The sequence below is a fragment of the Oscillibacter sp. genome (assembly GCF_028693505.1).
Taxonomy (GTDB): domain Bacteria; phylum Bacillota; class Clostridia; order Oscillospirales; family Oscillospiraceae; genus Oscillibacter.
The window spans coordinates 1-56,428 of record NZ_JAQUVF010000002.1 but is presented as its reverse complement, the minus strand read 5'-3'; the positions used below and the strand labels follow the sequence as shown (position 1 = coordinate 56,428).

Below are 56,428 nucleotides of genomic sequence, written 5' to 3'. Positions count from 1 at the left end.
AGCTTGCCCTCTCCGTCCCGGTTCATGGCAACGTCAATGACCACCGCGCCGTCTTTCACCATGTCGGCCCCCACCAGAGCGGCCCGCCCCACGGCGGAGACCAGAATGTCCGCCTGGGCGGTGATGGCCTTCAAATCCGGCGTCCGGGAGTGACAAACCGTCACCGTGCCATCTGCCTGCGTGAGCAGGGTTGCCATGGGCTTGCCGACAATGTTGCTCCGCCCCAGCACCACGCAGCGCTTTCCCGCCACGGAAATGTCGTAAGCGCGCAGCATTTCCATCACGCCGGCGGGCGTGCAGGGCAAAAACCCCGCCTCCCCCACCGTGAGCTTTCCCACGTTGAAGGGGTGGAAGCAGTCCACATCCTTATCCGGCAAAATGGAGTGGATGACAAGCTGCTCGTTCAGGGGCTTCGGAAGGGGCAGCTGGCACAAAATGCCGTCCACCGCCGCGTCCCGGTTCAGCGCCTCGATGAGCGAGAGCAGTTCTTCCTGCGACGTGTCCGCCGCCAGACGGTGGGAAACGCTCACGATGCCGCATTCCGCGCAGTCGCTCTCCTTGCCCCGGACATAAACCTTGGACGCGGGGTCCTCCCCCACCAGAATCACCGCAAGGCCGGGTTTGCGAGAAAGCGCCGCCGCTTCCTCGCGCACCTGCTCTTTGACGCGCTTGGCCAGCGCCTTTCCGTCAATTTGAATCGCCATGTTTCGGTTCCTCCGCCGGTTCCGGCTGCATCTTTGCAGCGGCTTCCGTCTCCGCGCCCGCTTCTGCGGACGTTTCCGGATGCACGAACTCCGCTGCTTCCACGTTCGCTTCCATTTCCACGGACTCCGCCCCCTGCACGCTTTCTTCTCCCAGGGCATCCTGCTCCGTCTGGAGCGCCTGGGCCGCCACCTGATTGACCAGCAGATCCTCCGGCGCGTGCTTTTTGATGCGGATGTTATAAATCAGCATGAAGGCGGCCACGACCACCATCACGATGCTCAGCGCTTGCGACACGCGGATGGGCTGTCCCATGATGGTCCAGTCAAACAAATACAGACTGTCCGTGCGCAGTCCCTCGATCCAGGAGCGGCCAAGGCCGTACCAGAGGAAATAGAACCAGGTGTTCTCCCCGTCGAACCGGCGGCCCTTGGAGACAACAAACAAAATCAGCGCCAGACCCACCAGATTCCAAAGGCTTTCATAGAGGAAGGTGGGATGCACTTCAAAGGACATCATGGAGCTGGCCCAAAGCTTCATCCGCCAGGGCAGCGTGGTAACGGCGCCGTAAGCCTCCCGGTTGATGAAGTTTGCCCAGCGCCCGATGACCTGTCCCAGCAGCAGACCCATGACGGCGAGGTCCGTCATGGCTCCCAGCTTCAGTTTTTTATGGCGGGTGTAGAAAAAGGCCACCAGCACGCCGGCGATCACCGTGCCGTAGATCGCAAGTCCGCCGTCCCAGATGGAGACGATCTGCTTCCAGTCCAGACCGCCGCTTGCCGTCCGGTAGAGGTCCAGATAAAAGAGCACATAGTAAATGCGGGAGCCGAGAATGCAGCAGGGCACGGCCCACAGCACCAGATCCATCACGTTGTCCTCTGTCAGGCCATAGTGCTTGGCCTGCTTCATGCAAAGCAGCAAGCCTGCCAGCATGGCGGCGGCGAGAATGATGCCGTACCAGTAAATGCCGTGCCCCACATGGATGGCGATGGGGTCGGGATTGAAGGCCCAGTCGCCGAAGAGACCGGGAAAGCTGATGGGCATGTCCTTTAATGCAGTGAGAGAATTCAAAACAGGTTCTTCCTTTCTATTTCTACGGAATCAGGGTTCCTTGGGCACGATCTCAGAGAGGACGGAGCGCTCCCCCGTCACGTTTTCGCGCAAAAACGCGGCGATATCGTCTCTGGTGATGGAATCGAACACCTGCGGGAAGCGGAAGGGGTCGTAGCCGTGGAAATACCCCTCCGTCAGCGAGACGGCAATATTTTCAAAGGAGTTCAGCCCCCGCAGATTGCCGCCGAAGGACGCCCGGCGCACCCGCTGGTAAAAGTCCTCGTCGATGCCGCCGGACCCAAGGCGCTCCGCCTCTTTGCAAATCTCCTCCGCGGCCCTGCGGGCGTCCTTGCAGTCGCCGCCGGCGTAGAGGTAGGCAACGCCCGGCATCATCTCGAAGGAGCCGCCGAAGCTGGTGTTGATAAGCCCCTCGTCGTACATGCGCAGATACAGCGGGCTGGAATCCCCCAGCAGGATATCGCAGGCCATGTCTCCCAGAACCGCCATGCGGAAATACGCTTCCCCGTCCTCCACCGGGCGGCATTTGAAGCCCGTGAGGAATTGAGGACTGGAGACCTCCATGGCAAGGCGCGTCTCCTTTTGGGCGACCGCTTCGCCCTCCTGCCCGTAGTCCCGGGGAATCGCCGTGCCGCCCTCCCGGGGCAGAATGCGGCGGGCCAGATCCACAATGTGGACCGGGTCCACGTTGCCCACCACCGTCAAAATCATGTTGGAGGGCGTGTAGAACGCCTTGTGGCAGTCGTAGAGCGTCTCCGCCGTGATGTGGGAGATGCTCTCCACCGTGCCCGCGATGGAGGTCCGGGCGGTGGAGGTGCGGTAGAGCGACTGCATCATCCGGGTGTAGATCTGCCAGTCGGGGTTGTCCTCGATCATGCGGATCTCCTGGGCGATGATGCCCTGCTCCTTGGCCACGCTCTCCTGCGTGAAATAAGGAACGGAGACGAAGGAGAGCAGAATCTCCAGATTTTCTTCAAAGTGGGCGGTGGAGTCGAAATAGTAGCCCGTCATGGCGTTGGAGGTGAAGGCATTCGGCTCCGCGCCGTTTTGGGCCAGCTGCTGGAGGGCGTTCCCCTCCCGGGTGTCAAACATCTTGTGCTCTAAATAGTGGGCGATGCCCGCGGGGGTATCCAGCCACTTGCCGCCAAGGCAAAAGCGGGTATCCATTCCGCCGTAGCGGGTGGCGAAGAAGGCGTATTGCTTGGCGTATTCGGGCTTTGGCACCACGCAGATCTCAAGGCCGTTTGGAAGGGTCTCCCGGTGGACGGACTCTCCGATCCGCTCATAAAACGTCGGCTTCATTCTGCCGCCTCCTTCCCCCGCAGAAAGTAAACCGTGTCCAGCGACACCGTTTTCATCGCGGCAAAAATGCGCTCCGGCGTGACTTCCCGCACCTGGGCGGCAAGCTCGGCAGGCGTTTCTTCCTGTCCGGTGGCGGCCTGCCCCAGATAGAAGTTTTCCAGCTTGCCCTGGGAGTCTCCCATGGACGCATAGGCGTTGAGCAGCGTGGAGCGGGCGCTTTGGAGCTCCCAGTCCTCCAGACGGCCCGCCTGAATCTCCGCGAGCTGGGAAAGAATTTCGTCATAGGCGCGCTGGTAGTTTTCAAACTCGATGCCGGAGGAAACGGTGATGAGTCCCTTGTGCCGGTGATAGGTGGAGGAGGCGTAGTAGCAAAGGGAGAGCTTTTCCCGCACGTTCATGAAGAGTCTCCCGTTGCTGCTGCCGCCAAAGAGGGTGTTGCCTATGAGCAGCGCCGCCGTATCGTCGCTGGCGCAGGTGAAACCCATGCCAAGCTTTCCCTGGGTCACATCCAGCGTCTCCTCCACGGTCTTTGCCGCCTCTCGGGCAGGATGGGCCGTGACGGGTGCAATTCCCCGGACCGCCTCTCGCGGAAGGGTGGAAAGGGCAGCGCGAAGCGCCTGCTCCACCCGCTCTCGGTCCGCGCTGCCGCTGTATACCAGCTCCAGCCGGGCGGTGGAGATGAGCTGAGCGTAAAGAGCGTAGAGCTTGTGAGGCTGCACCTTGGCGGCGCTTTCCTCGTCGCCAAGGCGGCTGACGCCATACGGCTCTCCCGCGCATATCTGCTGCAAAAGGCGGCTGTCCGCATAGTCCCGCTTGTCGTTGATGAGACTGCGGATGGCGTCGATCAGGTTGGCTTTTTCCGTTTCAAAGTAGGCATTCACAAAGCGTCCCCGCTCCGTGGCGGGGTCGCAGATCAGCTCTCCCAGCAAATCGGCAACCGGCTCCAAAAGCTTTTCGCCACCCGGCACAAAGCTGTCGTCAATGAAGCTCGCGACAAAGCCGATGCACTGGTTCTCCCCTTTTTTTCGCACGGTGTAGTCGATGCTTGCGCCGTACAGCTGATCCAGACGGGCGGAGAGCGCCCCCATATCGGGGCAGCTCACCGTTCCCCGCCGCAAAACGGCGGGCAGCAGCGCAAAGGCGGAGGCCGTCTCCTCCCGGATGGGGGTGACGAATTGGGCAGAGAGCAGACTGGTTTTGAATTTTCGCGCGGGCAGGTAGGTCAAATACACGCCCTCGGCGAGCTTGGTTCCTTCCAAAATCTCAGCTCCTTTGTGGAATTCAAATACGTGGAATTTATTATAGTATAGTCTGCCTTGTATTTCAAACTATTTTCATCTTTTTCACAAAAGAGCACAAGAACGCCGCAGCCTGCGAGTCCGTTTTGAACCCGTCTTACTGACACGCGGCGCTTATGCCGCCTTCAAAACCTCCAGCCAGTTCCAGCCGCTAAAGGACGGCAGCGTGCCAAGACGCCAGAAGGACACACCGTCCACGCCCAGCAGCCGGGCTGTGGCCACCTCCATGCGAACGCTGTCGTCGTTTTGATACCACAGGAAATACCGGCTGGCGTCCTCCGTGGTGTAAATGGCGTAGGACTGCTGGTACGCCTCGGACCAGCCGGTCTCCGTGTCCGGCTGCGCGAGACGCCGGGAAACGGCTTCCGGGGACACGCTCACCGGCGTGCCGGAGACCAGCTTTCCCTCCCCGTCGATCTGCCACGCCACGTTCCGGCTGCTGATAGCCAGCACCACCTTGCCGGGGTCCACCAGCTCCACCACGTCCCGCAGCCCGCGATAGACGGAGGAAAGCGGCACCGTGGGGCAGTTTTCATAATAGTCGCCCAGATCCCCCGCGCCGCCCGCAAAGCTCTCCAGCGTCCGGGGATCATAGTCGTGGGCCATGACGATCAGCTTGTCCGAAAGCGTTCCGAGGGTAGCGTAGTCATAGCTGTTGGTGTAAACGGAGCTGGTGGAGGGCACGGGCTGGACACAGATATAGAGCTTTTTGCCAAGGCTGTGGACCTGGGCGGAAAGTGCGGAGATGAAGGCGTTGAAGTCCGCGCGGGAGGTGCTGTTCAGCCCCTCAAAGTCGATGGTGACGCCGCTGTACGGGTTTTTGCCCACGGTTTCATAGGTCACCGTCAGCTCGTTTACGATCTGGGATACCGCCTGCGCCCGCCCGTTCTTGGAAGAAAGCAGCTTCCCCACACCGTCGGAGGCGTCCATGAACACGCTCAGGTGCAGCGGGATCTGCCGGGCGTCCAGATAGTCCGTCACCTCCGCATAGCCGGAGGGCACCGCGTACTCGTTGCCGTTTGCGGCGGTGGTGGAAAGCAGCGCCTCCGTCCCGTTCCAGGTCATCCGGCTCCAGCCCGCGCTGACGGCGTCCATGGAGTCCGTCAGCGCCAGCTGGCTGTAAGAGGAGATGGCGTAGAAGCCGTGGACGAAGTCCGTCTCGTGGCGGAGCTTTTCATACACGCGCACCAGCATGGCCGCCGCCTGCACCCGGGTGGCGGTGAGATTTGGCGAGAAGGTGGTAGCGGAGGTCCCCTTGGTCATGCCGATGGTATAGGCCACGGAGATGTACCCCTCGTTCCCGAAGGGGATGTCGGTAAAGGGCAGGTGGTGGTTCAGGTCGGAAAAGGGGATGGCGCTGCTGGAGTTGAGGGACAGCGCCGCCGTTTCCAGCCCCAGCGCCTGCACCAGGAGCTTCGCCATCTCCCCCCGGGTAATAGGGGCGTCCGGACGGAAGTGTTTGCCGGCGTCCGTCCACGTGAAATCCGAAACGCCGTGGGCCGCCGCCGTTTCCAGCGCGGCGTACCACGTGTGGGCGGCGGGCACGTCGGCGTACGTGGGGGCGGCGGGCGTTTCCGTATACCAGCCCATCATGCGCACGAGGACGGCGGTGAACTGGGCGCGGGTCATGGAGTCGGCATAGCCAAACCGGGCGGCGTCATAGCCGTTCATAAGGCCGTACCCCACCGCCTTTTCGATCTCGCCGCGCAGCGTGCTCTCTTGCGGAATATCGGTATAGTCCGCGCCCACGGCGGCCGCCGGGAGTGCCAGTGCCGCCGTCAGCGCCAGTGCCGTGAGAAGGGCAAGCAGTTTTTTCATAGGAATCTCCCCTTTTCGTCAGATTGTTCCCATGATACCACCCGCCGCAAAGCTTTTGTGAACAGAATATGAAATTTTTTCCTTATTAAATTGGCGTACGGGGATTTTTCCCATGTTTCCCCTAGGGCCGCATGGTGCCCGTGATGTGCAGGAAGCGGCTCTTTCGATATTCGTAGGTGGATAGCGGCCGGTTGTCCGCGTCGTAGCTGTGGGCGGCGAGGCGCACCGTCTCCGGCGTGACGGGCGTCCCCACGGAAACCACGATGGGCGTGTGCTGAAACTCCTCGCCCTTGAAGGAGAGCTGGATGAGGTCCCCGGGCCGCAGGTCCTCCAGCGCGCAGGGCTGGCCCACCGGCCCGATGGACACGCCCTTGCGCACGAGAAAGTTCCAAAGATACGGCACTCCCGTCCACGAGGGGGCCTTCTGGTCGGAGTCGATGTAGTACCACCCAAAGGTGGGCGTGAAATTCATAACGCCGCAGCCCGCAAAAATGCACTGCGAGGTAAAGTTGGTGCAGTCCCCACCTAAGTTTTCATAGTCGTAAAACCGCGGATTCCGTCCGTAGGCCCACTCATGGGCGTACAGCACGGCGGCGGTACGGTCGTAATCCTGTACAAAACGCATGGATACCCCTCCCTTTTCCCCCATTCTATGCCCCAGCGGTAAAACTGATACGGCGACCCGCCGGGACGTCGCAGCCGTGCGATGGTTGCAATGGTAATTTGACGCTGTTATAATGGCGATATTGTACCGGAATGTACGTGGCAACTATGGGACGTCTTTGGCGCATACTGCGAAGTAAAGGTAATGAATAGCGAATTATCCACTAAACCAATGGTAAACTAAATGGCTATATAACTAAACTGATGGTTGGTTGAGTTGAAATATAATACTGGATTACAATGGAATCATCAAAAAATAAAGGAGAATACTTATGAAAAATAAAACCTTAGGAATGATGATTTCGTCATTAAGAAAAGACAAAGGCATGACGCAACTGGAACTTGCTAATCTAATGAATGTAACAGACAAAGCTGTATCGAAATGGGAAAGGGATATTTCTTGCCCTGATATAAATTCAATACCCAAACTTGCTGAAGCCTTAGATGTGTCTGTGGATGAACTAATGCAATCTAAAAATAATATTAGTACCACATCAAATAAGCCGATTAAAGAAATTATCAGCACAATACTTAAAGCAATTCCTATTGCAATGGGTGTGGCAGTTGTAACTCTGTCTATATTGAATGCAATCAAACCAACAGAAGCTATTTTACTTCTTGGTATAGGTGTAACAAGTGCAGGGATTGTACTGATGAGTAACAGTAAAAATGAAGATTAACTACCTAAAGTGAGCATAATCCCCCCTTCGCCTTGTTGCCCTAAGGCGGATAAGGTACAATAAGTTGCGCAAATTCCAAAAGGCATAAAAATAGACACGGTTTGCAGATCTCTGTTAGAATGAAGTTACCACACCACCATTCTGAAAGGAGACTACAAACCATGTCTGAGAAAATTGTACAGTTTAATGAGGAAATTATCAAGGGTCAAATCAAGGAATTGGTTCGCGGGAGCGTGGAAGAGACCCTCAACGGCCTGCTGGAGGCCGAGGCAGAGAAACTGACGCAGGCCGCCAAATACGAGCGCAGCGAGGAGCGTCAGGGCTACCGCAGCGGCCATTACAGCCGGAATCTCACCACAACTTCGGGCGATGTGACGCTCAACGTGCCGCGTCTCAAGGGAATTAGCTTTGAGACCGCCATCATTGAGCGCTATCGGCGCAGAGAGAGCAGTGTCGAGGAAGCGCTCATTGAGATGTACCTTGCCGGCGTCTCGGTGCGCCGGGTAGAGGACATCACGGAGGCCCTCTGGGGCAGCAAGGTCTCTCCCTCCACCATCAGCGAGCTGAACAAGAAAGCCTACGTCCACATCGAGGATTGGCGCAACCGCCCCTTGCAGGGTGGACATTATCCGTATGTCTATGTGGACGGAATCTATCTGCGCCGCAACTGGGGCGGAGAGTACGAAAACGTGGCCATTCTGGTGGCAATTGCGGTAAACGAGGACGGATACCGTGAAGTTTTAGGTGCTGCCGAGGGAATGAAAGAGGACAAGGCCAGTTGGGTCAGCTTTTTTCAATGGCTCAAAAGCCGGGGCTTGGACGGTGTCAAGCTGATCGTGGGCGACAAGTGCATGGGTATGCTGGAGGCTGTGGGTGAAGTGTTTCCGGACGCCAAATACCAACGCTGCGTGGTACATTTCTACCGCAATGTATTCTCCGTAGTACCCAAATCCAAGGTAAAGCTGGTAGCCAAAATGCTCAAGGCGATCCACACCCAGGAGAGCAAGAAAGCGGCCAAGGAGAAAGCAAAAGCCGTTGTGGAGGAGCTGCGCGCAATGAAGCTGAAGGAAGCTGCAAAAAAGATTGAGGATGGCGTGGAAGAGACGCTGACTTACGCGGATTTTCCCTCTGAGCATTGGACCCGCATCCGCACCAACAACGTCATTGAACGGTTGAACCGGGAGATCCGCAGGCGCACGCGTGTGGTGGGCTGCTTTCCGGATGGCAACTCAGCGCTCATGCTGGTCTGTGCCCGGCTACGGCATGTGGCCGGTACCCAGTGGGGCAACAAGAAATATATGAATATGAAGCATCTGGAGGCCATCTGCGAAGACACCTCCATTGCGGGCTAACTTCGTTCTCTCAGAGACTGCAAACCAATTTGCGCATAAACCTTGACACTACCCTAAGGCGGCTTTGCCGCCAAGACGAATTCGATAAAAAGCATATCATAAAAGGAAGGCATCCCTGTTCAGCAGAACAGAGATGCCTTCAAAACATCCTTATGGGAGGGGCGCTAATGCGCCTCCTCTTTCGTTGAAGCGCGGTATTTAAAATGCCTTGTGATCGCAGCCCAGAACGTCCACGATCTTGTGGGCCACCAGCTCCTTGATTGCCTGCCGTGCGGGCTTGAGATACTGGCGGGGATCGAAGTCGGCGGGATGCTCCGCGAAATACTCCCGGACCGTGGCAGTCATGGCAAGACGCAGGTCGGAGTCAATGTTGATCTTGCACACGGAAAGGGACGCGGCGTGGCGCAGCTGATCCTCCGGCACGCCGATGGCGCCGGGCATATTGCCGCCGAACTTGTTGATCTTCGACACCAGCTCCTGGGGCACGGAGGAAGAGCCGTGGAGCACGATGGGGAAGCCGGGGAGACGGCGGGAGACCTCCTCCAGCACGTCGAAGCGCAGCTGGGGCTTGGTGCCGGGCTTAAACTTGAACGCGCCGTGGCTGGTGCCGATGGCAATGGCCAGAGAGTCGCAACCCGTCTTGGTGACGAACTCCTCCACCTCTTCGGGATGGGTGTAAGAGGACTCCTCGGCGGAGACCTTCACCTCGTCCTCGATGCCGGCCAGGGTGCCCAGCTCGGCCTCCACCACAACGCCCCGGTCATGGGCGTAGGCGACGACCTTTTTGGTGATCTCCACGTTTTCCGCAAAGGGCTTGGAGGAAGCGTCGATCATGACGGAGGTAAAGCCGCCGTCGATGCAGCTTTTGCAGGTTTCAAAGCTGTCGCCGTGGTCCAGATGCAAACAGATGGGAAGGCCCGTCTCAATCACGGCGGCTTCCACCAGCTTGATGAGGTAAGTATGGTTGGCATAGGCACGGGCGCCCTTGGAAACCTGAAGGATCAAAGGCGCTTCCAGCTCCTTGGCCGCTTCGGTAATTCCCTGGACGATCTCCATGTTGTTGACGTTGAAAGCGCCGATGGCGTAGCCGCCGTCGTATGCCTTCTTGAACAGTTCAGTCGTGGTAACCAGTGGCATAATGATCATCTCCTGCAGTTTTAAATTGTTTCGTCCGTAAAAAAGCGCACTCTCCGACCACCCCGCGAGTTTCGTGGGGCACTTGTCGAATTTTTACGATTCGAAGGGGCGAAAACGATTTTCTTTCATTATAATATCACAATAAAAATAAAATGCAAGTATTTACAATTCATTTTTCCAATGTTATGATGGTCCTGAACGACAAGGGCTGCGGCAGTAATTGGCAGAACCGACAGGCCGCTTCCCTGTGAATGAGGAAGAAAAAGCTTGAGGAGGATTTCCCATGAGTGAACTGAAAGGCGCATGCATCATCGGCCAGTCCGGCGGCCCCACATCCGTCATCAACGCCAGCGCGTACGGCGTGATTGACACCGCGCTGAAAAACCCCAACATCACCCGGGTTCTCGGCGCGGAGCACGGGATCAAGGGCGTTTTGAACGACCGGCTGTTCGATATGGGGCAGGAGGACCCCGCCGAACTGGAGCTGCTGAAATACACCCCCTCCTCCGCTCTGGGCTCCTGCCGCTATAAGATGAAGGACCCGGACGTGGACGACACCGACTACCAGCGGATCTTGCAGATTTTCAAAAAGTACAATGTGCGGTATTTCTTCTATAACGGCGGCAACGACTCCATGGACACCTGCAACAAAATTTCCAAATTCATGCAAAAGGCGGGCTACGAGTGCCGCGTGATGGGCGTGCCCAAGACCATCGACAACGACCTGTTCGGCACGGACCACTGCCCCGGCTACGCCTCCGCCGCCAAGTACATCGCCACCTCCTGCATGGAGGTCTATCAGGACGCCCGGGTCTACGACACCGGCATGGTCTGCGTGATGGAGATCATGGGCCGCCACGCCGGCTGGCTGGCGGGCGCCGCCGCCCTTGCCACGGCTTACGGCGCGGGACCCGACCTTGTGTATCTGCCGGAGGTGGACTTCGACATGGACCGCTTCCTTGCGGATGTGGAGCGCATCTACCGGGAAAAGGGCAACTGCATGGTGGCCGTGTCTGAGGGCATCCACTACCCCGACGGCACCTTCGTCTCCGAGGCCAAGGCCTCCGCTACCGATGGCTTCGGCCACGCCCAGCTGGGGGGCCTTGCCGCCATGCTGGCAGACGCCGTGAAGCAGAAAACCGGCGCGAAGGTCCGGGGCATCGAGCTTTCCCTGCTCCAGCGCTGCGGCGCGCATCTGGCCTCCGAGACTGATATTGAGGAAAGCTGCATGGCGGGCAAGGCCGCCGTGGAGAACGCCGTCGCCGGGATCACGGACAAGATGGTGGGCTTTGCGCGCAGCTATGAGGACGGCAAATACGTCTGCCGCACAAAGCTTTTGGACCTGACGGACGTTGCCAACGCCGAGAAAAAGGTGCCGCTGGAGTGGATCAACGCCACCCACGACGGCGTGGAAAAAGCCTTCATCGACTACGCCCTGCCCCTGATCCAGGGAGAGCCGCAGCTGCCCAAGGTGGATTCCCTGCCCCGGTTTGCCAAGCTGAAAAAGGTTCTGGCGAAATAAAATTTACATCAACAAAAAACACGGCGCGGGAATTTTCCCGCGCCGCGTTTTGTACCAAAGGCGTCTCACAGCGTTTGCCGCCGGAGCGGCACGCATCAGATATTCTTTTGATAGATGGCCCACAGGCCGTTCATCAATAGATATTTGTCGTAGACGATCTCGTTGCGGCAGTAGCGCACGATCACCGGCGCGTTGCCGCCGGTGGCCACCACGGTGACGTTCTTGCCGGGAAACTCCGCCCGGATACGGTCAATGATGCCGTCCAGCATCCCGGCGGTGCCGTAGACGATGCCGGAGCGCATACAGTCCTCCGTGTTCTTGCCGATGAGGGTCTTGGGGTGCTGGAGGGAGATGGCGGGCAGCTGGGCGGCCCGGCGGGAGAGGGCCTCCAGCGAGACGTTGACGCCGGGCAGCAGCATCCCGCCCTCGTAATTGCGCCCCTCAGAAATGATGCCCACGGTGGTGGCGGTGCCCATGTCGATGGTGATGATGGGCGGCTGGAATTTTTCCAGCGCGGACACCGCGTCCGCCACGATGTCGGCTCCCACCTGGGTCTGGACGGAAAGGCGGATGTTCAGCCCCGTCCGCACGCCGGGGCCAACCACCATGGGGGGCTTTCCCAGAAGGCGGGTCAGGGCCTTTTCCATCATAAAGTTCAGCGGCGGCACCACGCTGCACAAAATCGCGCCGGTCACGTCGGTATAGCGATAGTGGTACAGGGCGAACAGGTTCATAAGATCAATGCTGATCTGATCCGCGGTCTTGCGGCTGTCCGTATCCAGAAAGGCCAGAAACTGGAGATTTTTCTCCTTGTCGAACAGGCCCACAGAGGTATTGGAATTGCCCACATCAATGGCAAGCAGCATGGGGGGTCTCTCCCCTTTCCGTTCTTTTTTTCATCCTATCGTATCACGACTTGCCGCCGCTTGCAAGTCCCGCCGCCGCCTGCTATACTGAGAAAAAGAAAGAGAGGTGCCGCCATGACGGTGCAAACAATTATCCCCTCCCCGCTGGGACGGCTGTATCTTGCGGGGGACGGGGACGCCCTCACTGGTCTTTGGCTGGAGGGGCAGACCCATTTTGCCGCCACGCTTCCCCCGGATGCACCCAGCGCGCCGGATCTGCCGGTATTTTTGCAGACGGAAGCATGGCTTACCGCCTATTTCGCAAAGCGGCCTCTGCCGTCCCTGCCGCCCCTCTCCCCCGGCGGAACGCCCTTCCAAAAGGCGGTTTGGCAGCGTCTTTTGGACATCCCCTGCGGGCAGACCGTAACTTACGGCGCGCTGGCGGAATCTTTGCAAAAAGACGGCGTTCCCGCCTGCCCCCGATCGGTGGGCGGCGCGGTGGGCCGCAACCCCATCTCCATCCTCATCCCCTGCCACCGAGTCCTGGGCGCGAACGGTACGCTGACGGGATACGCCGGCGGCGTGGAGCGCAAGCGGTTTTTATTGGAATTGGAAGAAAAAAGCGCCGGATGACCGGCGCTTTGAGACTGTTGAAAAACTTCGTGTTTTTTCACTGCCGAGGCAGTGAAATCAATTGGAATCATTTTCTCCCGCGACAGGTGCGTGGGAGAAAATACTTTGCGCGGAGCGTGCGTCGAATTGCCCTCCAAAGGCGGGCAACCGAGGCGCAGAGCGGAGTGATACCCCATCAAGAAAGTGCTGCAAGCACTTTCTTGAAAAACAGAAAGCGCCGGATGACCGGCGCTTTTTTTGCACCTTGGACAGCCTGTGGTGTATATACTGTGGCATAGGAAAGGGGGCGTTGGACGCATGTTTCATGGCGGAGGAGGCTGCTGGATTCTGGGATTCTGCGCGGTGGCGCTGGGTTCCGGAATTTTGATCGCGGCAATCTTTCCTGTGGGAGCTTTGCTGTTTCTGGTGGCGTTTTTACTGATTGCGTGCGGCTGCGCCTGCTGCAGGCGGTAGAAGAAAGGAGTTTTGGTATGAATATCGTTGTATGGAAGTCCCCGAAAGCGCTGCGCGGCATACTGCGCCGGTTGTTCCACATCAAATGCGAATGAGCGTCGCTTTTCCGTCATAACGCCGTCCCACCCGGCATACAGTGTGCCAAGGACGAAACAGCCGGGAAAGGAAGGGCCACGTGATGGAACTGGATTTAAAAAAAACAAGCCTGGAGACCTATGAGACAGGCGGTGAACTGACGCTTACACAGGAGGAAACGGCGGAGACGATCGTGCCGGACTATTGTCCCGATATCGCGCGGATCATCGAAACGGACGGAAAGGTATTTCTGCACAGCCGGGAGCTGCGGGACGGCAAGGCGGAGATTTCGGGGACCGTGCGGGTGAGCGTGCTGTATACGCCGGACGGCGAGAGCGGCATCCGTACGCTGGATTTTTCCATCCCCTTCACCGTTGAAAGCGACAGCCGCGCCCTGCCGGGATGTCAGTACTTATCCGCGGAGACGCAGACAGAATTCTTAGAGACCCGGATGCTGAATCCGCGCAAGGTCTTTACCCACTGCAAGCTGGTGACCGCCGTGACGGGCTATCAGCGGGCGGCTTTGAATTTCTGCACCGATGTGGAGGCGGAGCCTTCCCTGTGCGTGGAAAAGCGGCAGGAGCAGCAGCACGCCGTCCTCCTGACCCACATTGCGGAAAAGGACTTTACCTTCTCCGAGGAAATGAATCTCTCCCCCGGCCGCGAGGGCGCGGCGGAACTACTGAGCAGCCGGGTCTGCGGCACGGTGACGGAGACCAAGCTGGTGGGCAGCAAGCTGATTTTAAAGGGAATCTTCACCGTCAACGTGCTCTACCGCACCCGGCAGGGCGTGTGCTGCTCCAGCTCCGCCGAGCTGCCGTTTTCCCAGATCATGGAGGTGGAGGGCGCGCCGGAAAACGCGGTCGCCTCCGTGCGCCTGCATTTGACGGGAACGGACCTCCAGCTGGACGGCGACGACGCCGAAGGGCGACAGATCGCCGTGACGCTGTACTTCCACGTGACGGCCCTGCTGCGTCAGGAGCGGGAGCTGACGCTTTTGGGCGACCTCTACTCCACCGCCTACGATCTCGCCTACGATGCCGCGCCGGTGGAGCTCACCGGCTTCCACGACGCCTCCACCCGGCGTCAGACGGTGCGGGAGGTACTGGAGATCGGGGTCGTGGCGGAATCCATTTTGACGGTGGGCGTGGTGTGCAGCAGCGTACAGGTAAACCGGGAGGGCGACAGCGTCACGCTGCGCACCGGGGCCACGGTGCGGGCGCTGTATCTGGACGAAGGCGGCGTGCCGCTGGTGGCGGAGCGCTGCATGGACGTCAAGTGCCAGATGGAGCTGCCGGAGGGCTGCCGCGTGACGGCGTGGGCCACGTGCCCGGAGGAAGTGCAGGCAAGTCTTGGCGAGCGGGGCATCGAAGTGCGCTTCCCCGTGGATTTCCAGGTGGAAGCGGCCTCCCGGGCGAAGAAAGTGTGCATTTGCGCGGCGCGGCTGGATCAGGAGACCCCCAGAAACGACGCCGGGGCCCCCTCTCTGGTGCTGCGCAGCCTCGGAAAGCAGGAGACGCCGTGGGACCTTGCCAAAGCCTATCACACTACCATCGCCTCCATCCTCTCCGCCAACCAGCTGGAGGGCGAGGCGGAGATCCCCCGGGAAAAGCTGCTGCTGATCCCTCGGAAGCGGGCATAACAACACAAAAACAGCGGACAATTTCGCCCCCTTCCAATAAGGATGTTTTTAAGGCATCACTGTCGTGCTGACAGTGATGCCTTCCTTTTGCGCGATGCCCTATATTGAATTTCTCTAAGGGGGAAAAGATGGAGTAGTTGCATCGCACCATTGGTGTGGGAACCCGGCTTTGCCGTGGGGAATGCACCCCCCATTCTTTTTCGTCTTGCCGAAAGATTGCACAGCCGTTGACGGCTTCGCCGCCTTACGGATGTGGCATACCCCTTGCGGGTAGAACGCGCCGTGCACGGTGTAAGAAAAAGGCGCTTTTGGGGGCTTCATCTTCTGCAAACCTTTGGTGCATCCAGTAGACACGAAGCTGCTCATGTGTGAAAGTTCGGGGTGGAAAATTGCATCGTCTCTACTCCTGCGCCGCTGCCGCTGACTGGTTCAAACCCGGCCAGCGGCAGCGGGGATAGACGCGGAGTCCATTCGATTTTCCACCCCGAATTTCTGCCCAGTTTCCGCAGCTGCGGCGACAAGGCAACGAATTTGCATCATGTTTAGCGCACCCGGTAGAGGTGTTCTCTTTCACTACATGCCGATTCGCTCGACTCCGCATCCCCTCGCCGCAGCGGCGAGGATAAAAAAACGGTTTCTTTTCCACCGCTCCGGCGGCGACTTTTCTTTGCCGGGACAAAGAAAAGTGGGGGCCGGATTCTGCCGCAAAGCGGCACATCTCCGGACCGCCGGCTTTTTCAGTTTTCCGCGTAGTGGGAGAGGAACTGCCGCGTCCGCTCCTCTTTCGGGTGGTCGATGACCTGATGGGGGTCCCCCTGCTCCACGATGACGCCGCCGTCCATGAAGATGACCTGATCCGCCACGTCCCGGGCAAAGGCCATCTCGTGGGTGACGATGATCATGGTGGTTTTCTGCTCCGCCAGATGCCGGATGACCCGCAGCACCTCCCCGGTCAGCTCCGGGTCCAGCGCGGAGGTGGGTTCGTCAAAGCAGAGGATGTCCGGGTGCATGGCCAGCGCCCGGGCGATGGCCACCCGCTGCTGCTGCCCGCCGGAGAGCTGGTGGGGATAGTGCTCCGCCCGGTCTGCAAGACCCATCTGGGAGAGCAGCTCCCGGCCCGCCGCAAGGATGGACTCCCGGCTCTCGCCGCCGCTTTCCTTCGCCATCAGCTCCCGGGCCAGCGTCACGTTTTGCAGCGCGGTATACTGGGGGAAGAGATTGAAGTTTTGAAACACCAAGCCGAAGTGGAGCCGCTTTTTGCGAATCTCCTTTTCCAGCTGGGTAGCGGGGTCCGCGGCGTCAAAAATCACGTTTCCATTCACGGAAATGGACCCGCCGTCCGGCTTTTCCAGAAAATTCAGGCACCGGAGCAAGGTGGTCTTGCCGCTGCCGGAGGACCCGATGATGGACAGCGCCTGTCCCTGTTCCAGAGAAAAGCTGATGTCGTTGAGAACCCGGGTGGCGCCGAAATGCTTTTCGATGTGCGCTGCTTCTAAAATTGACATATCCGCGCCTCCTTTATCGGAAAAAGTCCAGTTTGCGTTCCAACCAGCCGAAAAAGAGGGTCAAAACGCCGTTGAAGAGCAAATAGTAAACGCCGGTAAAAAACAGGGGCCAGATCAGGCCCGAATAGCCGTGAGAGCCTTTCAAAAACGCGTAGCCTGCCCAGATGACCTCCTGCAAGGAGATGATGCGGGCGATGGAGGTATCCTTCACCAGCGTGATGATCTCGTTGGACATAGGCGGCACGATGCGCTTGACCATCTGCAACAGCGTGATCTTGAAGAAGATCTGCCGCTTGGTCATGCCCAGCACCTGCCCGGCCTCCTGCTGGCCCACCGGCACGCCCTGAATCCCGCCCCGATAGATTTCGGAGAAATAGCAGGCGTAGTTGATGATAAACGCGATGGCGGAGGCCAGAAAGCGCCCCCCCTCCCCGCTGCCCCAGGGGCTTGCGCCCATGATGCGGCCGGGTATGTAATAAATGATGATGAGCTGCAGCATGAGCGGCGTGCCGCGAATCACCCACACCACAAGCTTTGTCAGGTAACGCAGGGGCGAAAAACGGCTCATGGAGCCAAACGAGATCATCAGTCCCAGCGGGATCGCGCCGATCAAGGTCACGGCAAACAGACGCAGCGTCTGCAAAAAGCCCTCGTTCAGGGCGCCGAGAACGGTTATAAACATGCCCGTGATTCCACCTATCTTTTTTAATCAACCGACCGAAAGCAGAGGGTCTTCACCCTCTGCTTTCGCTCAGTCCGCCTGCGCGGTCTTACTGCTTAATAAGCGCGGCCTGCACGCTGTAAGTCTCGGCAGTCTTTGCCATGGTGCCGTCGGCATAGCTGGCCTTGAAAAACTCGTTCAGCTTCTCCGCCAGATCGGAACCCTTGCGGAAGCCCACGCCGTATTCCTCGCTGTTGAGGCCCACGGTATAGGTGAGGTTTGCGTAGCTGGTGCCCTCGCCCACCATGGCGGCGGCCATCAGGGAATCGATGACGGCGGCGTCGGCGGTGCCGGAGCTGACCTCCAGCAGTGCCGTGGCCTGATCGGCAACCTCGGTATAAGAAGCGCCCAGCGCGTCCACCTGCTCCTTGCCGGCGGAGCCGGTCTCCACGGCGAAGGCCAGCGCCTTCACGCTCTCCACGTCCTGATACTGGTCGGCCTTGGCGGAGGGAACGATCACCACCTGCGCGTTGTTGCAGTATGCGTTGGAGCACGCCATGGCGCTTGTGACCTCGTCGGTGAGGGTCATGCCGTTCCACACCACGTCGATGGTCTTGCCGTCCAGCTCCAGAACCTTATTGTCCCAGTCAATGATCTGGAATTCCACATCCACGCCCAGGCTCTTTGCGAAAGCCTTGGCCATATCGGCGTCAAAGCCGATCCAGCTGCCGGATGCATCCTGATAGTCCATAGGCTCAAACTCGGTGATGCCCACCACCAGCGTGCCCTTATCCTGCACGTAGGCAAGATCGCTCTGCGTCTTAACCTCTTCCTTGGCCCCGCCGCAGGCGGCCAGAGACATCGCCATGGTCAAGGCCAGCAGCGCGGCGGCCAGCTTCTTCATTGTTTTCATCATTTCATCCTCCATTGAGTTCTCGTGCTCACCCGTTTAGTTCATTAGTAGTTTAGCATGCTAAACCGGAAATGTAAATACAAAAATGAGACCAAGAGCCGTCAAAAAAGCGGCGCGTTTTTGTGTGGTTTTTACAAAGAAAGACGGGCTGTCATACTTTGGTCCGGACGGACATAGAGTGGAACATGACTATGGAGCAGAAAAAGGACGGGATGCTTATGAATACCACGATCTATCAGAATATCGCCACCCGTACCGCGGGAGATATCTACATTGGCGTGGTGGGGCCGGTGCGGACCGGTAAATCCACCTTCATCAAGCGGTTCATGGAAACGCAGGTCATTCCCAACATCGATAACGTCTACCGGAAGGAGCGGGCCCGGGACGAACTGCCCCAGAGCGGGTCCGGCCGGACGATCATGACGGCGGAGCCGAAGTTCGTTCCGGAGGAAGCGGCGCAGATCCAGCTGGAGGGCGGGGCCGCCTTCTCCGTGCGGCTCATCGACTGCGTGGGCTACATGGTGCGCGGCGCCATCGGCCAGTACGAAAACGACACACCCCGAATGGTCACCACCCCCTGGTTCGACCACGAGATCCCCATGACGGAGGCGGCGGAGATCGGCACCCGGAAGGTCATTGCCGAGCACTCCACCATCGGCGTGGTCATCACCACAGACGGCACCATCTCCGAAATCCCCCGGGAGGACTATCTGGAGGCGGAGGAGCGGGTCATCCGGGAATTGCAGGAGCTGGGGAAGCCCTTCATCGTCCTGCTGAACTCCTCGGAGCCGAAAAGCGACCGGGCCGGAGCCATCGCCAAGGACATCGCCTCCCGGTACGAGGTGAACTGTGTGCCGGTGAACTGCCTTGAGATGGACGAAGCCGCCGTGACCGGCATTCTCAAGGCCGTTCTCTACGAATTCCCCATGCAGGAGCTGGATTTGTTCCTGCCGCCGTGGGTGGATGCCCTGCCCACGGATCACCCCATCAAGGCGGGGCTGTACGAAGCGGTGCGTCAGGGCACGGATTCGCTGCGCCACATTCGGGAGGTGGACGGCGTCATTGCCTCTCTGGGCGCGTGCGAAAATATCAGCGAGGCGAAGATCACCTCCATCGATCTTGGCACGGGCGTGGCCGCCGCCACACTGGTGCTGCCCCGGGAGCTGTTCTACCACACACTCTCTGAGCAGTCCGGCTTCGCAGTTGCCGACGACGGGGATCTGATGAGTCTGCTGACCCGCCTCGCAACGGTCAAGAGCGAGTACGACAAGGTATCCGGCGCGCTGAAAGATGTGCGGGAGACGGGCTACGGCATCGTGGTGCCGGGCATCGACGAGCTGAAGCTGGAGGAGCCGGAGATCATGAAGCAGGGCGGGCGCTATGGCGTCCGGCTGCGGGCCAGCGCCCCCAGCATCCACATGATCCGGGCGGACATCGAAACCGCCGTCTCCCCCATCGTGGGCAACGAAAAGCAGTCTGAGGACATGGTGAACTATCTCTTGCAGGAGTTTGAGGGCGACACCAGCAAAATCTGGCAGTCCAACATCTTCGGCCGCAGCTTCCACGAGCTGGTGAACGAGGATTTGCAAACCAAACTCAAGCGGATGCCGGAGGACGCGCGGAAAAAATTGCAGGAGACCCTGACCCGCATCATCAACGAAGGAAGCGGCGGGCTGATCTGCATCATTCTGTAAGCAAAGCGCTGGCAATCCCCTTTTGAAAGAACACACTCCCGGCGCGGTGAAAACGACCGCGCCGGGAGTGTGTTTTGATTCCCAAAAGGTATAAAGCAAAGCCCGGGACCGCTGCGCAAGCGGTCCCGGGCTTTATTTTTACGCGAGGACCCGCAGGAAATTTTCCCGGGCGATCAGGGACCGCTCCCGAGCCGTCATGCCAAATTGCTCCAGCCAGTAAAAGAGGTTTTTGATCTGGGAGCAATCCTCCAGCCCCTCCGCGCCCTCGTTGCCGGGGCCGAAGAACTCGCAAAAGTCAAAGCCGCAGGCCACGTGCTCCACCCCCATGACCTCCGCCATGTGGACGGCGTGGAGGGCCAGCGTCCGGGCCGTACGCAGCGCGGGGTCTTTGTGGACGAAGCCGTGGTACACGTTCAGCCCCACCACGCCCCCGGTATCCCGGATGGCGCGGAGCTGGTCGTCCGTCAGGTTGCGGGGAACGTCGCACAGTGCGCGGCAGTTGGAATGGGACGCGATGACCGGTCCCCGGGCAAGGCGGCAAACGTCCCCAAAGCCGCCGTCATTCAAATGGGAGACGTCCACCAGTATCCCCCGGTCCCACATTCTGAAAACCGCCTCCCTGCCAAGGGCAGTCAGCCCCTTTTGGGCATCGCCCTTTGCGCCGGTGGCCAGAAGGTTTTCCTCGTTCCACGTCAGCATCCCAAGGCGCACCCCAAGACTTACATAGCGGTCGATGGCGTCAAGGTCCGCGCCGATGGCGGCCATGCCCTCCACGCCCAAAAAAGCGTACAGCTTCCCTGCCGCCTTCGCCTGTTCCGCTTCCGCTGCGGTGCGCACCACCTGCAACCACGGGCACTCCCGAAACTCCGCCGCCGCGGCGGCGAGCAGCAGTTCTCGCCTTGCGCGCTCCGTCTCCGCGCCGGGCACATCCTTCCAGAAGGTCTCCTTGGTGGAGGACGTCCAGATGGCCAGCACCAGCCCCTCCACGCCCCCCGCTTCTAACCGCTGGCGGTGGCGGCGCTCCAGCACGTGGTCCTCCCCCGCAAGACGGCGGCGGGTCACATCATATAAAAGGTCGGAATGTCCGTCAAACACCATGAAAATTGCTCCTTTACGCCCCCAATGCGCCGCCTACCAGAATCCCGAGGTACGTGCCGATGACATAGCCGAAGGTGCCGATGAGCATCACCGGACCCACCAGAGCGCTCCAGCCCTGAGAGATGGCCATGCCTGCGGCGGTGGTGGGGCCGCCGATATTGGCGTTGGAGGCCAGAATGATATCCTCCAGATCGAAGTGCAGCAGCTTGCCGCCCACAAAGCAAAACAGCATGTTCACCACCACCATGATCCCGGTGAACACCAGCAGCAGCGGCGTCTCCGTCAGGATTTTGGCCACGGAGGCGGGCACGCCGATGACGAAGAGGAAGAGATAAATAAGGTACGTGCCGATCTCCTGGGACCCGGCAAGCTTTTCGACCTGCTTTTCTCCCCACGTGGCGCAGGCCATGGCTACCGTGGTGATCCATACATATTCACTGCCGAGGAAGGTATGCAGCATATGCATCCCCACGCCGGTATCGGGAATCCAGCCGCCCACCAGATGGGCGATGAGCTTTGCCGCAAACACCACTGCTGCGGCGTAGGCAAAATTCATGGCGATATCCTTGAGGGAGATGTCCTTGCGGCTCCAGTAGGCCGCCGCCTGCGTCCGCGCGCCGGAGAGATCCCCGCTTTTCGCCACGGCGTCGATGTGGGGATGGGTGTAGTGCTTGCGGAAAAATTTCATCCCCGCCGCAAACAGCAGCGCGAAAAAGTACAGCGCCATCAAAAGATTATCCGCCACCGTGGCGGAGCCTGCGATCTCCCCGGCGTGAAATTGGTCCGCCAGCGCGGCAAAGTTGACGCCGCCGCCAATGTAGGACCCGGTCATCATGGCCGCCACCGCCGCAAGTCCCGGGATGTAGGCTCTCAGCAGCCCGTAGGCAAGAAACGCCCCCGCCACCGTGCCTGCCGCGCCGATGAGGAAAATGACCATCATCCGCCCCGTCTCCCGCCAGATCTTCTTCATATTGCACTGCAACAGCAGCAGCGGAATCCCCATGGGCACCGCATACCCCCACACCACGTCGTCATACAGCGGACAGCTGGTGGGGATCAGGCTGAGGTTGGACGCCAAGAGCGCGATGAGCAGCGCGATGATGGCCCCGGAAATTTTAGAAGCCCACGCGTACTTCTGCTCCAGAAAAATGGCAAAGGCCACAGACCCCATCAAAAGCGTCAGCAGCGCCCAGGTGTCGTCGGCGGCGATCAGGCTCTCCCGGCCCAGCGTCTCCATAAAATAAGCTGCAAACATCTGATTTCCTCCCAAACTCCTTTTTTAAAGGCGGTAAATTGGGACCAGTATACCGTTTTTTTCCTGCCGCCGCAAGTCTGCCCTTGAAATCCGGCACGATTCCCCCTGTTTTTCGCACGTTTTCCAAGTTTTCAAAGTTCCCGGAACTTTTTTATTTTCCCGGCAGGTTTCTTTGCTTTTTTCCCTTGACTTTTCAAAAGAATTCCTGTAAACTAGTTCATGTTGTAAAGGCTTATAGCTTTACAGAAAGGGGCGATCTCTTGAAAAATCAGACTTACCGTATGACCATGCTTTTCGATTTTTATGGGGAACTCCTGACCGAACGGCAAAAGGAATTCTTCGACCTCTACTACAATGAGGACCTCTCCCTTGCGGAAATCGCGGAAAACGCGGGCATCTCCCGCCAGGGTGTGCGGGACGTCATCGTGCGGGCGGAAACCGCCATGCAGGAGGTGGAGGACAAAACGGGGATTATCAAGCGCTTTGAGGCCCAGCGTCCCCATATGGACGCCATTGAAGCTGCCGCCGCCGAGGTAAAGACCATCAATTTTCGCAGGTATGAGGACCCCCGGGTCACGGAGCTGACGGATCTGATTGCCAAAGAAATCTCCATTTTAAAGGAATGAACCATGGCATTTGAAGGACTGAGCGAAAAACTGAATGAAACGTTCAAGCGTCTGCGGGGCAAAGGCCGCCTGACGGAAAACGACGTCCGGGAGGCCATGCGGGAGGTCCGTCTTGCCCTGCTGGAGGCGGACGTTGGGTATAAGGTCGTCAAGGACTTTGTATCCACCGTCACGGAGCGCTCCGTCGGCGCCGACGTGCTGGACAGCCTGACCCCCGCGCAGCAGGTCGTCAAGATCGTCAACGAAGAGCTGACGAATCTGATGGGCGGTGCCAACGCGAAGCTCTCCATGGCCAACAACGGTCCCACCGTTGTGATGATGGTGGGGTTGCAGGGCGCCGGCAAAACCACCACCACCGCCAAACTGGCGGGGCTGATGCGCCGCCAGTATTCCAAGCGTCCCCTGCTGGCAGCCTGTGACGTTTACCGTCCCGCCGCCATCGAGCAATTGAAGGTCGTGGGCGGTCAGCTGGAGCTGCCGGTCTTTGAACAGGGACAGGGCAACCCCGTGGAAATCGCGGAAAACGCCATCCGTCACGCAAGAGATCACGGCAGCGACATGGTGTTTCTGGACACCGCCGGACGGCTCCACGTGGACGAAGGGCTGATGGACGAGCTCAAGCGCATGAAGGCCGCGGTCCGTCCCAACGAAATTTTGCTGGTGGTGGACGCCATGACCGGTCAGGACGCGGTGAATGCCGCCTCCGCCTTCGACGAGGCGCTGGGCATCGACGGCGTGATCCTCACCAAGCTGGACGGCGACGCCCGGGGCGGCGCGGCCCTTTCCATCCGGGCCTCCACGGGAAAGCCCATCAAATTTGTGGGTACCGGCGAAAAGCTGGATATGATCGAACCCTTCCACCCCGACCGGATGGCCTCCCGCATTCTGGGCATGGGCGACATGCTCTCCTTCATCGAAAAGGCGCAGGCCACTTACGATGAAAAGCAGGCGGCCAAGCTGGAGGAGAAGCTGAAGAAAAATTGCTTCACCTTGCAGGATTATTACGAGCAGCTCCAGCAGATTCGCGGCATGGGCGATTTGAGCCAGCTGGCGGGCATGATGCCCGGCGGCATCGGCAAGCAGCTTCAGGGCGCGACGCTGGACGAGAAGGTCATGGCCCACACCGAGGCCATCATCCTCTCCATGACGCCCCAGGAGCGGGAAACCCCGCAGATTCTGGGCGCCAGCCGCAAGCGGCGCATCGCCGCAGGCTGCGGGCTGGAGGTCATGGATGTAAACCGCCTTTTAAAGCAGTTCGACATGATGCAGCAGCTCACACGCCAGTTTTCCAAGGGCCGGATGTCCGGCATGGGCCGGGGCATGACCCACGGCTTGGGCCGTAAAAAGCGGTCCAAATAAATTCCTTTTGTATATAAGTGCTTCGCATTTATAGATATCATATTTTTTATAAAAACATTCGGAGGTATTATCATGGTTAAGATCAGACTGCGCCGTATGGGCGCTAAGAAGGCTCCCTTCTATCGCGTTGTTGTGGCAGACTCCCGCTTCCCCCGTGACGGCCGCTTCATCGAGGAGATCGGCACGTACAATCCCTGCGTCGCTCCCGCCGACATCAAGATCGATACGGAGCGCGCTCAGGCCTGGATCAAGTCCGGTGCTCAGCCCACCGACACTGTCCGGGCTCTGCTGAAAAAAGTCGAAGTCCTCTGATTCGGAGGCCAGCATGAAAGACTTGCTGCTCTACATCGCCAGAAACCTTGTGGATGATCCTGACGCTGTTACCGTAACTGAGATCCAGGGTGAGCAGGAGCTGACGTTGGAGCTGCGTGTCGCCCCGGACGACATGGGCAAGGTCATTGGCCGTCAGGGCCGTATCGCAAAGGAGATCCGGACGGTGGTCCGGTCCTACGCTCAGCGCACCGGCAATAAGGTTTCCGTCGATATTGTAGACTGAACACGTCCGGAGGACAAGCTCCTCCCGGCGTAAAAACGTGGGAGGGGCCTTTCCGGCTCCTCCCCTTTTATTTGCCGCCCCTTGCCCTTTTCCGAAAAACGGGCTATACTGTCTCTATCCTGTCCGCCGCGCAAAGGGCGCTGCCCGCAGCGGACTCTTATCAATACAAAGGAGCGTTTTCCATGAAACTGGAAACCATTCTCGTTGGCCGTATCGTCAACGCCCACGGCATTCACGGCGAGGTCCGGGTCCAGCCCCGGGACGCCGATCCGGCCTTTTTGACCCAGTTCAAAACCTTTTTGTTAAACGGCGCCACCCCCATCACGCCCACCGCCTGCCACATCCACAAAAGCCTTGTTTTAATGAAGTTCCCCGGCGTGGACGACATGGACGCGGCGCTGTCCCTTCGGGACAAGGACCTTTATATTCGGCGCGCCGACGCCTGTTTGCCGGAGGGCGAGTGCTTTGACGACGAGCTGCTGGGCATGGAGGTTTTCAATGAGGAGACCGGCGAGGCGCTGGGCGAGCTGGTTTTGGTGGAAAACTATCCCGCCCACAAGGTCTATACCGTCAAGGGTGCGCGGGAATACCTGATCCCCGCCGTGAAGGACGCTTTTATCAAATCCGTGGATCTGGACGCAAACCGCATGGAGGTCCACGTGTGGGAGGGCATGGCCACCGATGAACATTGATATCTGCACCCTCTTCCCCAACTCTGTGGACGCCATGGTAAACGTCAGCATTCTGGGCCGCGCGCAGGAGCGGGGCTATATCGCCATCCGCACCCACCAGATTCGTCAGTATACCACCAACCGGCAAATGCAGGTGGACGACTACCCTTACGGCGGCGGGCGGGGCGCGGTGATGCAGGCGGACCCCCTCTACCGCTGCTGGGCTCACGTGGTGGAGACCTACGGCCCCGGGCGCACCATTTTCATGTCGCCCTGCGGCCGGACCTTCAATCAGGAGATTGCCAAGGAGCTTAAGGAGCGCTACGACCACCTGATCCTCATCTGCGGGCACTACGAGGGCGTGGACCAGCGGTTTTTGGACGAATGCGTGGACGAGGAGCTTTCTATGGGCGACTTCGTCCTCACCGGCGGCGAGATTCCCGCCATGGCGGTGGCGGACGCGGTGTGCCGCATGGTGCCCGGCGTCCTGCCGGACGCGGAGTGCTTTGAAGAGGAGTCCCACTGGAACGGTCTTTTGGAGTATCCCCAATATTCCCGCCCCGCCGTGTGGCACGAGCGAAGCGTGCCGGAGATTCTGCTCTCCGGGGACCACGGCAAGGTAGCGGCGTGGCGGAAAAAGGAGAGCTACAAGCGCACCATGCGCCGTCGGCCGGACCTCTTCGCCCGTTTCGACGAGAGCCAACTCACCACCAAGGCGGAGCGGAAGATCCTCCAGCAGGCAAAAGAGGAGCTGGCGACGGAAAATCCGAAAGACCCCTGACCCGCCTGCAAAGGTCTGGAACGTTCCCTATCAAAAAAACCCGGTACGGCTACGCCGTACCGGGTTTTTTCAGTTGCTTCGGGAGCACTTCTCCGCGTCGATGGCCAGCACCAGCATCAAAACGCCCAGCGCATCCGCCGGGTTTTGAACGTCGATGGCGTAGGTGTCCGTCCAGTTCAATAGCTGCTTGGAAACGGTGGCCACCAGTGCCCCGCAGGACTCCCTTACGGCGTAGTCCCACTCCATAAAGTCGCCGTCGATCCGCCAGCCGTTGCAGTCGATGTCGAACCGGGGCGTGAAAAAGGTGAATTCCTTCCGGATGCAGCCCACATATTCCTCGCCCATGTACATCTCGAATTTCGGAAGAAACGTCAGCACCCGCTCTTTCACGGTGCCCACGTGATTCCCACTCCCGTCGAGGACGTGGAGACAATGGCCCCACGCGAGCTTTCCCTCCACGGTGTAGACGGTGTTGCCCATCTCGTCATAGATGTCGTAGCTGTCCAGCCACGAAAAAAAGCGTTGTTTAAATAAAAGCCGCATATGCGTCCCTCCTTACCGCAGTTCGATGCCGTCGCCCGGCAGGCGGCGGAGACTGGTTTCAAAATAGCGCGTCATGGCCTTCGCCAAGGTCTCCGTGTCCCGGACGGACGCCAGCTCGCAGCAGCTGTGCATGGCCAGCTGCGCAAGGCCGATATCCACCGTGGGCACCGACAGGTGCGCGGTGGAGAGATTGCCCAACGTGGACCCGCCGGGAAGGTCCGCCCGGTTGCTGTACCGCTGCACCGCCGCGCCCGCGCCGCGGCAAATCTCCTGAAACACGGCGGCGGAGACGGCGTCGGTGGTGTAGCGCTGGTTGGCATTGTATTTTACAACAATGCCGCCGCCCAGCACCGGGAACTCCTGCCCATCCGCGTATTCCGGGTGGGCGGGATGGATGGCGTGGGCATTGTCCGCCGAGATGAAAAAGCTCTCCGCCACCGCCGAAAGGTGTTCCTCCTCCGTGCGGCCCAGCCCATGGCTGATGCGACTGAGCACGTCGGCAAGAAAGGTGGAGTCCGCCCCCTGCCGGGTGCCGCTGCCCACCTCTTCGTTGTTGAACACGCAAAATACCGGCACGCTCTCCCCTGTGTGGGCCGCGAGAAACCCCTGAAAGCAGCCGAACACGCATTGCAGATCGTCAAGTCTGGGTGAGAGAATGAACTCCTCGTCAAGGCCTGTCAAGGTCGCCGGGGTCCGGGGATACAAGAATAGCTCCGTGGAGAGCAGGTCCTCTTCCGAAACGCCTGCCTGGGCGGCAATCAGGCGGCGAAACGCCCCCTTTTCCCCGCAGCCCAGCAGGGGCAGCAGGTCCGTGGCGGGGCTGAGCAGCGTGCCCTCATTCACCTTCCGGTCCATATGGATGGCGACACTGGGGATCACCAGCAAATCCCGGTCCACGTTGATCAGCCGGGTGCGCACTCCCCCGCCCTCCCGCACGGCGACCCGGCCCGCCACTGAGAGGGGCCGGTCCAGCCACGAGCGATAGATGGCTCCGCCGTAAGGCTCCACGCTCATTCGCAGCGTGCCCCCGGCGGAGGGGACCTCCGCCTCCTCCCGCACCTTGAAGGTGGGGCAATCGCTGTGGCCCGCCGCGATCAAAAAGCCCCGGGCGCTTGTCTCGGGAATCCGGAAGGCCGCCAGCGTGGAATCTCCCCGGACGAGAAAATAGCGCCCGCCCGGCCGGATTTCCCACGGCTGGAACTCCAGCAGCTCCTGATAGCCCGCCGCCAGCAGCTCCCGGCGCAGATTCTCCACCGCATGATAGCAGCTGGGGCTTTCGTTTAAAAAGGCCAGCAGCCGCGCTTGCATCTCCTGTTCCATAAGCACGCTCCCCATGGCGGCTTTGCCGCCCCGTTCTCTGTGGCGCTGCCCAGACGCGGCGCCCGTTTTCTCAGGTGTGGTGATAGATTTTCTTTTCCAGTGCAAAAATGCGGGGGCTGAACGCCCCTGCCGGGACCTCCGCGAGGGACTCGCGGTAGATCTCCATGCGGCTGTCGATGGTGTCAATGCAGGAGAGCAGCTCGCTTTCCGCGCAGGCCGGACGCACCGCCGCGCCGAAATCCGGCTCGCCGTGGTGGGAGAGGATCATGTGCTGGAGCAGCACGGACTTTTCCTCCGGCATCCCCGTCTCCTCCGCCGCCCGGGCCACCTCCTGTGCGCCCATGACCAGATGGCCCAAGAGCTGTCCCTTGAGGGAATACTCCGTCACCAGCCCCAGCTCTGAGCGGGTAAACTCCTGCTCCTTGGCGAAATCGTGGAGCAGCGTCCCCGCAAGCAAGAGGCTGCGATCCACCGTGTCCCCATACTGCCCGGCCAGAAAATCCGCCAGACGCAGCATGTTCCGCGTGTGCATCAGCAGCCCGCCCACAAAGCTGTGGTGGACGCTTTTGGCGGCGGGAATGGTTTGCAGCGCCCGGGCATGCCGCTCTAGCAGCAAGCGGCACACCGCCTGATAGTCCCCGTCCGTCATGGAGTCCACCAAGGCCTCCACCTCCCGGTAGGAAGCCTCCGCGTCGATGGGCGCTGTGGGCACCAGCGCCGAGCGGTCCACCGCGTCGCTCTCCTCCGCCGTCCTAAGGCGCTCCATCACCATCTGGAGGCTGCCCCGGTACTCCGACACGGTGCCCCGCACCTTCACGATCTTCCCCTCCTCATTGGAGGAGATGGGGCCGGAATAGTCCCACGCCTTCGCCTCGATCTCGCCGTCCTTATCGCACAGCGTGGCGTTTAAAAACGTTTTTCCATTGGCGCCGGTCCGCAAGACCGCGCTTCTCAAAATGTAAAAGCCCTCTACCGCGTCTCCCGCGGCCATCTCCGTAATTTTCTTCTGATACTCCATTTCCTCGTTCCTTCCCCGTATGCTTTTGATTCGTTTTTTAGTATAACACGCCCGCGCCAGAAACGCCATTCCAAAATCAAACACGGACACCGCATAAAGAGCGGTGTCCGTGTTCCGTTCAAATCCTCAAGTCCGCTTCCGGTCCGGCAAAAAGCAGAGCCTTCCCGCCTTCCGGCTGGCATTGAGGTCAATGAGCCGCTGGTTGGCGCTGCCCCGAAAGCGGAGCGAGGGGTCCTTTTGCTCCTCCACGAACCGCCCGTCCACCAGCACGTCCAAAAGGGAGAGCAGCGCCTCCGTCACCTCACAGTTTGGGCGTTCGCCGGGGGTGGTCAGCTCCTCGTAGGTAAAGCCGGAAAAGCCCCAGATGGTCTTTTCCGGATACGCCGCGCGCACCCGTCGCAAAAACGGCAGCAGCGCGCGCTGGTTTTCCGGCTCAAACGGCTCGCCGCCCAGCAGCGTCAAACCGTTGATATAGCTTGGCGAAAGCAGGGAGAGCACGTACTCCTCCGTCTCCTTCGTAAAGGGCTGGCCATAGTCAAAGGCCCACGTCTGGGGCTGAAAGCAGTCCTTGCAGTGATTGGTGCAGCCGGAGACGAACAGCGTCACCCGGACGCCCTCGCCGTTGGCAATGTCGCAGTTTTTGATCTCGCCGTAGTACATGTTCGCTCCTTACAGGTGCATGACCCGGTCCCGGATTTCCTGCGTGCGGCCCTGATTCCAGAACTGCGTGCCGATATAGCCGCAGGTCCGCCGGGCCACATTCATCTTGTCCTGATCCGTATTGCCGCATTTGGGGCATTTCCAGACCAGCTTTCCGCTCTCCTCCGTGATCTGGATCTCCCCGTCCCAGCCGCATACCTGACAATAGTCGCTCTTGGTGTTCAGCTCGGCGTAGATGATGTGGTCATAGATGAACTTCATGACCGAGAGCACCGCCTCCAGATTGTTCTGCATGTCCGGCACCTCCACATAGCTGATGGCACCGCCGGGAGAGAGATGCTGGAACTGGGCCTCGAATTCCAGCTTTTCAAAGGCGTTGATGGGCTCCGTCACGTGGACGTGGTAGCTGTTGGTGATATATCCCTTGTCGGTGATGCCCTCGATCACGCCGAAGCGGCGCTGCAGGCACTTTGCAAACTTGTAGGTGGTGGATTCCAGCGGCGTGCCGTAGAGAGAGAAGTCGATGTTGTACTGTGCCTTCCATGTGCGGCAGGCGGCGTTCATATGCTCCATGATCTCCAGCGCGAAGGGCGTGGCGGTGGAGTCCGTGTGGCTTTTTCCCGTCATGTACTTCACGCACTCGTAAAGCCCCGCATAGCCCAGCGAAATGGTGGAATAGCCGCCGAAGAGGAGCTTGTCGATGGTCTCCCCTTTTTTCAGCCGGGCGCACGCGCCGTACTGCCACAAAATGGGGGCCACGTCGGAAAGCGTGCCCTTGAGGCGGTTGTGGCGGCACAGCAGCGCCTTGTGGCAAAGCTCCAGCCGCTCGTCAAAGATCTGCCAGAACTTTTCCGTATTGCCGCCGGAGGTAAGCGCCACGTCCGGCAGATTGATGGTCACGACGCCCTGATTGAAGCGCCCGTAATATTGGGGCCGGTTGGTCTCCGGGTCCACGTAGGGCGTGAGGAAGCTGCGGCAGCCCATGCAGGGATAGCAGTGGCCCTCCCCGTTTTTATCCACCTTCAGCTCCAGCATCTTCTTTTCGGAGATGTAGTCCGGCACCATCCGCCGGGCGGTGCATTTGGCGGCCAGCTTCGTGAGATACCAGTAGGGGGCATCCTCGTGGATGTTGTTCTCCTCCAGCACGTAGATGAGCTTGGGGAACGCGGGCGTGATCCACACGCCGTCCTCGTTTTTCACGCCCTGATAGCGCTGGTCCAGCGTCTCTTCAATGATGAGGGCCAAATCCCTGCGCTCCTGCTCGTCCTTCGCCTCGCCCAGATACATGAACACGGTGACAAAGGGCGCCTGCCCGTTGGTGGTGAGCAGTGTCAAAACCTGATACTGGATGGTTTGCACGCCCCGGCGCACCTCGTCCCGCAAGCGGGATTCCACCAGCTCGGAGAGCTTGTCCTCCCCCGCTTCCACGCCGATGACCGCCATCTCCTGCTCTACGATCTTGCGGATCTTTTTCCGGCTGATATCCACGAAGGGGGCCAGATGGGCAAGGGAGATGGACTGTCCGCCGTACTGGTTGGACGCCACCTGCGCGATGATCTGCGTGGCGATGTTGCAGGCGGTGGAAAAGCTGTGGGGCCGCTCGATCAGCGTTCCGGTGATGACCGTGCCGTTTTGCAGCATGTCCTCCAGATTCACCAGATCGCAGTTGTGCATGTGCTGGGCGTAGTAATCGGAATCGTGGAAGTGGAGGATTCCCTCCCGATGGGCCTCCACCACATCCGGCGGCAGCAGCAGCCGCTCGCTCAGGTCCCGGGAGACCTCGCCTGCCATATAGTCCCGCTGGGTGGAGTTGACCACCGGATTTTTGTTGGAGTTTTCCTGCTTGGCCTCCTCGTTGCAGCACTCGATGAGACTGAGAATTTTTTCATCCGTGGTGTTGCTGCGGCGGACCAGAGAGCGGGTATAGCGGTAGGTCACATAGTTTTTGGCCACCTCGTAAGCGCCGTGGGCCATGATCTGGTATTCCACCAAGTCCTGAATCTCCTCCACCGACGCGGAGCGGTTCATCTTCAGGCAGCTCAGGTCCACGGATTCCGCGATGCGGCGGATCTGCGTAAGGGTCATGCGCGCCTCCGCCCCAACGCTCTCATTGGCCTTGATGATGGCCGCGATGATCTTTTCAATGTCGAACAGGACTTCCGTCCCGTTCCGTTTGATTACTTTCATGTAAACTCCCCCTGTATGATTCTCTCGGCCAAGCCGCGCATAGATATTGATTGTTTTTTATTATAGTGTACAAGATATAGTATTGGAAGTAGTATTTGCCACTTCTCAAAAAAACATCACGCGCTTCGTGCGCGCAAAGAATCATTCTGACAAATATGCCGCAAAATGTCCATAGGGATTTTACACAGAAACTCCCCGACAATTTCTCCGCACTTTCTCCAGAAAAGGATTGACTGGCGTTTTTATTCAAAAAGCGGTAGAATAAAAAGAGGAGACCCGAAGGTCTCCTGTTGCGCATGGATTCAGCGGCGCTCCAATTCCCGGCGGACGGCCTTAGAAAGCAGCTCCTCACCCTCGGGAGAGCGCAGCACCCCCAAAACGGTGGCGCGGACCATGGCCCCAAAGGCGCTGCTTTTCAAAAACGCGCCCAGCAGCGGGCCGTCCTCTTTCCCCGCGCCGGAGGACTGCGCCACCGTTCTGGGGCCTGTGGGCTGGCGCTTGGTCGCCGGGGCGGCGGGCACATCGTCCGAAAAGGACGAGTTGAGCCAGTTTTCCATCTGGGTCCGGTCGTCGCTCTCTCCCCGCAGGTAGAAAAGCGAAACGCCGAAATAGGACGCCAGCTTTTGCTGCTGGTCCTGCGAGGGCGTCTGCCGTCCGGTTTCAAATTTTTCCGCCGCGCTTTTGGGAAAGCCGAGAGCGGCGGAGAGCGCGGGGCGGCTCACCCCCTTTTCCGTGCGGAGCGCTTCGATCCGCTGTGCCATGGTAATCATAGGAAAAACCTCCTGTTATAAAACTTGACGATGGGAGCATTATAACGCAGAATCCCGTTTTGCAAAAGGGGTTTCAAGAAAAAAAGGAGACGGCATGTACTGGAACAGCCTGAGTACGTTTTTAAAAAAGGAATACGGCGGCAAGGTCTATAAGCTATCGCTCTCCTCAGGCTGCTCCTGCCCCAACCGGGACGGAACGCTGGATACCCGGGGATGCGTCTTTTGCGACGGCTCCGGCGCTTTTGCCGCGCAGGGCGATCTCCCCGCCCAGCTGACCGCCGCCATGGCGCGGGTGGCCGCAAAGGCCGGGCCGTCTCCCCGCTATATCGCCTACTTTCAGTCCTTCACCAATACCTATGCGCCCGTGGACCTTCTGCGGACAATGTATACCGCCGCCATGGCCCCGCCGGAGATCGTGGCGCTGTCCATTGCCACCCGTCCGGACTGCCTTCCGCCGGAGGTCCTTGCCCTGCTGGCGGAATTGAACCGCGTCAAGCCCGTTTGGGTGGAGCTGGGCTTGCAGACCATCCACCCGAAAACCGCGGCGTATCTCCGCCGGGGCTACGAACTGCCGGTCTATGAAACCGCGGTGCGCGATCTCAAGGCGGCGGGCATCACCGTGGTGGTCCATCAGATTCTGGGACTGCCCGGGGAGAGCCGGGAGATGATGGCGGAGACCGCCCGGTTCATCGGGCGCTCCGGCGCGGACGGCATCAAGTTTCACCTGCTCCATGTTCTGCGGGGCACCGATCTGGCGCTGGATTGGAGCGCGGGACGATTTGAGACCATGACACAGGAGGCCTACATCGCGGCGCTGGAGGCGTGCCTTCAAAATATCCCGCGGGAGATGGTGGTCCACCGGCTCACCGGTGACGGAGCCAAGCGGGACCTGCTCTCCCCCGCATGGAGCGGCGACAAAAAGCGCGTCCTGAACGCCATCCACGCCTCTCTTAAGCAACATGACGTGGAACAGGGCAGCGCGCTTGGACTCTGAGCGCCAACGCAATCAACTTGCAAAAATTTCCGCCAAAAAAACGGCATATTCTCCTTCTTTCGAGTCAAACTATGCAGGCGATACCCAGTAAGCGCAAATACAACAAACACAAATTATGATGAATGAGAAGGAGAAACTATTATGGCTAACACTTCTAACAACAAGATCAACGTTCCCGAGGCTCGTGCCGCTATGGATAAGTTCAAGATGGAGGCTGCTTCCGAGGTTGGCGTCAACCTGAAGGAAGGCTACAACGGCGACCTGACCTCCCGCGAGGCCGGCTCTGTCGGCGGCCAGATGGTCAAGAAGATGATCGAGTCCTACGAGAAGTCCCTGTAACTTCCCACTGGATCAAAACGGGGGGCCGGCTGATGCCGGCCCCCCGTTTTTCTATTGCTTGCGCGCCTGCTCCGCCAACAGGTCCGCCAGCGTATAGCGGTCGATATACGCGTTGACGGTGGCGTACAGTCCCGTCCAAAAGTCCAGCGTGGGGCACTCTCCGCAGTGCTGGCACAGGTTTTCCGGCCCTTCCAGACAGGCCACCGGCGCAAGATTCCCCTCCGTCAGGCGCAGGATGCTGCCCACGGTATAGGCCGCTGGGTCCTTTGCAAGCCGGTATCCGCCCTGCGCGCCCCGCCCGCTGTGCAGCAATCCCGCTTTGGACAAAAGCCCGGTGATCTGCTCCAGATACTTCATGGAAATTTCCTGCCGCAGCGCCACATCCTTCAGCGATACATACCCATCCCCGTCGTGGGACGCAAGGTCCATCATCAGCCGCAGCGCATAGCGGCCTCTCGTGGAAACTTTCACATCCACACCCCCTGTTCTTCCCTCTATTCTGCCATAGGAACGCCGGAAATTCAAGTCTTTCCTTCCCAAGCGGGAATTGACAGCCGCAGCAATTTTTCGTATAATAAAAACACTTTCTAAAATATGGGAGGAGCGTGGAACCATGGATTATGCAAAGGAATCTCTGCATCTGCACTACGAGTGGAAGGGCAAGCTGGAAATGACGCCCCGTGCCAGCGTGGGCGACAAGCAATCCCTGTCTCTGGCCTATACCCCCGGCGTGGCCCAGCCCTGTCTGGAAATTCAAAAGGACGTCAGCAAAAGCTATGAGCTGACCCGCCGGTGGAACACCGTGGCGGTGGTGACGGACGGCTCCGCCGTGCTGGGACTGGGCGATATCGGTCCCGAGGCCGGTATGCCGGTGATGGAGGGCAAGTGCGTGCTCTTCAAGGCCTTTGGCGGCGTGGACGCCATCCCCCTTTGCGTGAGGAGCCACGACGTGGACGACATCGTCAATACCGTGGCGCTGCTGGCGGGTTCCTTTGGCGGCGTCAATCTGGAGGATATCTCCGCCCCCCGCTGCTTTGAAATTGAGAAAAAGCTGAAAGAGCGCTGCGATATTCCCATCTTCCACGACGATCAGCACGGCACCGCCGTCATCACGCTAGCGGGCCTTACCAACGCTTTGAAGGTGGTGGGCAAGCAGCCACAAAACGTCCGGGTGGTCATCAACGGCGCGGGCGCCGCCGCCATCTCCATCACAAAGCTGCTGCTCTCCGCCGGCTTCCCCAGCATTACCCTGTGCGACCGCCACGGCGCGATCTACGCCGGTCGGACCGAGGGCATGAACTGGATCAAGGAAGAGATGGCAAACGTCACCAACTTGGAGAAAAAGCCCGGCTCGCTGGCGGACACACTTGTTGGCGCGGACGTCTTTATCGGCGTTTCCGCCCCCGGCGTCGTCACCACGGAGATGGTAAAGACCATGAATCAGGACGCCATCCTCTTCGCCTGCGCCAACCCCACCCCGGAAATCTTCCCGGACGACGCCAAGGCCGGCGGCGCTGCCGTGTGCGCCACGGGCCGCAGCGACTATCCCAACCAGATCAATAACGTGCTGGCCTTCCCCGGCATCTTCCGCGGCGCGTTGGACGCTCGGGCCAGCGACATCAACGACGCGATGAAAATTGCCGCCGCCCACGCTCTGGCGGGCCTGATCTCCGACGAGGAGCTTTCCGCCGACTATATCATCCCCGCCGCCTTCGACCCCCGGGTAAAGGACGCGGTGGCCGCCGCCGTGAAGCAGGCCGCCTACGACTCCGGCGTTGCCCGCATCTGAAAAATGCTTCGCCCCGGCGGCAAACTCTGCGAGACCTTTTTCATAAGCTCCGCCTCCGCCCCACTGGGGCGGAGGTTTTTTTGTGCACCTTTCCATCACCTTTTCAAATTGTTTGACGGATTCACGGGAAAGATATGACGAATTCATGAACTTTCTTTGCCGCCTTCGTAAATTTTAGCACTTTCTTATTGACAGTGCTAAAAGTGGTGCTATAATCAAGAAAAATTGATACTGACACGAGAGGAGACGCAATATGAATATGGACAAGTATACGCAAAAAACGCTGGAGGCGCTGCGCAGCGCGCAAACTCTGGCGCAGAGTCGTCAAAACCAATATCTGACGCCGGAGCACCTGCTGCGCGCCCTGCTGGGCCAGGACGGCGGGCTGATTGGCTCCCTGTTTGCCCGGATGGGCGCGGACTGCGGTGGGCTGCGCACCGAGGTCGACACGCTGATCGACCAGCTGCCTACGGTGTCCGGCGGCAGCGGCGAAGTGTATGCGTCGCCGGAGACCGGCAAGGCTTTGGCGGTGGCGGAAAAGACGGCGGAAAAACTCCACGACGAGTATATCTCCGTGGAGCATCTGATGCTGGGCATTTTCGCGGAAGGCTCTCCCCGCCTGCGCCAGCTGCTGCAAGACCACGGCATTACCCGCGCCCGCTTCACGGAGGAGCTGGCAAAAGTGAAGGCCAACCCCGTCACCTCTGACAATCCGGAGGACACCTACGACGCCCTGAAAAAGTACGGCACCGATTTGGTGGCCCGTGCCCGGGCGAAGGATCTGGACCCGGTGATCGGCCGGGATGGGGAAATTCGCAACGTCGTGCGCATCCTGTCCCGGAAAACGAAAAACAACCCCGTGCTCATCGGCGAGCCGGGCGTTGGCAAAACCGCCATCGCGGAAGGCCTTGCCCAGCGGATCGTCCGGGGGGACGTGCCGGAGGGGCTGAAGGACCGCACGATCTTCTCGCTGGACATGGGCGCTCTCGTGGCAGGAGCCAAATACCGGGGGGAATTTGAAGAGCGGCTCAAGGCCGTTTTGGAGCAGGTGCGCAAATCCGAGGGGAAGATCATCCTCTTCATCGACGAGCTGCACACCATTGTGGGCGCCGGAAAGACCGAAGGCAGCATGGACGCCGGAAACCTGCTCAAACCCATGCTGGCCCGGGGAGAGCTGCACTGCATCGGCGCAACCACGCTCAATGAATACCGCCAGTATATTGAAAAGGACGCCGCGCTGGAGCGGCGGTTCCAGCCGGTGCTGGTGAATGAACCCACCGTGGAGGACACCGTCTCCATCCTGCGGGGCTTAAAGGATCGGTATGAGATCTTCCACGGCGTACGTATCCACGACAACGCCCTGGTCTCCGCCGCCACCCTTTCAAACCGCTATATCACCGACCGTTTCCTGCCGGATAAGGCCATTGATCTGGTGGACGAGGCCTGCGCCATGATCCGCACGGAGATCGACTCCATGCCCGCCGCGCTGGACGATCTGCGCCGCAGGATCATGCAGCAGGAAATTGAGGAAATGGCCCTGAAAAAGGAGGACGACCAGCTCTCCCGGGACCGGCTGGAGGAGCTGAAACGGGAGCTGGCAAACGGGAAAGAGCAGTTCAACGCCATGAAATCCCGCTGGGAGGCGGAAAAGCACGGCGTGGATCAGGTGAAGGACCTGAAATCGAAACTGGAACAGCTGCAAGGGGAAATTGAGCAGGCCCAGTCCCGTCTGGAATACGAAAAGGCCGCCAAGCTGAAATACTCCGACCTTCCCGCGCTGGAAAAGCAGCTCCGTGAGGCGGAAGCCGCCGAGGGACACACCGGGGACAACACCATGGTCCACGACACCGTGACGGAGGCGGAGATCGCCGACATCGTGGCCAAGTGGACCGGCATTCCGGTGAGCCGCCTGATGGAGGGCGAACGGGAAAAGCTGCTGCATCTGGACGAGGTGATCCACAAGCGAGTCATCGGGCAAAATGAGGCCGTGGAGCTGGTGACGCAGGCCATCCAGCGCTCCCGGGCCGGCATCGCGGACCCCAACCGGCCCATCGGCAGCTTCCTCTTCCTCGGACCCACCGGCGTTGGCAAAACGGAGCTTGCCAAGTCCCTTGCCGAGTGCCTTTTTGACGATGAGCGCAATCTGGTGCGCATCGACATGACGGAGTATATGGAGAAATTCTCCGTCAGCCGTCTCATCGGCGCGCCTCCCGGATACGTGGGATACGACGAGGGCGGCCAGCTGACGGAGGCCGTCCGCCGCAAGCCGTACAGCGTGGTGCTGTTTGACGAGGTGGAAAAGGCCCATCCGGACGTATTCAACATTCTGCTGCAAATTCTGGACGACGGCCGCATCACGGACTCTCAGGGGCGGACGGTGGACTTTAAAAACACCATCATCATCCTCACCTCCAACCTCGGCTCTCAGGAGCTGCTGGGCGGCATCCGCAGCGACGGCAGCATTTCCGACGACGCGCGGACGGCGGTCATGCAGGAGCTGCGGCAGGTTTTCCGCCCGGAATTCCTGAACCGGCTGGACGAGATCATCCTCTTCAGGCCCCTGACGAAAGAAAACCTCAAGGGAATTGTGGACATTCTGATGCAGGGCCTCAAGAACCGCCTTGGCGACAAGCTTTTAAAGCTGGAGGTCACCGACGCGGCAAGAGACCTTCTGATCGACCGGGGCTTCGACCCGATTTACGGCGCCCGCCCCCTCAAGCGCTATCTCCAAAGCAGCGCCGAGACCCTCCTCGCCCGGGAGATTCTCCGGGGCGAGCTGCCTGCGGGGGCCACGTTGGTTCTGGACGCCGAGGGCGGCGAGCTGGTCTGCCAAAAGCGCTGAGCGCTGTCCCTCCCCAGCGGCGCGGTGTGCGGAAGCATCCGCCGGACGGAGATACTCGATCGCAAAAAACGGACGCCTGCAAAACAGGCGTCCGTTTTCTTTATGAGATAAATTGAAGGTTTGCGTCCACCCGGCCGCCGATTCCATCGATGGAACAGCTGCTGGAAAACTGCCAGTAATCCATCTGGTAGGCGAAGGTGGGAAACAGCTTTTCGGAAGTTGCGCTTTTATACTCCGGATACCAGCTGAGATACGGCGCGATAGCGCCCTGATCGTATTTGATGTAGCTTACATAGCTGCCCGCGTAGATCATGGGGGTGTACCCCGCCTCCGCGATGCGCTGACAAAACGCGATGGCGCAGGCCGTTGCCATTTCCGGCGTGGTGCCGTAGACCCGGTAGGTGGCGTCGTGCATCTCCCAGTCGTAGGCCACCGGCCCGTCAATTTTGCAATCCTTCAGCAGCTCGATCACGTAGTCGGCCTCCTCAATGGCCTCCTCCACGGTGATGGCCTGGGCGAAGAAGTACACGCCCGTCTCAATGCCCGCGTCCATCGCGCCTTGAATATTTTGCTTATAGAACGCGTCCGAGAGGAGCGAACCGTTGGAGTAGCCCCGCAGACCCGCCCGCACCATGGCGAATTCCACGCCGTCATTGGCCACCGCATTCCAGTCGATGGTCTCATTGCTGCTGGCGCGGTTTTGATAGGCGGACACGTCAATGCCGAACCGGACGCGAAAGTCCTCCCCGGCGTAAGAGAGCCGGTCGCCGTCCCAGTAAAAGTCGCCGCTGGAAAGACGGATGCGCTCCCGCTCCGCATAGAGCGGGACCTGCGTGCTGCCGTAGGCCACCGTCTCCCCCGTTTTCGTACCCGGGGTATAGACCTCGCTTGGCTGGATGGCAGGCAGGCTGGGCATCTCCGGGTCCACCGGCAGGACGGGCGCCTCCGGCGTTTGGCCGGTGCTGATGACCGAGGGCTGCACGTCGCTGAAGTTTTTGATGCTGCCGGCGATGGTGACGTCCGTCAGCGTCACCGCCCCGGTAACGCCCGGAGCCAGAATCAGGTCGCCGGGAATCTTCATGTTGGAAAGGGACGCGCCGCCCTCGGCGTTGATCATGACGGTGCCGTCCGCGTTCCCGGAATAGGACCGGGTCTCCTGCACCAGAAGCTGGATCATATTGCTCAGGATATTCACGATCTCCGCCCGGGTGATGGCGTCTGTCGGCCGAAAATCCCCGTTCCAGGAATCCGTGATATACCCGCGATCGGACATCTCCGCCACGGCGCCCCGGGCATAGTCCGCCACCAGATCTCCGTCCCCGTATGGCAGCGCGGCGGCATCATCGCCGGTAATTCGGAAGGCCCGGGCGATCATCGTGACCGCCTGCTGGCGGGTGATGGAATCCCCCGAGAGTGCCTTCCCGCCGTTGCCCTGATACACGCCCGCGGCATGGAGTTTTAAAATGGAGGACTCCCAGTAGGTCCCCGCCGTATCGGAAAAGGTCTCCGGCGCAGAGGCCGTCCGGAATTTCAAAAAGCGGTCCATGATCCCGGCGAACGCGCCCCGGGTGATGGACTGATCCGGCCGGAACGTACCGTCCTCATAGCCTTGGATCAGCTTGTACTCCTCGCTCCACTTGGCGATAGCGCCCTCGGCCCAGTGCCCCTCCGTATCGGAAAACGCGGCGGCGGGCAGCGCAGTCAGCAAAGCCGCCAGCACGCCGGAAATCAGCCGCTTTGGCAAATGATTTTTTTTCATGCAAGTTCCTTTCCGTCGAATTCTGTCGTCACACAGCTCAAAAAAATGTCGCAGACCACGAATGGCTGCGACATGTTGTTTCTTCATCAACAGCATCTTTTCTCATTATACGAAGGGAAGCGGCGGTGGTCAAGAGTCTCACGGCATTTATTATGTAAATTTGTTAAAACGCCGTAAACAGTTCGTCGAGGTAGGAAAACCAGAGGGGGCCGTCTGCCCTCGTTTGCGCGTTGTAGATCATATCGTAGACCAAAAGCGGCTTCGCATCCAGCAGCAGCTCCTCGCTCAAGGCCAGAAACTTCTCCACCGTTTCCGGGTCCGCGTCGCCTTCCAGCGCTTCTCCCACGGCGGAAAAGCACACCCGCTCCCGCAGGGCATCCACCGGCTCTCCCTCGTCGCCCAAGGAAAAGAGGGCGATTTCAAAATCCGAGCGGCCCATGCCGGTGTAGGGCTGATAGGTCAGCAGATACGCCGCGCCATCCTGCTTTTTCAGATACGTCTCCCCCCAGCCGGCGTGACTGGCGGCGCTGGAAAAGCGGTAGATTGGGCGGACGGTTCCGTCCTCCTCGACGCGCAGCACCGTTCCATCCCCGCCCATGAAGCAATCCGGCTCCACGACGCCGTTATGGAGCAGAATGGGCTTTCCGCGGCGGTCGTTGCCCATCTCCACCACCACCAGTTCCTCCAATCCATCATGGGTGAGGTCCGCATAAATTGCAGAGCAGGCAGCTTCGCTGTACTGCCCGGAAAAGTATTCCCGCAGCGTCCGGCGCACCTCTTCCGCTCTTTGCGCGCTCGCCGCAGGGCCGGGATTTGGCTTGTCCGCCCCGGCGAGCGCGCCGGAAAGGCAAACGGTTGCCGCCGTTACCACCAGCAAACAGGCAGCGCCAAGGAGCTGTTTTTTCTTCATAGAGGCCTCCCCTTCGGAATTTTCAGCGTCTTTCCGCCGTTTTGCGGTTCTTCTCCGGACGCTCCGCAGGGGAACTCTCTTCCCCTCCTGCTAAAAGTCGTTATAATAAAGACGATTGTCGCGCTCCTTTTGTTGCACCTCTTTTAAAAAAACGGCAGAATCCACAAATTTCCCCCTTGCCTTCCGCAAGAAACCTTGCGGAAGGCATTTTGCCGGACGCAAAAGACCGCCCGCTTCCACAGGGGAAGCAGCGGCGGTCTTTTGTTCTTATTTCGTCAAAGAGATCTCCTGTCCCCGGAAAAGAAGGGCGGAGAGTTGATCCTTTTCCAGCGGCATCCCAAACTCGTAGAGGATTTCACTGGCAAAGCCGTCCGCGTCCTCTCCCATCCCGCTAAGGCGAAAGCCGGTGAAGGGCACCTGCGTGCCGTCCTTCATCTCGAAGCGCGCGTCCATCAGCGCGTCGCTCACCGCATCCAGATTTTCAAATGTACTGTGGACGATCATGCCCACCGACAGCGCCGAAACGCGCACCTCATTGACCGTAAAGGTACAATCCTCCATTTGGATTGTCTCGTCCTTTTTCACTACCCGGCCGCCGTCGAATTTCAGCTTCATTTCCAGCGTCCAGTCGCCGGGGACCAGCACAATTTCCTCTCCCTCCGCGTCATCTTGATCTTCGTACCGGCAATAGCCAAAGTCATGGAAGGAAATGGTGTACTTTTTTTCCCTGGCGGAATGGTTGCCGTCGCTGCGGAAGATCAGCAAAAACTGATTTTCCGCCAGATCAGGGTCTTGATCCGGATAGATATATTCGATCCCGCTGGAGCCGGAGCGAAAGAAGGAGCCGTCCTGCCGCAAAAACAGCGCCGGAGCCACCGCGTGGCTGCCAAACGCCTTCTCCAGCGGCTCTGTATCCAAAACCGTGATCCGCACCGCCGCCATGGCGTTCTCCCCCTCGGAGACCGCGTCCAGCAGCTCGAAGCGGAAGTGCGCGTCCTCCAGCACCGTCCCCACGTTTCCGCCGCCCATATCCAGCAGCTGCTCCGTGTCCGCCGCGCTGCCGTACTCTGCGGTCCATGGGCTTTTGTCAAACATCTGGCGGAGAAAATCGCCGCCCCGCAGCGTGTAGCCTGCCGCGGTGCCCGCCAGCAGCGCCGCAATCACCGCAGCCATTAGCCAACGGGAGGAGATCCTTCCCCGCCGCCTTGGCGTCTCCGCCGACTCCCGTGCCGCCCAGCAGCGGGCATACCGGTGGGGGTCCGCCAGCATCCGGCGCATGCGCCGCCGCTGCCGGACGGAAGAACGTCCCTCCGGCACGCCCTCCAGCTCACCCAAATCCGCAAGCGCCGCCTCTTCCAAAGCGGTTTTCAGCAATGCGTCAAATACAGGCCCGTCCATCCGTATAGCCCTCCTTCCGTAGCTGCTCAATGAGCATTTTTCTTCCCCGGAACACCCGCGTCTTGACGGCGCTTTCCGTCAGGTCCATGGCCGCTGCGATTTCCTGAAGGCTCCACTCCGCCACAAAGCGCAGCTCCAAAACCCGCCGGTACTCCTCCGGCATCTGCCGGATCAGCGCCACCAGCGCCTGAAATTCTCCCAGGTCCGGCGGGATCGTGGGCTCCCAGAATACCGTTTCTAGCTCCACTTCATGCTTTTCCCGCCGGAGCACATCCAGCGCCGTGTTCTTCACAACCACCGCAAGCCATGCGGAAAGCCGCTCCTCCGGTCGGTCACGCAGCTCGTCAAAGTGGCGGATGAGCTTTAAAAAGGTGTCGTGCACCGCGTCCTCCGCCTGGGGTCCCTGTCCCAGCAGCCGGGCCGCCAAACGGTTCATTTGCCGGAAATTGGCCCGGTATATACGCGCAAACAGCTCCTGATCCGGGTCGGATTCCAGCAGCGTCGTAAAAGTCGTCAGCACGACGCGCCCACCCCCTTTCGTTTTCTCTTTGCCTTCTCAACGTTTCAATGCACCAAAAGGTTTCCGTGTTTTCAAAAAATCCGTCCTGTCGATTCGACAGGACGGATTTCGCAGTCTGATTTACTCCACAGTCACGCTCTTTGCGAGGTTCCGGGGCTTATCGATGTCGCAGCCCCGCTGCAACGCCACATAGTAGGCAAACAATTGCAGGGGAACCACCCCCAGCGACGGCTGGAGCACCGGGTGGGTCTGGGGAACCACCAGCGTGGTGTCGGCCACCTTCTCCATCTTTTCCCGGTACGCCTCCGTGGTAAGGGCCAAAACCTCCGCGCCCCGGGCCTTCACCTCTACCACGTTGCTCATGGCCTTGTCGAAAAGCGCCGCGTAGGTGCCAAGCGCCACCACCAGCGTGCCCGATTCGATGAGGGAGATAGTGCCGTGCTTCAGCTCGCCGGAGGCGTAAGCCTCGGAGTGGATGTAGCTGATTTCCTTGAGCTTCAAGGAGCCTTCCAGACCCATGGCATAGTCCAGATTCCGGCCAATAAAGAAGATGGAGTCGTGGTTAAAGTAGCGGGACGCCGCGTGCTGGACGTCCTCCACATGCTCCAAAATACATTCCATTTTTTCCGGAAGCGCCTGCACCTCCTTCAAAATCTCGTCGTAGTCCGCACCGCTCACGGTTCCCAGCGCCTCGCCCAGATACAGCCCCATCAAATCCAGCAGCGCCAGCTGCGTGGAATAGGCCTTGGTGGTGGCCACGGCGATCTCCGGCCCTGCCCAGGTATAGAGCACATCGTCGGCTTCCCGAGCGATGGAGCTGCCCACTACATTCACCACCGCCAGCGTCCTTCCGCCCCGGCGCTTGGCCTCCCGCATGGCGGCCATAGTGTCCAGCGTCTCGCCGGACTGGCTGATGACGATGACCAGCGTATTTTCATCCACCAGCGGGTCGCTGTACCGGAATTCGGAGGCCAGCTCCACCTGGACCGGACGGCGCAGCAGCCGCTCCCAGCTGTATTTGCACACCACGCCCACGTGGTAGGAAGAACCGCAGGCGATGAGATAGATGCGGGAGATTCCCTTCACATACTCCGCCGGCATGGAAACATTGTCCAGCACCACCCGGCCATTCCGGATGCGGGGAGAGATGGTCTTGCGGATCGCCTCGGGCTGCTCCATGATCTCCTTGAACATAAAGTGGGCGTATCCGCCCTTCTCGGCAGCGGACACATCCCAGTCCACCTGATGGTGCGCCTTATCCTGGGGGGTCAATTCGCTGTCAAACACATCAATGGCGTCGGCTGTGACCACCGCGATCTCCCCGTCGTTCATGTACGCCACGTCCCGGGTATACTTGATGACCGCCGTCACGTCGGAGGCAATGAAATTGCCGCTTTCCCCATAGCCGAGAATCAGAGGACTATCCTTCCGGGCGGCGATCAGCGTGTTGGGGTAATCGGCGCAGATGATGCCAAAGGCGTAGGACCCTTCGATCCGCCGCAGGCAGCGGCCCACCGCCTCCAGCATACTGTGGCACTCGTTATAGTGGAACTCCAGCAGCTGCGCCACCACCTCGGAGTCGGTATCCGAGGTGAATTTCACGCCCTTTTGCTGCAAATGCTCCTTGATCTCCAGATAATTTTCAATGATGCCGTTGTGGACCAGCGCGATCCTGCCGTTCCCACTGACGTGGGGGTGGGCGTTGACGTCGTTGGGCTCTCCGTGGGTGGCCCAGCGGGTGTGCCCGATGCCGACGCTGCCCTCCAGATCGGCGCCGCCGTGGGTCAGGTCCGCGAGCACTTGCAGCCGCCCCTTGGTCTTTTTCACCTGCAGCCCCGCCGTCTCGGAACGCACCGCGATACCGGCGGAGTCATATCCCCGGTACTCCATGCGCTCCAAGCCGTCCAGCAAAATGGGCGCCGCCTGCTCGCGGCCTACAAATCCAATAATTCCGCACATAACAATCAAAATCCTCCTGATAATTCATAGGTTTACCAAAAGGACAAACGCGCAGCCATTTGTCACTTTTCCTGCGGTCACAGTCTTTCTGTTTTGCGGTCGCCCGCATATTTGTCAGCTGTGTCACGCGCCCGCAGTCACGGAGAGGCATCCGCCGAAAATTTCGATTTTCCTTTCTCCTCGTTACCCTGTAAAGCAAAATTGCCTTACAGGTACATGGCGCTTTGTGATGGGGCAGCCCCATGAATCTCCTTTCTCTTCTGCGATTAAAAAGCCATCTATCTTTGAATAAAGCTCCCGATCAGGAGCGCTATCCCGTATAAACGCCCGCGCTTTGGCAAATACTGTGTTTGAGCGGAGGGATTTGCCCTATGATGACTGCCTTTGCGCGTACGGTAATACTCTATTTTCTCATCATGATCGGCCTGCGGGTCATGGGAAAACGGCAAATCGGCGAGCTGGAGCCCAGCGAGCTGGTGCTGACCATGATGATCTCAGACCTTGCCACCGTCCCCATGCAGGATTTTGGAATCCCGCTGTTGGCCGGTGTCATTCCCATTTTAACGCTCTTGGCGCTATCTATGCTGTTAAGTCAAATATCTTTACACAACTTGCGGTTCCGCTCTTTAGTCTGTGGAACGCCCACCGTCCTCATTCGCCGGGGGAAGCTGGAGCAGTCGGCCATGCAGAAAAACCGCTATACGCTGGACGAACTGCTGGAGGAGCTGCGCGGTCAGGGCTTTTCCGGCATTGAGGACGTAAAGTACGCCGTGCTGGAAAATTCCGGGCAGCTGTCCGTGTTTCCATGGACCGCGTGCCAGCCCCCCACCGCGCAGCAGCTGGGGCTAAGGCTGGAGGATGACGTGACCTTGCCCGTCATCCTCATCAACGACGGACGGGTCCTGCGCAAAAACCTGATTGCCTGCGGCCGGGATGACGCCTGGCTGCAAAACCAGCTCCGTCACCACGCCCTGTCCTCCCCGGAGGAGGTGTTTTTGCTGACGCTGGATGAGCAGGACGCGGTATTCTGCGTAAAAAAGGAGACCGCCCCATGAAAAAAGCCTATCTGCCGCCCCTTGCGCTGCTGGCGGTCATTTTGGCCTTTGCCCTTTGGAACAGCGCGAACATGACGACCCATACCACCCGCTGGCGTGCCCAGCTGGGACAGGTGGACGCCCTCGCCCAAGGGGGTGACTGGTCCGGCGCGGCCTTTGCCCTCTCCGACAGCTATGAGGACTGGTCCCGCCGGCAAACCTATCTGCACATTGTCACCGAGCATGACGCCGTGGACGACGCGGAGGCCATGTACCGGCGGGCCATGGCCTTTGCCGCCGTCCGGGAGCCCAATGAGTTCCGGGCGGAGCTTTCCGATCTCCGGGACCAGCTGCGGCTTTTGGCTGAGATGGAGCGGCTCACCGTCAAGAATGTTCTATAAACGACGGGCTCATTTTTCCTTCAGGAGCTTATTCAGCTCCGCCATGAAGGTATCGATGTCTTTAAACTGCCGGTACACGGAGGCGAAGCGAACGTAGGCCACCTGATCCACGTTCCGCAGCCGGTCCATCACCCGCTCTCCGATCAGCTCGGTTTTGATCTCCCGCTCCATGGAGTTTTGAAGGTCCTGCTCGATCTCTTCGGAAATCTTCTCCAGCTCCGCCAGCGGCACCGGACGCTTCTCACAGGCACGGATCATGCCGCCCAGCACCTTCCGGCGGTCAAAGCTCTGGCGGCTGCCATCCTTCTTCACCACCACCATGGGCAGACTTTCCACCGTCTCATAGGTGGTAAAGCGCTTGGCGCAGGCAAGGCACTCCCGCCTGCGGCGGATGCTGGCGCCCTCGTCAGCAGGGCGGGAATCAATCACCTTGCTCTCGCTATAACCGCAAAACGGACACTTCATGGCAACCTCCCGAATATTCCCCGGCAAACACCGGTGTTCTCTTTTGCATAGACATCAGTATTATACCACAGCGCCGCAAAATATGGTATCTCTCATTTTACCTTTCCCATATTTTTTAGCATTTTCCAATCAAACCCATGTTTCCACCGCCGTTTATCAGGAACGGTCCCGTGGCGAAAGCCGTCCATCTGTTTTTTAGCGGCGGCTTTGCCGTCCGTCCCCTCGCGGCGGCACCGGCCAGTCCTCCTTGTCAAAGGTGAACACCACGTACCGCCTGCCCTCGATCCGGTACAAGGCCGAAAAGCAAAACAGGGACGTCAGCGGGAACGGCTTCTTCTCGTCGTATGGCAGCGCCAGACGGCGTCCCTTCCCCTCCGTGCGCGTCAGCACTCCCTGCGCACCGTGGAGCTGACGCCGCAGCCACGGCGAGTGAAAGAGCCGCTCCGGCTCCGGCGCCGTTTCCCAGCCGGTCTCCCCGGCGCTTTCCACCGATCGCAGCTGCCCTTGCACAAGCGTGCCCATTGGCGCCGTCATTCGCTCTGAAAATCGGCGTGAAATGGCGGCGTAATCGCCGGCAGGCTCCAAAACCCCCAGACGCAGCTCCCCCCGCTCTCCCACAGCCCACGCGCACCAAAGACCCGCTCCGGGCGGACGACACCGGACGGAAAAGCAGGTATACAGCGCCTCTTTTTCCGTTGTCGGTTCACCGATCCGTTTGCCCTCCCACAGCATGGGAAACCGTTCCATGGCCCACCCTCCCCTTTAAGAAAACAGCCCGTCTATGCAACCTTATGCAAAGACGGGCTGTTTTATGAAGCTCAGGCGATGGTGTAGGTCCCGCGGACCAGCAGCTTGACGGTCGCCGCGCCCGCTTTTACGCCGCGGCCCTCCACGGTCATCATGTACAGGTGGTTTTGCGAAAGAGCGCTGCCGCCGCCAAGCGTTGCGCCGGTGGTCTCATCCACAAGACCGGGGGCGGAGGACGCAACGCAGACCGCGCTGCCCACCCGGAGCATCACCTCGCAGCCGATTCCCCCGGTGAGGGTCTGCCCGCTGGAGAGGGTCACCACGGAAAAGACGGCGGTGGATGTAGCTTGTCCACCGAGCTGCTGCGTGATTTGGGCGTTCCGGGCGGCAATCTTCTCATCTACCCGGGCCAAAACGTTGTTCAAAAACGTTTCGTTCAGGTAGCTCAGCGTCACCAGCGGGTCCTGATCGGACCCGGCCTCCGCCGCCAGCGACATCGTCCCGCTCAGCGCGCCGCAGATCGCCAGCAGCGCCAGCATGCGCAAAAACCATCGGTTCTTCTTCATATGTACCTCCGTTGCCTTTCTTTTGTACGGAAAACCGCTCCTCCCGGAAAGAGCGGCAGCCACTCTTTCCGGGTTGACCGGCGCTTCACACCATCTGGTCGTGAGGCAAGCCAAAGCTCACCGCAATGGCAAAATCAACCTTCTCCATCACGTTTTCCTCCACGTGGTCCATTCGCTCCCGCAGGCGTTTTTTGTCCAATGTGCGCACCTGTTCCAGCAGGACCACAGAGTCCCGGCTCAGGCCGCAGCTCTGGTCCACAGGAAGATTGATATGTGTCGGCAGCCGCGCCTTTCCCGTCTGGGAAGTAATGGCCGCCGCGATCACGGTGGGGCTGTAACGGTTTCCGGTGTCGTTTTGAATAATCAGAACCGGCCGGACGCCGCCTTGTTCGCTGCCCACCACCGGGGAGAGATCGGCATAGTAAATATCGCCGCGCTTGACACTCGTATCCACAAAGTTCACACTCCGCCGAAAGAAGTACCCGTCATCGAGAGGAACTCGATGAGGCCACTTTCATTCTCCCACGCAGTTACGGAATTTATACGCCGCCTGGGATGCAAATTCCGGCGTCCCTGCCCCCGCAATATCCTATGCGCGGGACAGGGCGTGAGTGCGTCGCGTCTTACAGCAACCGAAGGCTTCGCTCCACCGTCTCGCCGTGCTCCAGATAAAGCCGGGGCACCCGCTTGCTGACGGAGCAGGTAAGCTCATAGGGAATGGTGTCCAGAATCCTTGCAAGATCATCCACCAGCTGCTGCTTTCCAAACAGCTCCACCGCGTCGCCCACGTGGATATTTGGCAGCGCGCTGAGATCCACCATGGTCATATCCATGCAGATCCGACCCAGAATGGGCGCGGGACCGTCCGCCGTTTGGACCGCCATGTGGTTGGAAAGGCCCCGGAACAATCCGTCTGCGTAGCCGATGGGCAGCACGCCCACCCGGGTCTTACCGGCTGTGTGGAAGGTCCTGCCGTAGCTGATATCCGTGTCCGGGTCGAACACCTTGATGGTGGAGATGCAGGACTTGAGCGTCATCACCGGCCGCAGCCCCAGCGCCTTGGCGTCGTCTCCCACACCGTAGAGGGCGATGCCGGGCCGCACCATGTCGAGATACATCTCCGGATAGCGCGCGAGCGCGCCGCTGTTGGCGCAGTGGCGGATGGCAAAGGTCCTGCCCTTGGCCTCCAGCGCGTCCAGCACGCTGGTAAAGACCCCGAACTGTTCTCTTGTATAGGCTTCGCTGGCAGGATCGCCCACGTCGGAGGCGGCAAAATGGGTGAAAATGCCCTCCGCCTCCAGATGCGGCAGCGCGCAGGACCGGGCAATGGCCTCCACGCCGCCGTCAACGTGCCCGCCCCGCACCAGAAAGCCCAGCCGGGACATGCCGGTATCCACCTTGATATGGACCTTCAGCTTCCCGCCGCAGCGTCCGGCCTCCGCGCTGTACTCCTCCGCCTTGGCCTGGGCCGAAACGGTTTGGGTGATCCCGTAGCGGATCAGCTCCGCCACCATCTCCGGCGGCGTATGCCCCAGAATCAAAATGGGCATGGCAATGCCGCCGTGGCGCAGCTCTCGGGCCTCGTCCAGACTGGATACCGCCAGATAGTCCGCGCCCAGCGCCTCAAGCTTTCTTGCAATCTGCACCGCGCCGTGGCCGTAGGCGTCCGCCTTCACCACGCCCAGATACTTCACGCCCGGACCTGTGCGCTGCCGGGCCATTGTGTAATTATGGCCCAGCGCGTCCAAATCGATCTCCGCCCAGGTCCGCCGCAAAATGGTGTCTTCCATGGAATCCGATCCTCTTTCCTTTTGTGCAGGGTTTTAAGATGCTTCTTTTTCTATCGTATCATAAAATTGAAAACTCGTAAACTCCGCCGTTAAAATAATTTTTCCCTCCACGGCGATCTCCCCGCGAAGCGGCGTTCCGTCGTCCTGCCGCAGCCAGACCGTGGAGACGATTTTGCCATCCTGCGCGCCGCTTTGGTCCACGCTGAGCCGAAGACACTCCGTCTCGTTCCACTGCTCCTCGTTCTCCTCCAAAAGCCAGCCGTCCCGCAGCGCGTTCATCAGCCGGGGAAGGCACAGCGCCGGGCTGATCTCCTCCTGGCTGAGGGGACCGGCGTTGAGGCAGAGGCCCTCGTATTCCAAGCTCCAGTCCGTGTCTGAGAGTACAGCCTTCACGCCCGCGATGCTCTCCGGCGAGAGCACCTCAATGGTGCTCTCCCCGCCGGGAACATAGTCGCACCGCAGCTGCGCTTCCCACACGGTCCCCTCCTGATCGCAGGAGACCGCCGCCTCCATGGTACAGCCCTTCATATCGTGGTAGCGGTCCCGCAGACTCGCCGCCTCCGCTTCATCCGTGCCGCCGCAGGCCGTCGTCAGCAGGCACAGCAGTATCATTGGTACGCACATCCATCTGCGCACCAGGCCCTTCCCCCCGTCATATCAATTCCGAAAACACTGCCGGCAGCGCCGCGATCACATCCTCCGGCGTCATGGCGTACTCCGTCCTTTGGGCAGACGCGATCTCCCCCGCCCGACCGTGGAGCCAAACCCCCGCCGCCGCTGCCTGCACCGGCGTTGCCCCCTGGGCCAGCAGAGAGGCGATGATCCCCGTGAGCACGTCGCCGCTGCCGCCCTTGGCAAGGCCCGTGTTCCCGGTGGTGTTCACCAGCACGTTTCCCGCTGGGAGCGCCGTGATGCTCCGGTGGCCCTTGAGCACCAGCACGCAGCCGTGAGACATGGCAAACTCCCGGGCCGCCCCAACCCGGTCCCCGTGGGAGAGGTCCCCGCCGATGCGGGCAAACTCCCCGTCGTGAGGCGTCAGGATGGTGACGCGGCCGCGACGCCGGTCCACAATATCCATATGCCCGCTCAGCGCGTTTATGCCGTCGGCGTCCAGCACCACCGGCTTTTCCGTTCTTTCCAGCAGCGCACACACAAGGCGTGTCACCCGCTGGCTTCTGCCAAGGCCGGGGCCCAGCGCCAGCACGTCGCAGGACGCCAGTTTTTCTTCTATCTTCTGCAAAGCTTTTTCACTTAACAGCCCTTGTTTTTCAGGAAGTGGAAACGGCATCTCGCAAACGCATCGGGCGGCCTCCACCGCCCAGATGCTCTCCGGCACCCCCAGAAATACCAGTCCGCAGCCGGACCGGGCCGCAGCTGCCGCCGTCAGATACGGCGCGCCGGTATAGCCCACGGAGCCGCCCACCGTCAAGAGCTTGCCGAAGTCCCCCTTGTGGCCGTCTCTCTTCCGGGGCGGCAGCGCGGCGCGGACGAAGGAATCCTCCACCGTCTGGGCGGAGCAGACCGTCTGCCCCACCAGCTCCCGGGGCACACCGATGTCCGCCACCTCCACCGCACCGGCGCAGAGCGCCCCGTCTTCCACCGCCAGGCCAAGCTTTTCGAGTGTGAAGGTAACCGTCTTGTCAGCCTTTACCGCGCAGCCGAGAACGCGCCCCGTGTCCGCTTCCACGCCGCTGGGAATATCCGCAGCCACCACGACGCCCCGGCTCTCGTTCATGTATCCGATTGCCTTGGCAAAAGGAGACTCCGGCGCGATCGGGCGGGAGATGCCCACGCCGAACACGGCGTCCACCAGCACGTGGCTGCCCCGGCACCAGGCCGCCTGCGCCGGATTCTCCGGGTCAAACGGCTCCAGCTCCACGCCGCACTCGGAAAGGCGGCCCGTCATGGTCAGGGCGTCCGGCGTCAGCTTTTCATAGCGCCCCACCAAAAAGGCCCGGACACGGACCCCGGCGAGAAACAGCAATCTCGCGGCGGCAATGCCGTCCCCGCCGTTGTTGCCGCTGCCGCACAGCACCGCCGCCCGGCATTTTCCCGGCCGATCCCCCAGCAGCCCCAGCGCCGCCTTTGCAACGCACTGCGCCGCCCGCTCCATCAAGTCGATGGAGGGAATCCCCCGCTCTTCTATCGCCCGCCGATCCAATTCCCGCATCTGCGCCGCCGTCGCCAGTTTCATGGTATCTGCCTCCTGCATTTTCAAAAGAGCGTTCCACGCTGAAAACGCTCGGTTTGTTCCTCTTTAATAATTATAAGAAATCCGAAGCCGCAATGCAATGCTCCGTTACCAAATTGTTATGACTTTCCGGGGAAAGTTTGTTATCATGGGGTATCACCAAGGAGGTGTTTTCAATGAAACGGCTGCTTGCTCTCGCTCTGGCGCTTTTCCTGTCCGGGTGCGGCGCACCCGCGCCTGCGCAGCCGCCTGCGCCCGCCGCCGCCGACGTGATCGCCGCTTATGAAGAGGCTGCGCAGGCTGACCACGCCACCGCCCGGGGCGACCAGCTCTATTTATATGATAAGGGCGTCGCCGCCGCGCAGGTGGACCCCGACCACTGGAAGGTAACGCTGACCTTCTGGGCGGACAGCTGGGAATGGGAACGGCCCGACGCCGCCATCGGCTATTCCACGGCGGTGCTGGACTATGAGCGGACGCAGGACGGCTGGAAATTCACCAGCTTCTGCCCCAGCGACGGCCTCGATTTGGACGCGGATACGATTTTCCATTTCACCTATGATCTGCCCACCTTTGACGCCACGGATTTTGGCAGCTGGTCTGCTCTTCAGCTGGCGCTGTATCTGCTCCACACCGACGGCGCGCTTACCGAGGGTGCCAGCGACGATTTGTTTTTCCGCTTTCTGGAAAGCCCCGCCGCTGTGCTCCACGCGCTCTCCCTTCTGCCCCCGGCGTGGCAGGAAACTGTTTCCCGGCTCCTTGCCGGGGCGGCCTGGTGCTGGCATCCGGACGGCGGCTTTGAAACCGTTTTGGAAGCGACCGTCCCTGCGGACGACAGGGAGCAAAAAGCGGCGGACGCCCTACGAGCCGCCTACGCCGCGGCGCAGGAAGCAAATCCCAGCGAGCCTGCCCCTGCGGGCGCGGAGTTTGCCCTCATCGTCCCCGGTGAAAAGCGGGTTTTGACGCTGGGACCGCAGGAGGGCGCCTTCCCCTGGGGCTACGATTTGGAGGGGACCCTTACCTACTCCGGCAGCGCCGACACCTACGGCGCCGTGTATGAAATGGACTGCGGAGACATACAGGTAAGCTACTTCGTCTCTCCCGACGACGGAACGGAGTATCTCTACAAGCTGTCCACCGCACTGCCCTACGACCGGTCCGAGGGGTACTTCAGCACCGCCCGGGGACTTTACTGCGGATACAGCGAGGAAGCGCTCCGGCGCATTTACATTCCGGCGAAAAAGCTGGAAACCTTCCAATCCGACCGCTACGACGCCTGTTACATCTATGAACCCGGCGGCGACGCCTTTTGCAGGCACATTGCCTTCTATTTAAAGGACGGTCTGGTGGCAAGCATTGAGCTGGAGGACCTGCTGGACGCCTGCATGCCGGATTCCTGAAAAGGCTCGCCGGCTTTATGCAAAATCCGGCAAATGTCAAGAAGAAAATTAACATGCTCCTAAAAATTGGGAGTGGGGAAAGCGGCGCCTGCGGGTGCCGTTTTTTCCTTTGTAACACAATGTGCGTGTGCCTGGGCACTGGCTGCCGGCTAGAAATGTGTTACGAAAGGACGCAGAAACAAAACGTTACTGTGCTGGCTGGCGAAGCCTAGAACCAGTGTGAGCACTGGTACCCGGCTCGCCGAGATCGTCACCATGGAGGACGATATCAAGAGTTTGCCTAAATTACAAACCTCACCAATTTTCTTTCCGTAGGAAAATTGATAAGATTTGTAATTTAGTTTGCCACTTGACATCTTTCGAAAGCCTTTTATTTTTGCATACAAAAATAAATCGCAGGGCAGGCGCACAGCCTGAACCACTCAACGAAAGATTTTAGGAGGATGAACACTATGACGAAGAAGGAAAGAACTTACATCCATGACAGACCGGGCTGGGCGGTGTGAAATCATACGAAAGATACCAGACAAGCGCGCAATGACCATCAGGCAGGCTTTACGGAGCATTTTAAAAGCCGGGTACATTATCCGAAGCATCACCACGGACAACGGCAGCGAGTTTCTAGAGTATGACAAGCTGCTGGCGGTGACAGGCTGCCCCGTTTACTATTGCCACAGCTTCGCGGCATGGGAAAAGGGAACCAACGAGAATCATAACCGCATGATTCGGCGCTGGTTCCCCAAGGGGACCGATTTCAGCAAGATCAGTGCAAATGAAATTGCTGAATGCGAGGATTGGATGAACAACTACCCGAGGAAGTCTTTAAGCTGGCTTACCCCAAGGGAGTTTATGAGTTTAGCGGCATAGTGTAACACAAACCACCTTCAGGATCTCCGGAGCTGCGAGAGGTCATTGTGTTACAATTACCATTTTTCCCATTCCTTTTTCGGAAGGGTCTTACGTGAATAGGAGTTGAAGAGTTTCCAAAGCGGTGGTGTAAATATCCACCGGGAAGAGAGTGCCGGGAAACCCCAGTAATATTCATCAATGATCTGATGCGTAGTTTTATCAATACCAACACGGCGCTTGATTCGTTTCATCACCACAAAGTAAGGAATCAGAGATTTTTTAATGACATAATAGTTTTGAGCCAGCCGTTTTAAGGTAATATCCATATCTTCATAAGACTGACTAAACAACCGTTTCATCCTCCAATAAAGTTTCCGCAGCATCCGCAGCAGGAACCGTTTCAGGGTTCTGAATCGTAACATTCACCGTTACCCCCTCTTCCTCTTTGGACGTTTCAATAGAGACAGGCTCCGTTACCTCCTCACTGGGCGCGGCATCCCCTTCCACAGCATAAGCGGGGATAACCAGAAGCGCGGAAACGAGTAAACAGACAATCAGTAAACGAGCTTTCATTTTTCGTCGTTCTTCCTTTCGTTGGAAATATGCTTTGTGCGGCTTTGCCCGGAACGCTGGCCGGAACCGCCAACGCCAAATTCATAGCGAATTAAAGCCAGCATAAAAGAAATAATCAACCCGGCAAGCTGCCAAGCGCCGAAGGAGATACCAAGGCCGGGGACCTCGACGCTGCAAATCATATGCCAAGCATTACCGAACACCGTTTGTAAGACCGTCAGAGTATCAGCCAATGTCAAGGAAAATCACCTCACAGAAATGGAATCATATCAATGACCTTTGCAATCAGCTTGAAAAGGACGAAAACCACAAGCAGGCAAAAAGCGCCAAACACGATAATATTCAACGGGGATGGAAGCCAGCCACACATGAGCCAGAGAACCTCAAACAAAACTAATCACCAGCTTTCCGCAAGATTGCAAAGAGGAAAATGGCACCAATGCCAAAAATCAGGACAGAACGAATCTCCGCAGGAAGAATACCGACAACCCCGGAGATAAACGCAAAGGCTCCGGCAACGCCTTCACTCTCTGGGAGCTGAAAGCCGCCGTCCTCGCCTTTGAGACCTTCAAACAAACCGCCAGAATCACCAAAGGCGGAAAACAGATTTTTGATACCGCCAAGGACCGTATCTGTAAGAAAACCAAAAACGAAAGAGATCAAGTCCTTTGCCAAGGTAAGCAACTTCTCCAAAATGGTTTTGATTAAAGCAAAAAGGCCTTCAATCAAAGAACCAAGCACACCAAGAATACCGTCCTTGATTTTATCAAGCAGACTGGAACCGCTGCCCGATTCGCCGGGGTCCAAGGTACCGCCGGAACCGGAGCCACCAGAAGAATCGGGCACGACATAATTAATATCGTAGGATTCATCCGGGGTCTGAATGGTTAGCTTATCGTCACCATACTGAATGACAGCGACTACATTACCATCCGCATCATAGAGGGTATATGTACGGGTGGTGTAGTCATAAGCCCATGTGCTATAAGACACCGTTTCACCTGTGACAGGGTTAAAATAGGTGCTATCGCCCTCGTTGACAATCGTGACATTCTCATACGTGTTACCGCCATGCCCATAGCTGCCGACCAA

At 59.4% G+C, this 56,428-nt stretch carries 56 protein-coding genes and 1 pseudogene (1 of these 57 cut by a window edge); 20 read left to right on the top strand and 37 right to left on the bottom strand.

Features of this window, described 5'->3' with window-relative positions; translation table 11 throughout:
- The 6 genes from folD to PHI30_RS01095 form a co-directional block, all read right to left on the bottom strand.
- A protein-coding gene (gene folD / locus PHI30_RS01120; protein ID WP_300022731.1) for a bifunctional methylenetetrahydrofolate dehydrogenase/methenyltetrahydrofolate cyclohydrolase FolD crosses the window boundary here: on the bottom strand, positions 1-704 show its 5' portion. The gene continues 142 nt to the left of window position 1, outside the view; 704 of the gene's 846 nt are visible here — the first part of the coding sequence; the start codon lies at positions 702-704; the stop codon falls past the left edge of the window.
- Complete coding sequence (gene lgt / locus PHI30_RS01115; protein ID WP_300022728.1) at positions 688-1,773, bottom strand: prolipoprotein diacylglyceryl transferase; 1,086 nt, start codon at positions 1,771-1,773, stop codon at positions 688-690. Before lgt ends, folD begins: the two co-directional genes overlap by 17 nt.
- Before the next feature lie 30 nt (positions 1,774-1,803).
- Positions 1,804-3,075: a pitrilysin family protein gene (locus PHI30_RS01110; RefSeq protein WP_300022725.1), complete on the bottom strand. Its 1,272-nt coding sequence runs from the start codon at positions 3,073-3,075 to the stop codon at positions 1,804-1,806.
- Entirely contained in the window at positions 3,072-4,334 is a 1,263-nt protein-coding gene (locus PHI30_RS01105) for a pitrilysin family protein (RefSeq protein ID WP_300022722.1), read from the bottom strand. Before PHI30_RS01105 ends, PHI30_RS01110 begins: the two co-directional genes overlap by 4 nt.
- Positions 4,335-4,487: 153 nt before the next feature.
- Complete coding sequence (locus PHI30_RS01100) at positions 4,488-6,191, bottom strand: S-layer homology domain-containing protein (protein ID WP_300022719.1); 1,704 nt, start codon at positions 6,189-6,191, stop codon at positions 4,488-4,490.
- A 121-nt stretch (positions 6,192-6,312) separates the two neighbouring features.
- A complete protein-coding gene (locus PHI30_RS01095; protein ID WP_300022716.1) occupies positions 6,313-6,816 on the bottom strand; it encodes an amidase domain-containing protein in 504 nt (167 codons plus the stop codon).
- Positions 6,817-7,126: 310 nt separating this feature from the next.
- Here PHI30_RS01095 and PHI30_RS01090 point away from each other — a divergent pair, with 310 nt between their 5' ends.
- Positions 7,127-7,534, top strand: coding sequence for a helix-turn-helix transcriptional regulator (locus PHI30_RS01090; protein ID WP_300022713.1), 408 nt, complete (start codon positions 7,127-7,129; stop codon positions 7,532-7,534).
- Between the two features lie 161 nt (positions 7,535-7,695).
- Positions 7,696-8,886 carry an IS256 family transposase gene (locus tag PHI30_RS01085; protein ID WP_300022710.1) on the top strand — a complete coding sequence of 397 codons (1,191 nt, stop codon included), beginning with the start codon at positions 7,696-7,698 and terminating at the stop codon, positions 8,884-8,886.
- Positions 8,887-9,084: 198 nt separating this feature from the next.
- On the opposite strand, the gene fba is transcribed toward PHI30_RS01085, so the two are convergent.
- Positions 9,085-10,023 carry a class II fructose-1,6-bisphosphate aldolase gene (gene fba, locus PHI30_RS01080; protein ID WP_300022707.1) on the bottom strand — a complete coding sequence of 313 codons (939 nt, stop codon included), beginning with the start codon at positions 10,021-10,023 and terminating at the stop codon, positions 9,085-9,087.
- 283 nt (positions 10,024-10,306) lie between these two features.
- Between fba and PHI30_RS01075 the strand changes: the two genes are divergently transcribed.
- Positions 10,307-11,545 (top strand): 6-phosphofructokinase, encoded by a 1,239-nt coding sequence (locus tag PHI30_RS01075; protein ID WP_300022705.1) that lies wholly within the window; start codon positions 10,307-10,309, stop codon positions 11,543-11,545.
- Positions 11,546-11,640: 95 nt separating this feature from the next.
- Here PHI30_RS01075 and PHI30_RS01070 read toward each other — a convergent pair whose 3' ends face one another.
- Positions 11,641-12,411 carry a type III pantothenate kinase gene (locus PHI30_RS01070; protein ID WP_300022702.1) on the bottom strand — a complete coding sequence of 257 codons (771 nt, stop codon included), beginning with the start codon at positions 12,409-12,411 and terminating at the stop codon, positions 11,641-11,643.
- A 114-nt stretch (positions 12,412-12,525) separates the two neighbouring features.
- On the opposite strand from PHI30_RS01070, the gene PHI30_RS01065 reads away from it, so the two are divergent.
- A complete protein-coding gene (locus PHI30_RS01065) occupies positions 12,526-13,023 on the top strand; it encodes a methylated-DNA--[protein]-cysteine S-methyltransferase (RefSeq protein ID WP_300022700.1) in 498 nt (165 codons plus the stop codon).
- A 302-nt stretch (positions 13,024-13,325) separates the two neighbouring features.
- On the opposite strand, the gene PHI30_RS01060 is transcribed toward PHI30_RS01065, so the two are convergent.
- On the bottom strand, positions 13,326-13,589 hold the full coding sequence (locus PHI30_RS01060; RefSeq protein WP_300022698.1) for a hypothetical protein: 264 nt from the start codon (positions 13,587-13,589) through the stop codon (positions 13,326-13,328).
- 65 nt (positions 13,590-13,654) lie between these two features.
- Here PHI30_RS01060 and PHI30_RS01055 point away from each other — a divergent pair, with 65 nt between their 5' ends.
- A complete protein-coding gene (locus tag PHI30_RS01055) occupies positions 13,655-15,193 on the top strand; it encodes a DUF3794 domain-containing protein (RefSeq protein WP_300022697.1) in 1,539 nt (512 codons plus the stop codon).
- 737 nt (positions 15,194-15,930) lie between these two features.
- Here the strand turns inward: PHI30_RS01055 and PHI30_RS01050 are convergent.
- The 3 genes from PHI30_RS01050 to PHI30_RS01040 form a co-directional block, all read right to left on the bottom strand.
- Positions 15,931-16,698 carry an amino acid ABC transporter ATP-binding protein gene (locus PHI30_RS01050; protein ID WP_300022696.1) on the bottom strand — a complete coding sequence of 256 codons (768 nt, stop codon included), beginning with the start codon at positions 16,696-16,698 and terminating at the stop codon, positions 15,931-15,933.
- 13 nt (positions 16,699-16,711) lie between these two features.
- Positions 16,712-17,380, bottom strand: a complete 669-nt coding sequence (locus PHI30_RS01045) for an amino acid ABC transporter permease (protein ID WP_300022695.1) — start codon at positions 17,378-17,380, stop codon at positions 16,712-16,714.
- An 88-nt stretch (positions 17,381-17,468) separates the two neighbouring features.
- Positions 17,469-18,272 carry a transporter substrate-binding domain-containing protein gene (locus PHI30_RS01040; RefSeq protein ID WP_367186314.1) on the bottom strand — a complete coding sequence of 268 codons (804 nt, stop codon included), beginning with the start codon at positions 18,270-18,272 and terminating at the stop codon, positions 17,469-17,471.
- A 218-nt stretch (positions 18,273-18,490) separates the two neighbouring features.
- Here PHI30_RS01040 and spoIVA point away from each other — a divergent pair, with 218 nt between their 5' ends.
- Positions 18,491-19,966 (top strand): stage IV sporulation protein A, encoded by a 1,476-nt coding sequence (gene spoIVA, locus PHI30_RS01035; protein WP_300022691.1) that lies wholly within the window; start codon positions 18,491-18,493, stop codon positions 19,964-19,966.
- 138 nt (positions 19,967-20,104) lie between these two features.
- Here spoIVA and PHI30_RS01030 read toward each other — a convergent pair whose 3' ends face one another.
- Together PHI30_RS01030 and PHI30_RS01025 are read right to left on the bottom strand one after the other, a co-directional pair.
- A complete protein-coding gene (locus PHI30_RS01030) occupies positions 20,105-21,064 on the bottom strand; it encodes a membrane dipeptidase (RefSeq protein WP_300022688.1) in 960 nt (319 codons plus the stop codon).
- A 13-nt stretch (positions 21,065-21,077) separates the two neighbouring features.
- Entirely contained in the window at positions 21,078-22,319 is a 1,242-nt protein-coding gene (locus PHI30_RS01025) for a DUF819 family protein (RefSeq protein WP_300022685.1), read from the bottom strand.
- Between the two features lie 260 nt (positions 22,320-22,579).
- On the opposite strand from PHI30_RS01025, the gene ylxM reads away from it, so the two are divergent.
- From ylxM to trmD, 6 genes are all read left to right on the top strand, one after another.
- Positions 22,580-22,945 carry a YlxM family DNA-binding protein gene (gene ylxM / locus PHI30_RS01020; protein ID WP_300022683.1) on the top strand — a complete coding sequence of 122 codons (366 nt, stop codon included), beginning with the start codon at positions 22,580-22,582 and terminating at the stop codon, positions 22,943-22,945.
- A gap of 3 nt (positions 22,946-22,948) precedes the next feature.
- Positions 22,949-24,304: a signal recognition particle protein gene (gene ffh / locus PHI30_RS01015; protein ID WP_300022680.1), complete on the top strand. Its 1,356-nt coding sequence runs from the start codon at positions 22,949-22,951 to the stop codon at positions 24,302-24,304.
- A 69-nt stretch (positions 24,305-24,373) separates the two neighbouring features.
- Entirely contained in the window at positions 24,374-24,616 is a 243-nt protein-coding gene (gene rpsP, locus PHI30_RS01010; RefSeq protein ID WP_300022908.1) for a 30S ribosomal protein S16, read from the top strand.
- 13 nt (positions 24,617-24,629) lie between these two features.
- Positions 24,630-24,860: a KH domain-containing protein gene (locus tag PHI30_RS01005; RefSeq protein WP_300022678.1), complete on the top strand. Its 231-nt coding sequence runs from the start codon at positions 24,630-24,632 to the stop codon at positions 24,858-24,860.
- A gap of 182 nt (positions 24,861-25,042) precedes the next feature.
- Positions 25,043-25,552 carry a ribosome maturation factor RimM gene (gene rimM, locus PHI30_RS01000; RefSeq protein ID WP_300022676.1) on the top strand — a complete coding sequence of 170 codons (510 nt, stop codon included), beginning with the start codon at positions 25,043-25,045 and terminating at the stop codon, positions 25,550-25,552.
- Positions 25,542-26,312 carry a tRNA (guanosine(37)-N1)-methyltransferase TrmD gene (gene trmD, locus PHI30_RS00995; protein ID WP_300022673.1) on the top strand — a complete coding sequence of 257 codons (771 nt, stop codon included), beginning with the start codon at positions 25,542-25,544 and terminating at the stop codon, positions 26,310-26,312. The genes rimM and trmD overlap by 11 nt, the downstream gene beginning before the upstream one ends.
- 69 nt (positions 26,313-26,381) lie before the next feature.
- On the opposite strand, the gene PHI30_RS00990 is transcribed toward trmD, so the two are convergent.
- The 6 genes from PHI30_RS00990 to PHI30_RS00965 all read right to left on the bottom strand — a co-directional run bounded on the left by PHI30_RS00990 (position 26,382) and on the right by PHI30_RS00965 (position 32,810).
- The gene (locus PHI30_RS00990; RefSeq protein ID WP_300022671.1) at positions 26,382-26,855 is read right to left on the bottom strand and encodes an LURP-one-related family protein; all 474 of its coding nucleotides are present in this window, start codon (positions 26,853-26,855) and stop codon (positions 26,382-26,384) included.
- Positions 26,856-26,867: 12 nt separating this feature from the next.
- Positions 26,868-28,175, bottom strand: a complete 1,308-nt coding sequence (locus PHI30_RS00985) for a M18 family aminopeptidase (RefSeq protein WP_300022669.1) — start codon at positions 28,173-28,175, stop codon at positions 26,868-26,870.
- Between the two features lie 70 nt (positions 28,176-28,245).
- On the bottom strand, positions 28,246-29,193 hold the full coding sequence (locus PHI30_RS00980) for an HD domain-containing protein (protein ID WP_300022666.1): 948 nt from the start codon (positions 29,191-29,193) through the stop codon (positions 28,246-28,248).
- Positions 29,194-29,319: 126 nt separating this feature from the next.
- Positions 29,320-29,853 carry an anaerobic ribonucleoside-triphosphate reductase activating protein gene (gene nrdG / locus PHI30_RS00975; RefSeq protein WP_300022663.1) on the bottom strand — a complete coding sequence of 178 codons (534 nt, stop codon included), beginning with the start codon at positions 29,851-29,853 and terminating at the stop codon, positions 29,320-29,322.
- 9 nt (positions 29,854-29,862) lie between these two features.
- Positions 29,863-32,040: an anaerobic ribonucleoside-triphosphate reductase gene (nrdD, locus tag PHI30_RS00970; protein WP_300022660.1), complete on the bottom strand. Its 2,178-nt coding sequence runs from the start codon at positions 32,038-32,040 to the stop codon at positions 29,863-29,865.
- A gap of 302 nt (positions 32,041-32,342) precedes the next feature.
- Positions 32,343-32,810, bottom strand: a complete 468-nt coding sequence (locus tag PHI30_RS00965) for a helix-turn-helix transcriptional regulator (protein ID WP_300022657.1) — start codon at positions 32,808-32,810, stop codon at positions 32,343-32,345.
- 94 nt (positions 32,811-32,904) lie between these two features.
- Between PHI30_RS00965 and PHI30_RS00960 the strand changes: the two genes are divergently transcribed.
- Positions 32,905-33,804 carry a TIGR01212 family radical SAM protein gene (locus tag PHI30_RS00960; protein WP_300022654.1) on the top strand — a complete coding sequence of 300 codons (900 nt, stop codon included), beginning with the start codon at positions 32,905-32,907 and terminating at the stop codon, positions 33,802-33,804.
- A 141-nt stretch (positions 33,805-33,945) separates the two neighbouring features.
- Positions 33,946-34,143 carry an alpha/beta-type small acid-soluble spore protein gene (locus PHI30_RS00955; protein WP_300022651.1) on the top strand — a complete coding sequence of 66 codons (198 nt, stop codon included), beginning with the start codon at positions 33,946-33,948 and terminating at the stop codon, positions 34,141-34,143.
- A 51-nt stretch (positions 34,144-34,194) separates the two neighbouring features.
- On the opposite strand, the gene PHI30_RS00950 is transcribed toward PHI30_RS00955, so the two are convergent.
- A complete protein-coding gene (locus PHI30_RS00950) occupies positions 34,195-34,614 on the bottom strand; it encodes an Rrf2 family transcriptional regulator (protein WP_300022649.1) in 420 nt (139 codons plus the stop codon).
- 142 nt (positions 34,615-34,756) lie between these two features.
- Here PHI30_RS00950 and PHI30_RS00945 point away from each other — a divergent pair, with 142 nt between their 5' ends.
- Positions 34,757-35,932: a malic enzyme-like NAD(P)-binding protein gene (locus tag PHI30_RS00945; protein ID WP_300022646.1), complete on the top strand. Its 1,176-nt coding sequence runs from the start codon at positions 34,757-34,759 to the stop codon at positions 35,930-35,932.
- Between the two features lie 253 nt (positions 35,933-36,185).
- Complete coding sequence (gene clpB, locus PHI30_RS00940) at positions 36,186-38,774, top strand: ATP-dependent chaperone ClpB (protein WP_300022643.1); 2,589 nt, start codon at positions 36,186-36,188, stop codon at positions 38,772-38,774.
- Between the two features lie 100 nt (positions 38,775-38,874).
- Here clpB and PHI30_RS00935 read toward each other — a convergent pair whose 3' ends face one another.
- The 5 genes from PHI30_RS00935 to glmS form a co-directional block, all read right to left on the bottom strand.
- Positions 38,875-40,533, bottom strand: coding sequence for an S-layer homology domain-containing protein (locus PHI30_RS00935; protein ID WP_300022640.1), 1,659 nt, complete (start codon positions 40,531-40,533; stop codon positions 38,875-38,877).
- Positions 40,534-40,696: 163 nt separating this feature from the next.
- Entirely contained in the window at positions 40,697-41,443 is a 747-nt protein-coding gene (locus PHI30_RS00930) for a hypothetical protein (protein WP_300022637.1), read from the bottom strand.
- Positions 41,444-41,710: 267 nt separating this feature from the next.
- On the bottom strand, positions 41,711-42,841 hold the full coding sequence (locus PHI30_RS00925) for a hypothetical protein (protein WP_300022634.1): 1,131 nt from the start codon (positions 42,839-42,841) through the stop codon (positions 41,711-41,713).
- Positions 42,822-43,361 (bottom strand): sigma-70 family RNA polymerase sigma factor, encoded by a 540-nt coding sequence (locus PHI30_RS00920; protein ID WP_300022631.1) that lies wholly within the window; start codon positions 43,359-43,361, stop codon positions 42,822-42,824. Before PHI30_RS00920 ends, PHI30_RS00925 begins: the two co-directional genes overlap by 20 nt.
- A gap of 120 nt (positions 43,362-43,481) precedes the next feature.
- Complete coding sequence (gene glmS / locus PHI30_RS00915; protein ID WP_300022628.1) at positions 43,482-45,320, bottom strand: glutamine--fructose-6-phosphate transaminase (isomerizing); 1,839 nt, start codon at positions 45,318-45,320, stop codon at positions 43,482-43,484.
- Positions 45,321-45,691: 371 nt separating this feature from the next.
- On the opposite strand from glmS, the gene PHI30_RS00910 reads away from it, so the two are divergent.
- Both PHI30_RS00910 and PHI30_RS00905 read left to right on the top strand, forming a co-directional pair.
- Positions 45,692-46,375 (top strand): DUF421 domain-containing protein, encoded by a 684-nt coding sequence (locus PHI30_RS00910; protein ID WP_300022625.1) that lies wholly within the window; start codon positions 45,692-45,694, stop codon positions 46,373-46,375.
- Positions 46,372-46,755 carry a DUF4363 family protein gene (locus tag PHI30_RS00905; RefSeq protein WP_300022622.1) on the top strand — a complete coding sequence of 128 codons (384 nt, stop codon included), beginning with the start codon at positions 46,372-46,374 and terminating at the stop codon, positions 46,753-46,755. Before PHI30_RS00910 ends, PHI30_RS00905 begins: the two co-directional genes overlap by 4 nt.
- Positions 46,756-46,764: 9 nt before the next feature.
- On the opposite strand, the gene nrdR is transcribed toward PHI30_RS00905, so the two are convergent.
- From nrdR to PHI30_RS00870, 7 genes are all read right to left on the bottom strand, one after another.
- Positions 46,765-47,220 carry a transcriptional regulator NrdR gene (gene nrdR / locus PHI30_RS00900; RefSeq protein ID WP_300022619.1) on the bottom strand — a complete coding sequence of 152 codons (456 nt, stop codon included), beginning with the start codon at positions 47,218-47,220 and terminating at the stop codon, positions 46,765-46,767.
- A 195-nt stretch (positions 47,221-47,415) separates the two neighbouring features.
- Complete coding sequence (locus PHI30_RS00895; RefSeq protein WP_300022617.1) at positions 47,416-47,967, bottom strand: hypothetical protein; 552 nt, start codon at positions 47,965-47,967, stop codon at positions 47,416-47,418.
- Between the two features lie 71 nt (positions 47,968-48,038).
- The gene (locus tag PHI30_RS00890) at positions 48,039-48,533 is read right to left on the bottom strand and encodes a hypothetical protein (RefSeq protein ID WP_300022615.1); all 495 of its coding nucleotides are present in this window, start codon (positions 48,531-48,533) and stop codon (positions 48,039-48,041) included.
- A gap of 85 nt (positions 48,534-48,618) precedes the next feature.
- Positions 48,619-48,987: a type II toxin-antitoxin system PemK/MazF family toxin gene (locus tag PHI30_RS00885; protein WP_300022613.1), complete on the bottom strand. Its 369-nt coding sequence runs from the start codon at positions 48,985-48,987 to the stop codon at positions 48,619-48,621.
- 169 nt (positions 48,988-49,156) lie between these two features.
- On the bottom strand, positions 49,157-50,323 hold the full coding sequence (gene alr / locus PHI30_RS00880; RefSeq protein ID WP_300022610.1) for an alanine racemase: 1,167 nt from the start codon (positions 50,321-50,323) through the stop codon (positions 49,157-49,159).
- 33 nt (positions 50,324-50,356) lie between these two features.
- Positions 50,357-50,935, bottom strand: a complete 579-nt coding sequence (locus PHI30_RS00875; RefSeq protein ID WP_300022608.1) for a hypothetical protein — start codon at positions 50,933-50,935, stop codon at positions 50,357-50,359.
- A 40-nt stretch (positions 50,936-50,975) separates the two neighbouring features.
- A complete protein-coding gene (locus PHI30_RS00870; protein ID WP_300022605.1) occupies positions 50,976-52,517 on the bottom strand; it encodes an NAD(P)H-hydrate dehydratase in 1,542 nt (513 codons plus the stop codon).
- 173 nt (positions 52,518-52,690) lie between these two features.
- Here PHI30_RS00870 and PHI30_RS00865 point away from each other — a divergent pair, with 173 nt between their 5' ends.
- On the top strand, positions 52,691-53,914 hold the full coding sequence (locus tag PHI30_RS00865) for a hypothetical protein (RefSeq protein ID WP_300022603.1): 1,224 nt from the start codon (positions 52,691-52,693) through the stop codon (positions 53,912-53,914).
- 477 nt (positions 53,915-54,391) lie between these two features.
- A pseudogene (locus tag PHI30_RS00860) lies at positions 54,392-54,781 on the top strand (IS30 family transposase); the annotation flags it as partial.
- A gap of 56 nt (positions 54,782-54,837) precedes the next feature.
- Here PHI30_RS00860 and PHI30_RS00855 read toward each other — a convergent pair.
- The 4 genes from PHI30_RS00855 to PHI30_RS00840 all read right to left on the bottom strand — a co-directional run.
- Positions 54,838-55,113, bottom strand: a complete 276-nt coding sequence (locus tag PHI30_RS00855; protein ID WP_300022600.1) for a hypothetical protein — start codon at positions 55,111-55,113, stop codon at positions 54,838-54,840.
- Positions 55,106-55,336 carry a hypothetical protein gene (locus PHI30_RS00850; protein ID WP_300022597.1) on the bottom strand — a complete coding sequence of 77 codons (231 nt, stop codon included), beginning with the start codon at positions 55,334-55,336 and terminating at the stop codon, positions 55,106-55,108. The genes PHI30_RS00855 and PHI30_RS00850 overlap by 8 nt, the downstream gene beginning before the upstream one ends.
- The gene (locus tag PHI30_RS00845; protein WP_300022594.1) at positions 55,333-55,569 is read right to left on the bottom strand and encodes a hypothetical protein; all 237 of its coding nucleotides are present in this window, start codon (positions 55,567-55,569) and stop codon (positions 55,333-55,335) included. The genes PHI30_RS00850 and PHI30_RS00845 overlap by 4 nt, the downstream gene beginning before the upstream one ends.
- Positions 55,570-55,729: 160 nt before the next feature.
- The coding region (locus tag PHI30_RS00840) for a hypothetical protein (protein ID WP_300022591.1) at positions 55,730-56,428 on the bottom strand (699 nt) is incomplete at its 5' end.

Coding starts and splice junctions, on each gene's coding strand:
- PHI30_RS00850 (WP_300022597.1), bottom strand. CDS start 55,336: ATGAAAGCTCGTTTACTGATTGTCTGTTTACTCGTTTCCGCGCTTCTG.
- PHI30_RS01055 (WP_300022697.1), top strand. CDS start 13,655: ATGGAACTGGATTTAAAAAAAACAAGCCTGGAGACCTATGAGACAGGC.
- PHI30_RS00865 (WP_300022603.1), top strand. CDS start 52,691: ATGAAACGGCTGCTTGCTCTCGCTCTGGCGCTTTTCCTGTCCGGGTGC.
- PHI30_RS00965 (WP_300022657.1), bottom strand. CDS start 32,810: ATGATTACCATGGCACAGCGGATCGAAGCGCTCCGCACGGAAAAGGGG.
- trmD (WP_300022673.1), top strand. CDS start 25,542: ATGAACATTGATATCTGCACCCTCTTCCCCAACTCTGTGGACGCCATG.
- PHI30_RS01065 (WP_300022700.1), top strand. CDS start 12,526: ATGACGGTGCAAACAATTATCCCCTCCCCGCTGGGACGGCTGTATCTT.
- PHI30_RS01070 (WP_300022702.1), bottom strand. CDS start 12,411: ATGCTGCTTGCCATTGATGTGGGCAATTCCAATACCTCTGTGGGCCTG.
- PHI30_RS00925 (WP_300022634.1), bottom strand. CDS start 42,841: ATGGACGGGCCTGTATTTGACGCATTGCTGAAAACCGCTTTGGAAGAG.
- PHI30_RS01050 (WP_300022696.1), bottom strand. CDS start 16,698: ATGTCAATTTTAGAAGCAGCGCACATCGAAAAGCATTTCGGCGCCACC.
- PHI30_RS01095 (WP_300022716.1), bottom strand. CDS start 6,816: ATGCGTTTTGTACAGGATTACGACCGTACCGCCGCCGTGCTGTACGCC.
- PHI30_RS01090 (WP_300022713.1), top strand. CDS start 7,127: ATGAAAAATAAAACCTTAGGAATGATGATTTCGTCATTAAGAAAAGAC.
- nrdG (WP_300022663.1), bottom strand. CDS start 29,853: ATGTACTACGGCGAGATCAAAAACTGCGACATTGCCAACGGCGAGGGC.
- PHI30_RS00990 (WP_300022671.1), bottom strand. CDS start 26,855: ATGCGGCTTTTATTTAAACAACGCTTTTTTTCGTGGCTGGACAGCTAC.
- PHI30_RS01075 (WP_300022705.1), top strand. CDS start 10,307: ATGAGTGAACTGAAAGGCGCATGCATCATCGGCCAGTCCGGCGGCCCC.
- PHI30_RS01045 (WP_300022695.1), bottom strand. CDS start 17,380: ATGTTTATAACCGTTCTCGGCGCCCTGAACGAGGGCTTTTTGCAGACG.
- PHI30_RS00980 (WP_300022666.1), bottom strand. CDS start 29,193: ATGGAGTATCAGAAGAAAATTACGGAGATGGCCGCGGGAGACGCGGTA.
- PHI30_RS01110 (WP_300022725.1), bottom strand. CDS start 3,075: ATGAAGCCGACGTTTTATGAGCGGATCGGAGAGTCCGTCCACCGGGAG.
- PHI30_RS01060 (WP_300022698.1), bottom strand. CDS start 13,589: ATGACGGAAAAGCGACGCTCATTCGCATTTGATGTGGAACAACCGGCG.
- PHI30_RS00935 (WP_300022640.1), bottom strand. CDS start 40,533: ATGAAAAAAAATCATTTGCCAAAGCGGCTGATTTCCGGCGTGCTGGCG.
- PHI30_RS00955 (WP_300022651.1), top strand. CDS start 33,946: ATGGCTAACACTTCTAACAACAAGATCAACGTTCCCGAGGCTCGTGCC.
- PHI30_RS00985 (WP_300022669.1), bottom strand. CDS start 28,175: ATGGAACAGGAGATGCAAGCGCGGCTGCTGGCCTTTTTAAACGAAAGC.
- PHI30_RS01005 (WP_300022678.1), top strand. CDS start 24,630: ATGAAAGACTTGCTGCTCTACATCGCCAGAAACCTTGTGGATGATCCT.
- nrdR (WP_300022619.1), bottom strand. CDS start 47,220: ATGAAGTGTCCGTTTTGCGGTTATAGCGAGAGCAAGGTGATTGATTCC.
- ffh (WP_300022680.1), top strand. CDS start 22,949: ATGGCATTTGAAGGACTGAGCGAAAAACTGAATGAAACGTTCAAGCGT.
- PHI30_RS00910 (WP_300022625.1), top strand. CDS start 45,692: ATGATGACTGCCTTTGCGCGTACGGTAATACTCTATTTTCTCATCATG.
- PHI30_RS00875 (WP_300022608.1), bottom strand. CDS start 50,935: ATGATACTGCTGTGCCTGCTGACGACGGCCTGCGGCGGCACGGATGAA.
- PHI30_RS01040 (WP_367186314.1), bottom strand. CDS start 18,272: ATGAAAACAATGAAGAAGCTGGCCGCCGCGCTGCTGGCCTTGACCATG.
- PHI30_RS00960 (WP_300022654.1), top strand. CDS start 32,905: ATGTACTGGAACAGCCTGAGTACGTTTTTAAAAAAGGAATACGGCGGC.
- PHI30_RS01025 (WP_300022685.1), bottom strand. CDS start 22,319: ATGTTTGCAGCTTATTTTATGGAGACGCTGGGCCGGGAGAGCCTGATC.
- PHI30_RS00905 (WP_300022622.1), top strand. CDS start 46,372: ATGAAAAAAGCCTATCTGCCGCCCCTTGCGCTGCTGGCGGTCATTTTG.
- rimM (WP_300022676.1), top strand. CDS start 25,043: ATGAAACTGGAAACCATTCTCGTTGGCCGTATCGTCAACGCCCACGGC.
- nrdD (WP_300022660.1), bottom strand. CDS start 32,040: ATGAAAGTAATCAAACGGAACGGGACGGAAGTCCTGTTCGACATTGAA.
- PHI30_RS00930 (WP_300022637.1), bottom strand. CDS start 41,443: ATGAAGAAAAAACAGCTCCTTGGCGCTGCCTGTTTGCTGGTGGTAACG.
- PHI30_RS00895 (WP_300022617.1), bottom strand. CDS start 47,967: ATGGAACGGTTTCCCATGCTGTGGGAGGGCAAACGGATCGGTGAACCG.
- PHI30_RS01030 (WP_300022688.1), bottom strand. CDS start 21,064: ATGGTGTTTGACGGACATTCCGACCTTTTATATGATGTGACCCGCCGC.
- clpB (WP_300022643.1), top strand. CDS start 36,186: ATGAATATGGACAAGTATACGCAAAAAACGCTGGAGGCGCTGCGCAGC.
- PHI30_RS00870 (WP_300022605.1), bottom strand. CDS start 52,517: ATGAAACTGGCGACGGCGGCGCAGATGCGGGAATTGGATCGGCGGGCG.
- PHI30_RS01100 (WP_300022719.1), bottom strand. CDS start 6,191: ATGAAAAAACTGCTTGCCCTTCTCACGGCACTGGCGCTGACGGCGGCA.
- alr (WP_300022610.1), bottom strand. CDS start 50,323: ATGGAAGACACCATTTTGCGGCGGACCTGGGCGGAGATCGATTTGGAC.
- fba (WP_300022707.1), bottom strand. CDS start 10,023: ATGCCACTGGTTACCACGACTGAACTGTTCAAGAAGGCATACGACGGC.
- PHI30_RS00890 (WP_300022615.1), bottom strand. CDS start 48,533: ATGAAGAAGAACCGATGGTTTTTGCGCATGCTGGCGCTGCTGGCGATC.
- PHI30_RS00945 (WP_300022646.1), top strand. CDS start 34,757: ATGGATTATGCAAAGGAATCTCTGCATCTGCACTACGAGTGGAAGGGC.
- PHI30_RS01085 (WP_300022710.1), top strand. CDS start 7,696: ATGTCTGAGAAAATTGTACAGTTTAATGAGGAAATTATCAAGGGTCAA.
- glmS (WP_300022628.1), bottom strand. CDS start 45,320: ATGTGCGGAATTATTGGATTTGTAGGCCGCGAGCAGGCGGCGCCCATT.
- spoIVA (WP_300022691.1), top strand. CDS start 18,491: ATGAATACCACGATCTATCAGAATATCGCCACCCGTACCGCGGGAGAT.